The sequence below is a fragment of the Xanthomonas sp. 10-10 genome, from assembly GCF_040182365.1.
Taxonomy (GTDB): domain Bacteria; phylum Pseudomonadota; class Gammaproteobacteria; order Xanthomonadales; family Xanthomonadaceae; genus Xanthomonas; species Xanthomonas arboricola_F.
This window is the reverse complement of record NZ_CP144460.1, coordinates 807,402-865,072: the sequence shown is the minus strand read 5'-3', so window position 1 is coordinate 865,072 and position 57,671 is coordinate 807,402. Positions and strand designations below refer to the sequence as shown.

At 62.1% G+C, this 57,671-nt stretch carries 46 protein-coding genes and 1 pseudogene (2 of these 47 cut by a window edge); 18 read left to right on the top strand and 29 right to left on the bottom strand.

Going from position 1 to position 57,671, the window contains the following annotated elements:
- Nucleotides 1–528 carry the 3' portion of an AIM24 family protein gene (locus tag VZ068_RS03685; RefSeq protein ID WP_046964488.1) on the top strand. It extends 168 nt beyond the left edge of the window, so 528 of the gene's 696 nt are visible here — the last part of the coding sequence; its start codon lies off the left edge, out of view; the stop codon is at nt 526–528.
- 531 nt (nt 529–1,059) lie between these two features.
- On the opposite strand, the gene VZ068_RS03680 is transcribed toward VZ068_RS03685, so the two are convergent.
- Complete coding sequence (locus VZ068_RS03680) at nt 1,060–1,971, bottom strand: CorA family divalent cation transporter (protein WP_349656942.1); 912 nt, start codon at nt 1,969–1,971, stop codon at nt 1,060–1,062.
- 274 nt (nt 1,972–2,245) lie between these two features.
- Complete coding sequence (gene cycA, locus VZ068_RS03675; RefSeq protein ID WP_259155425.1) at nt 2,246–3,619, bottom strand: D-serine/D-alanine/glycine transporter; 1,374 nt, start codon at nt 3,617–3,619, stop codon at nt 2,246–2,248.
- Nucleotides 3,620–4,175: 556 nt separating this feature from the next.
- On the opposite strand from cycA, the gene VZ068_RS03670 reads away from it, so the two are divergent.
- Entirely contained in the window at nt 4,176–5,948 is a 1,773-nt protein-coding gene (locus tag VZ068_RS03670; protein WP_349656941.1) for an expansin EXLX1 family cellulose-binding protein, read from the top strand.
- 415 nt (nt 5,949–6,363) lie between these two features.
- On the opposite strand, the gene VZ068_RS03665 is transcribed toward VZ068_RS03670, so the two are convergent.
- On the bottom strand, nt 6,364–6,576 hold the full coding sequence (locus tag VZ068_RS03665; RefSeq protein WP_349656940.1) for a hypothetical protein: 213 nt from the start codon (nt 6,574–6,576) through the stop codon (nt 6,364–6,366).
- Nucleotides 6,577–6,871: 295 nt separating this feature from the next.
- On the opposite strand from VZ068_RS03665, the gene VZ068_RS03660 reads away from it, so the two are divergent.
- The gene (locus VZ068_RS03660; protein ID WP_349656939.1) at nt 6,872–7,642 is read left to right on the top strand and encodes a transporter substrate-binding domain-containing protein; all 771 of its coding nucleotides are present in this window, start codon (nt 6,872–6,874) and stop codon (nt 7,640–7,642) included.
- Between the two features lie 135 nt (nt 7,643–7,777).
- On the opposite strand, the gene VZ068_RS03655 is transcribed toward VZ068_RS03660, so the two are convergent.
- Complete coding sequence (locus tag VZ068_RS03655) at nt 7,778–8,653, bottom strand: DMT family transporter (protein ID WP_046964496.1); 876 nt, start codon at nt 8,651–8,653, stop codon at nt 7,778–7,780.
- Between the two features lie 432 nt (nt 8,654–9,085).
- Between VZ068_RS03655 and VZ068_RS03650 the strand changes: the two genes are divergently transcribed.
- Nucleotides 9,086–9,937, top strand: a complete 852-nt coding sequence (locus tag VZ068_RS03650) for an MnmC family methyltransferase (RefSeq protein WP_259155429.1) — start codon at nt 9,086–9,088, stop codon at nt 9,935–9,937.
- Nucleotides 9,938–10,003: 66 nt separating this feature from the next.
- The gene (locus VZ068_RS03645; protein WP_349656938.1) at nt 10,004–10,537 is read left to right on the top strand and encodes a hypothetical protein; all 534 of its coding nucleotides are present in this window, start codon (nt 10,004–10,006) and stop codon (nt 10,535–10,537) included.
- A 156-nt stretch (nt 10,538–10,693) separates the two neighbouring features.
- On the opposite strand, the gene VZ068_RS03640 is transcribed toward VZ068_RS03645, so the two are convergent.
- Nucleotides 10,694–10,927, bottom strand: a complete 234-nt coding sequence (locus VZ068_RS03640; RefSeq protein ID WP_349656937.1) for a hypothetical protein — start codon at nt 10,925–10,927, stop codon at nt 10,694–10,696.
- A gap of 394 nt (nt 10,928–11,321) precedes the next feature.
- Between VZ068_RS03640 and VZ068_RS03635 the strand changes: the two genes are divergently transcribed.
- Entirely contained in the window at nt 11,322–11,867 is a 546-nt protein-coding gene (locus tag VZ068_RS03635) for a hypothetical protein (RefSeq protein WP_349656936.1), read from the top strand.
- A gap of 186 nt (nt 11,868–12,053) precedes the next feature.
- Here VZ068_RS03635 and VZ068_RS03630 read toward each other — a convergent pair whose 3' ends face one another.
- Nucleotides 12,054–13,928 (bottom strand): GGDEF domain-containing protein, encoded by a 1,875-nt coding sequence (locus VZ068_RS03630; RefSeq protein WP_349657640.1) that lies wholly within the window; start codon nt 13,926–13,928, stop codon nt 12,054–12,056.
- 656 nt (nt 13,929–14,584) lie between these two features.
- On the opposite strand from VZ068_RS03630, the gene VZ068_RS03625 reads away from it, so the two are divergent.
- Both VZ068_RS03625 and VZ068_RS03620 read left to right on the top strand, forming a co-directional pair.
- Nucleotides 14,585–15,643: a DUF1615 domain-containing protein gene (locus VZ068_RS03625; protein ID WP_349657639.1), complete on the top strand. Its 1,059-nt coding sequence runs from the start codon at nt 14,585–14,587 to the stop codon at nt 15,641–15,643.
- Nucleotides 15,644–15,803: 160 nt separating this feature from the next.
- Nucleotides 15,804–18,128, top strand: a complete 2,325-nt coding sequence (locus VZ068_RS03620) for a DPP IV N-terminal domain-containing protein (RefSeq protein WP_349656935.1) — start codon at nt 15,804–15,806, stop codon at nt 18,126–18,128.
- A gap of 317 nt (nt 18,129–18,445) precedes the next feature.
- On the opposite strand, the gene VZ068_RS03615 is transcribed toward VZ068_RS03620, so the two are convergent.
- Together VZ068_RS03615 and VZ068_RS03610 are read right to left on the bottom strand one after the other, a co-directional pair.
- On the bottom strand, nt 18,446–20,416 hold the full coding sequence (locus VZ068_RS03615; RefSeq protein WP_349656934.1) for a S9 family peptidase: 1,971 nt from the start codon (nt 20,414–20,416) through the stop codon (nt 18,446–18,448).
- 179 nt (nt 20,417–20,595) lie between these two features.
- Nucleotides 20,596–20,931 carry a DUF3817 domain-containing protein gene (locus tag VZ068_RS03610; RefSeq protein WP_349656933.1) on the bottom strand — a complete coding sequence of 112 codons (336 nt, stop codon included), beginning with the start codon at nt 20,929–20,931 and terminating at the stop codon, nt 20,596–20,598.
- Between the two features lie 173 nt (nt 20,932–21,104).
- On the opposite strand from VZ068_RS03610, the gene VZ068_RS03605 reads away from it, so the two are divergent.
- The 6 genes from VZ068_RS03605 (at nt 21,105) to VZ068_RS03580 (ending at nt 26,744) form a co-directional block, all read left to right on the top strand.
- On the top strand, nt 21,105–21,743 hold the full coding sequence (locus VZ068_RS03605; RefSeq protein WP_349657638.1) for a YiiX/YebB-like N1pC/P60 family cysteine hydrolase: 639 nt from the start codon (nt 21,105–21,107) through the stop codon (nt 21,741–21,743).
- Nucleotides 21,744–22,019: 276 nt separating this feature from the next.
- Entirely contained in the window at nt 22,020–22,958 is a 939-nt protein-coding gene (locus VZ068_RS03600; protein ID WP_349657637.1) for an alpha/beta hydrolase-fold protein, read from the top strand.
- Between the two features lie 29 nt (nt 22,959–22,987).
- Nucleotides 22,988–24,301 (top strand): M1 family aminopeptidase, encoded by a 1,314-nt coding sequence (locus VZ068_RS03595; protein WP_349656932.1) that lies wholly within the window; start codon nt 22,988–22,990, stop codon nt 24,299–24,301.
- Nucleotides 24,302–24,634: 333 nt separating this feature from the next.
- The gene (locus VZ068_RS03590; RefSeq protein ID WP_349656931.1) at nt 24,635–25,120 is read left to right on the top strand and encodes a helix-turn-helix domain-containing protein; all 486 of its coding nucleotides are present in this window, start codon (nt 24,635–24,637) and stop codon (nt 25,118–25,120) included.
- Between the two features lie 25 nt (nt 25,121–25,145).
- Nucleotides 25,146–26,072 (top strand): CPBP family glutamic-type intramembrane protease, encoded by a 927-nt coding sequence (locus tag VZ068_RS03585; RefSeq protein ID WP_349656930.1) that lies wholly within the window; start codon nt 25,146–25,148, stop codon nt 26,070–26,072.
- Between the two features lie 210 nt (nt 26,073–26,282).
- On the top strand, nt 26,283–26,744 hold the full coding sequence (locus VZ068_RS03580) for a DUF4126 family protein (protein ID WP_349656929.1): 462 nt from the start codon (nt 26,283–26,285) through the stop codon (nt 26,742–26,744).
- 93 nt (nt 26,745–26,837) lie between these two features.
- On the opposite strand, the gene VZ068_RS03575 is transcribed toward VZ068_RS03580, so the two are convergent.
- From VZ068_RS03575 to VZ068_RS03555, 5 genes are all read right to left on the bottom strand, one after another.
- Nucleotides 26,838–28,025, bottom strand: a complete 1,188-nt coding sequence (locus VZ068_RS03575) for a hypothetical protein (protein ID WP_349656928.1) — start codon at nt 28,023–28,025, stop codon at nt 26,838–26,840.
- Between the two features lie 270 nt (nt 28,026–28,295).
- Nucleotides 28,296–29,270, bottom strand: coding sequence for a glutathione S-transferase family protein (locus VZ068_RS03570; RefSeq protein ID WP_349656927.1), 975 nt, complete (start codon nt 29,268–29,270; stop codon nt 28,296–28,298).
- Between the two features lie 143 nt (nt 29,271–29,413).
- Nucleotides 29,414–30,193 carry an SPFH domain-containing protein gene (locus VZ068_RS03565; protein WP_259155976.1) on the bottom strand — a complete coding sequence of 260 codons (780 nt, stop codon included), beginning with the start codon at nt 30,191–30,193 and terminating at the stop codon, nt 29,414–29,416.
- Nucleotides 30,194–30,384: 191 nt separating this feature from the next.
- On the bottom strand, nt 30,385–31,371 hold the full coding sequence (locus VZ068_RS03560) for an XVIPCD domain-containing protein (RefSeq protein ID WP_349656926.1): 987 nt from the start codon (nt 31,369–31,371) through the stop codon (nt 30,385–30,387).
- 3 nt (nt 31,372–31,374) lie between these two features.
- The gene (locus VZ068_RS03555) at nt 31,375–32,019 is read right to left on the bottom strand and encodes a hypothetical protein (RefSeq protein ID WP_349656925.1); all 645 of its coding nucleotides are present in this window, start codon (nt 32,017–32,019) and stop codon (nt 31,375–31,377) included.
- 392 nt (nt 32,020–32,411) lie between these two features.
- Between VZ068_RS03555 and VZ068_RS03550 the strand changes: the two genes are divergently transcribed.
- A complete protein-coding gene (locus VZ068_RS03550; RefSeq protein WP_349656924.1) occupies nt 32,412–34,001 on the top strand; it encodes an SDR family oxidoreductase in 1,590 nt (529 codons plus the stop codon).
- Nucleotides 34,002–34,340: 339 nt separating this feature from the next.
- Here VZ068_RS03550 and VZ068_RS03545 read toward each other — a convergent pair whose 3' ends face one another.
- Nucleotides 34,341–34,658, bottom strand: coding sequence for a hypothetical protein (locus VZ068_RS03545; protein WP_349657636.1), 318 nt, complete (start codon nt 34,656–34,658; stop codon nt 34,341–34,343).
- 153 nt (nt 34,659–34,811) lie between these two features.
- Nucleotides 34,812–35,732, bottom strand: a complete 921-nt coding sequence (locus tag VZ068_RS03540; RefSeq protein WP_259167516.1) for a hypothetical protein — start codon at nt 35,730–35,732, stop codon at nt 34,812–34,814.
- Between the two features lie 404 nt (nt 35,733–36,136).
- On the opposite strand from VZ068_RS03540, the gene VZ068_RS03535 reads away from it, so the two are divergent.
- Nucleotides 36,137–38,170, top strand: coding sequence for an ankyrin repeat domain-containing protein (locus VZ068_RS03535; RefSeq protein ID WP_349656923.1), 2,034 nt, complete (start codon nt 36,137–36,139; stop codon nt 38,168–38,170).
- A 130-nt stretch (nt 38,171–38,300) separates the two neighbouring features.
- Here VZ068_RS03535 and VZ068_RS03530 read toward each other — a convergent pair whose 3' ends face one another.
- The gene (locus VZ068_RS03530) at nt 38,301–39,167 is read right to left on the bottom strand and encodes a hypothetical protein (RefSeq protein ID WP_349656922.1); all 867 of its coding nucleotides are present in this window, start codon (nt 39,165–39,167) and stop codon (nt 38,301–38,303) included.
- 3 nt (nt 39,168–39,170) lie between these two features.
- Nucleotides 39,171–39,584, bottom strand: coding sequence for a hypothetical protein (locus VZ068_RS03525; RefSeq protein WP_349656921.1), 414 nt, complete (start codon nt 39,582–39,584; stop codon nt 39,171–39,173).
- Between the two features lie 565 nt (nt 39,585–40,149).
- On the opposite strand from VZ068_RS03525, the gene VZ068_RS03520 reads away from it, so the two are divergent.
- Nucleotides 40,150–41,264, top strand: a protein-coding gene (locus VZ068_RS03520; RefSeq protein ID WP_349656643.1) for an IS3 family transposase whose coding sequence is annotated in 2 segments (ribosomal slippage) — nt 40,150–40,402 and nt 40,402–41,264 — 1,116 coding nt in all. Because the reading frame shifts where the segments join, the coding sequence is not laid out codon by codon here.
- Between the two features lie 212 nt (nt 41,265–41,476).
- On the opposite strand, the gene VZ068_RS03515 is transcribed toward VZ068_RS03520, so the two are convergent.
- The 8 genes and pseudogenes from VZ068_RS03515 to VZ068_RS03480 all read right to left on the bottom strand — a co-directional run bounded on the left by VZ068_RS03515 (nt 41,477) and on the right by VZ068_RS03480 (nt 47,510).
- Nucleotides 41,477–42,631, bottom strand: a complete 1,155-nt coding sequence (locus VZ068_RS03515; protein ID WP_349656920.1) for an XVIPCD domain-containing protein — start codon at nt 42,629–42,631, stop codon at nt 41,477–41,479.
- Between the two features lie 35 nt (nt 42,632–42,666).
- Nucleotides 42,667–43,074 carry a hypothetical protein gene (locus VZ068_RS03510; RefSeq protein WP_349656919.1) on the bottom strand — a complete coding sequence of 136 codons (408 nt, stop codon included), beginning with the start codon at nt 43,072–43,074 and terminating at the stop codon, nt 42,667–42,669.
- A gap of 339 nt (nt 43,075–43,413) precedes the next feature.
- Nucleotides 43,414–43,584 (bottom strand): annotated as a pseudogene (locus VZ068_RS03505) (SymE family type I addiction module toxin); the annotation flags it as partial.
- A gap of 1,937 nt (nt 43,585–45,521) precedes the next feature.
- Nucleotides 45,522–45,689, bottom strand: a complete 168-nt coding sequence (locus VZ068_RS03500) for a hypothetical protein (protein ID WP_349656918.1) — start codon at nt 45,687–45,689, stop codon at nt 45,522–45,524.
- On the bottom strand, nt 45,686–46,174 hold the full coding sequence (locus tag VZ068_RS03495) for a hypothetical protein (RefSeq protein WP_349656917.1): 489 nt from the start codon (nt 46,172–46,174) through the stop codon (nt 45,686–45,688). The genes VZ068_RS03500 and VZ068_RS03495 overlap by 4 nt, the downstream gene beginning before the upstream one ends.
- A gap of 48 nt (nt 46,175–46,222) precedes the next feature.
- Entirely contained in the window at nt 46,223–46,363 is a 141-nt protein-coding gene (locus VZ068_RS03490; protein ID WP_349656916.1) for a hypothetical protein, read from the bottom strand.
- A gap of 14 nt (nt 46,364–46,377) precedes the next feature.
- Nucleotides 46,378–47,007, bottom strand: coding sequence for a hypothetical protein (locus VZ068_RS03485; RefSeq protein WP_349656915.1), 630 nt, complete (start codon nt 47,005–47,007; stop codon nt 46,378–46,380).
- Nucleotides 47,008–47,093: 86 nt separating this feature from the next.
- Nucleotides 47,094–47,510, bottom strand: a complete 417-nt coding sequence (locus VZ068_RS03480; protein WP_349656914.1) for a SymE family type I addiction module toxin — start codon at nt 47,508–47,510, stop codon at nt 47,094–47,096.
- An 842-nt stretch (nt 47,511–48,352) separates the two neighbouring features.
- Between VZ068_RS03480 and VZ068_RS03475 the strand changes: the two genes are divergently transcribed.
- Nucleotides 48,353–49,216, top strand: coding sequence for a hypothetical protein (locus VZ068_RS03475; RefSeq protein WP_349656913.1), 864 nt, complete (start codon nt 48,353–48,355; stop codon nt 49,214–49,216).
- Nucleotides 49,217–49,792: 576 nt separating this feature from the next.
- Here VZ068_RS03475 and VZ068_RS03470 read toward each other — a convergent pair.
- The 4 genes from VZ068_RS03470 to aceE form a co-directional block, all read right to left on the bottom strand.
- Complete coding sequence (locus VZ068_RS03470) at nt 49,793–50,275, bottom strand: hypothetical protein (protein WP_102583342.1); 483 nt, start codon at nt 50,273–50,275, stop codon at nt 49,793–49,795.
- Entirely contained in the window at nt 50,265–51,329 is a 1,065-nt protein-coding gene (locus VZ068_RS03465; RefSeq protein ID WP_349656912.1) for an ImmA/IrrE family metallo-endopeptidase, read from the bottom strand. Before VZ068_RS03465 ends, VZ068_RS03470 begins: the two co-directional genes overlap by 11 nt.
- A 389-nt stretch (nt 51,330–51,718) precedes the next feature.
- Nucleotides 51,719–54,910 (bottom strand): RNA-directed DNA polymerase, encoded by a 3,192-nt coding sequence (locus VZ068_RS03460; RefSeq protein WP_349656911.1) that lies wholly within the window; start codon nt 54,908–54,910, stop codon nt 51,719–51,721.
- A 129-nt stretch (nt 54,911–55,039) separates the two neighbouring features.
- Nucleotides 55,040–57,671: the 3' portion of a pyruvate dehydrogenase (acetyl-transferring), homodimeric type gene (gene aceE, locus VZ068_RS03455; RefSeq protein WP_349656910.1), read on the bottom strand. The gene runs 56 nt beyond the window's last position; 2,632 of the gene's 2,688 nt are visible here — the last part of the coding sequence; its start codon lies beyond the right edge, outside the window — the gene reads right to left on this strand; its stop codon occupies nt 55,040–55,042.

Below are 57,671 nucleotides of genomic sequence, written 5' to 3'. Positions count from 1 at the left end.
CGCGAGGGTCTGCTGGAACAGGGCCTGGGCAACCTGCTGAAGAAGGCCGTCAGCGGCGAAGGCATGCAGCTGATGAAGGCCGAAGGCCAGGGCCGTGTATATCTGGCCGACCTCGGCAAGCTGGTCACGCTGCTGCGTTTGAATGGCGAGGCGATCTTCGTCAACGGCAACGATGTGCTGGCGTTCGAGTCCGGTGTCGAACACAAGATCACGATGATGCGCAAAGTGGCCGGCATGCTGTCCGGCGGCCTGTTCAACGTGCGCCTGAGCGGCCACGGCATCGTGGCGATCACCTCGCACTATGAGCCGCTGACCCTGCCGGTCACCGCCGCCAGCGGCCCGGTGTTCACCGACCCCAACGCCACCGTGGCCTGGTCGGGCACGCTGACCCCGGAGCTGGTGACCGACGTGTCGATCGGCACGCTGTTTGGCCGCGGCTCGGGCGAAAGCCTGCAGATGCGCTTCGCCGGCGAAGGCTGGGTGGTGGTGCAGCCGTACGAAGAAGCCAGTTTCCAGGCCAAGGGCTGATTCAGGCCACCCGGCAGCACTAGACAATGCGCATCACACGCTACGCAGCTAGGCGGTTTTCCAGTCACGACGCGGTGCGCAGTGACAGCGGCACATCCCGGCCCACCCTGTAGGAGCGCCCCCGGGCGCGATGTGGCTTTACCGGTAACGCCACATCGCGCCCAGGTGCGCTCCTACGGTTTCCTGCATTTTGCTGCGGGCTGCACGGCTTCCTAGCTGCACTGGCCTGGCAGTGCGTGGTCGCGACATCGTGCGCATCAGATGATTGCGCACGGCATGTCGTAGGAGCGCCCCCGGGCGCGAGGGCCTTACCGGTAACGCCACATCGCGCCCGAGGGCGCTCCTACGTTTTCCTGCGTTCTGCTGCGGGCTGCACAGCTTCCGAGCTGCACTGGCTTGGCAGTGCGTGGTCGCGACATCGTGCGCATCAGATGATTGCGCTGGCGGCACGTTGTAGGAGCGCCCTTGGGCGCGAGGACCTTACCGGTAACGCCATATCGCGCCCGGGTGCGCCCCTACGGTTCTCATGGATCACACCCAGCCGCGCTTGCGGAACCATGCCAGCGGAATCACCACGCTCAGCGCGATGACGCCCAGCGCCCAGAAATAGTTGTCGTGCCCCTTCAGTTCGGGCATGTAGGCGAAGTTCATACCCCAGATGCCGACCAGCACGGTGGGCGGGATGCCGACCACCGAGGCCACCGCCATCACCTTCATCACGTTGTTCTGGTCCATGTTGATCATCCCCAGCACGCTGTCGAGCAGGAACTCGATGCGGTCGTCCATGTGCTGCTGGAATTCGCTCAGGGTGGTCAGGTCCTTGTGCAGCATTCCGATACGCTTGGCCGCATCGGCGGCGAACCAGTCCGGGGCAGCGCCATCCAGATAGGTGATCAGGCGCAGCATGCCCTGCCCTGCATTGTGCAGCCCGCCCAGCTGGCGGCCCATGCCGCCGACCTGATGCAGCATGCGCTCCAGGTCACGGGTTTTGTGCGGCTTGTCGAACACCTGCTGGGTGGTTTCGGTGACCTGGGCTTCGAGCGCCTCCAGCCGGTCTGCCAGGCGCCCGACAAGTTGATCGAACATGCGCAGCAACAAGTCGTCGGAACTGTGGCAGGGCTCGTGCTCCAGCCGCGCGACCAAGGCGTCGAACGAGCCGATGCGCTGCTCGCGCTGGGTCACCAGCATGCTCGGCGATAGCGCAAAGCCCAGCGGCGCGGTCGGACCATCGTCGTCCTGAAAGCGCGGCACGTTGAGGAACAGCACATCGCCCTGGCGGCGCACCCGGCTACTGAATTCGATCTCTCCGATGGCGGCACGATCGGGCAGCGCAAACCCCACCCGCTTGGCGGTGTCGTCCAACTCCTGCGGGGTCGGCTGGCACAGGTCGACCCAGTACCCCTGTGCGTGATGGGTTCCGGCAATCGGGTGGATCGTGATCATGCGGCAGGCCGTGGCGGTGGATGGCCGCGAGCATCCGGCCCCATCTCATCGGCGTCAACGCCAATGCACCAGCACGCTCAGCTGACAGTGGCCTTCATCGCGGCGATGTGCAGCCGCAAACACATCGTCCGCCCTTGCGGAGCCTGCGTTGCAGCACTCGTCGAGCAAGCCCAACTAAAGCGGCGGCGCACATGGCGATGTAAGGACCGGCAGTGCAGTACCGCGCCGGTCATGCCGGCGGGTCACGCCGTGCCGGCACTGCCACGCCGACCGCTCAGGCACGGATCTGCCGCTGCTTCACCGCATAGCCGATCGCCAGGATCAGGAACCACACCGGGCTGGCCAGCAAGGCCTGGCGCGTGTCCGCCTGCAGGGTCAGCAGCACCAGAACGAAGGCGAAGAACGCCAGGCACACGTAGCACATCAGTACGCCGCCAGGCATCTTGAATGCCGAAGCGGCATGCTGCTCCGGACGCTTGCGCCGGTACGCGATGTAGGCGCACAGGATCAGCGACCACACGAACATGAAGAGCACCGCCGACAACGTCGTGACCAGCGTAAACGCAGTGACCAGGTTGGGAATCAGGTACACCAGCATCGCGCCCAGCAGCAGGCACACGCAGGAAAAGAGCAGGCCGCGTGCCGGTACCGCAGCGCGCGAGAGTGTTGCGAACCCCTTCGGCGCATGCCGTTCTTCGGCAAGACCATAGAGCATGCGGCTGGTGGAAAAGATGCCACTGTTTGCCGACGAGGTGGCCGAGGTCAACACCACGAAGTTGATCAGGCTCGCTGCCGCCGGCACGCCGGCCAGCACGAACAACTCCACGAACGGGCTCTTGTCGGCCACCACCTGCCGCCACGGCGTGACCGCCATGATCGCCACCAGCGCCAGCACATAGAAAATCAAAATGCGGACCGGAATCGAGTTGATCGCCTTGGGCAGATTGCGGCGCGGGTCGGCGGTTTCTGCGGCGGTGGTGCCCACCAGCTCGATACCGACGAAGGCGAACACCGCGATCTGGAAACCGGCAAAAAAGCCACCGATGCCCATCGGGAACATGCCGCCGTCGTTCCACAGATTGCTCAGTGAGGCCACATTGCCCGACGGCGAACGGAAACCCCAGGCCACCAGTCCGGCGCCGGTGACGATCAACGCGCAGATGGCGATGATCTTAATCAGCGCAAACCAGAACTCCATCTCGCCGAACAGTTTCACCGTCACCAGATTCAATGCCAGCAGCAACAGCACGCACAGAATCGCCGGAATCCACGGTGCCAGGCCCGGAAACCAGAATTGCGCATACGCGGCAATGGCGATCACATCGGCGATGGCAGTGATGATCCAGCAGAACCAGTACGTCCATCCGCAGAAGAACCCGGCCCACGGCCCGAGCAGGTCGGTGGAGAAATCGATGAACGACTTGTAGTCCAGGTTGGACAGCAGCAGCTCGCCCATCGCGCGCATCACGAAGAACAGCATCGCGCCGATGATCAGGTAGACGAACAGGATCGACGGCCCGGCCAGACTGATCGTCTTGCCTGAGCCCATGAACAAGCCGGTACCGATCGCCCCACCGATCGCGATCAACTGCAGGTGGCGATTGGACAAGCTGCGTTGCAACTGATCGGGTGCGGACGGATCGGACATTGGCACGGCACCGGCAAGTGAACAAGCCGTCAAAAATACGAGATCGCGCCCGCCGGCACCAGCGTTTGATGCAGCTGCCGTTCGCACGACCGAAGTCGCCACAGCAGGGGAGTACCCGCCCCAACATGGTGCGTTGATCGTCGCCGTCACGCAGCCACCGGCCGCTGGCCATCTGCGAGTGCATCGGTAGGTCAGGTCTGCTGCGTGGCACTTGTCGGCGGCACGCTGCGATCCAAGCATGCATGGCGTCCATTGCATTGAAGTGCGCCGCGACTGCAATGCGCTGCCCGTCCATCTGTCCACGGACTGTCGTCCACACAGTGCAGCGTGTGGTTGTCATGCACCGACCAGCAGCCAGCCGCACACTCGCCATCCGGGACGACTATGCCGAGCCATATGACATTCGTGCGGCATCTCGCACAAACAGCGATCCCCATTCCAGTGCGGCAGTCTGCTTACGGTGCTGCGCACACTCCCGCCCGCTTCCTTGACTGCGCGCACGGACCGCATGCGGCAATAGCTGGTCTGCTGCGTAGCCGCCACCCAGGAGACTTCCATGCAATCGCGCACCCATCTATTGCTCGCCCTCGCGTTGCTCGCCCCCGTGACCGCACCGGCGGTGCAAGTCGATCCGCAGGGCCGACTCGTCGATGCGCAAGGCCAGGCGCTGCAAATCCGCGGGGTAACCTGGCCCGGCTTTGATCGCACTGCGCTGGCCGCTGCCGGTTTGCGCGACAGCACGCTGACGCAGGTTCTGGATCAGATGCAGGCTGCCGATATCAATACCGTGCGTGTGCCGGTGTGCGCAGCGGCGCTGCAGGCCAGACCAGTGGCGGCGGCAGAGGTTGCCGGCGACCCGGCATTGCGCGGGCTGGATGCATCGCGGTTGCTCGATGCGGTGGTGCGTGCCGCCACCGGACGCGGGCTGCAGGTGATATTCGCATTTGCCGATGGCCGCTGCGATGACAGTGCACCGCAACTGGGCACGCAGCAGCAGACATGGATGCGCGGTCTGACCGGCCTTGCACATCGCTACCGCGACACCACCGGTGTCATCGGCATCGATCTTGGCAGCAGCGGTTATCGCAATGCCAGTTGGGCAGGAAATGCCGCGGAGGCGGACTGGAATCGCATCGCATCGCGCGCGGCCGCCAGCGTGCTTGCCCAGGCACCACGCTGGGTGGTGGGCGTGGAAGGCGTAGGCGGCAACGTGGTGTGCAGCGACCCTGCACGCAAGGCCGCTGGCAGCAATCTGCAGCCGCTGGTCTGCGTGCCGCTATGTATCGCAGCGCGACATCTGGTGTTGATGCCGAAGCTTGCCGGCCCGGATCGCGACACGGTCGACGCGTTTGCAGCGCCGGACTTTGCGCAGCGGTTGCCTGCCACCTGGCAACGCGACTTCGGACAATTTGCGCGCGACCACGCCGTGGTCCCGGTCAGCATTGGCGGCGGTCTGGGCGATGGCGATCCGCGCGACCCGGCATGGCAAACCGCACTGAGCGCCTATCTTGCCAACACCGGATTGCGCAGCGCGGTTCTCGGCAGCTGGGAGGTGGGCAATGCCAACAACGGCGGCCTGCTGGCGCCAGACGGCAGCCCGCGCGCTGACAAGTTGCAGGTGCTGCACCAGGCCTGGGGCATCGCGCCGCCAGCCTTTGTCGCCGCATCTGCAAAAAGTGCTGGTGTAAAGGACGTCAGCAAGGCCACGACCTGGGACAGCACCTTCACCGGCACCGCGACGTATACCGGCTCCGGATATTCCGGCGGTGCGCTGCTGCTGGATCCGATCCCGAGCACCGCGTTTATCACCGCACTCAACCCGACGCAGCTGAACTTCGGCGGGGTCAAGGCCGCACTGGCTGGCGCCTATCTGGAAGTGACCGGCCCCAAAGGCAAGACCACCGTGTATGTCACCGACCTGTATCCAGAAGGCGCGTCCGGTGGTCTGGACCTGTCGCATAACGCGTTCGCGGCGATCGGCAACATGGTGGACGGGCGCATCCCGATCAGCTGGAAGGTTGTGCGCGCACCGGTCACCGGCAATGTGCAGTACCGCATCAAGGAGGGCAGCTCACGCTGGTGGGCCGCGATCCAGGTGCGCAACCATGCCTACCCGGTGGTCAAGTTCGAAGTGAAACAAGGCACCACCTGGAAGAGCCTGCAGAAGATGGATTACAACCATTTCCTCGGCGAACAACTGGGCAACCAACCGCTGTCCATCCGCATCACCGATATCCGCGGCAAGGCGATCCTGGACACGATTCCGGCACTCTACGAAGACGGCAGCCACCCTGCGTATTTCCAGCCTGGCAGTGTGCAGTTTCCGTGATTCGGGATTCGCAGTGGCGTAATGCGTCGCTGGCACATCGGTCACGCGCAAGCGAGGAACTCAACGCGGTCTACGCTAGGCGAAACGATCAACACCCCTCTCCTGTCGACGCGAGGGGCGTTGTTTGCACCCTTCGACTCGCAAGCCCTGCGCCGCCCGCGCCGCTAGCGCTGGCCTGGACGCCGAGCGGGATTGGAGTAGCCAAGTGGGGTTGGAGTAAGAACAAGGCGCGAAGCCTCGACATGTTCATCGTTGCCCGAAGACATCCGTCTCGCTCTCGACGTCTCCTCCAGGCAACGCTCCTTGAGCCAGCTGCGTCGCAGACAACGTTGTAAGTGCGGCAGTCGTCTCCACACAGGACGCAGCTCGCTCGCCTCATGCGAACAGCACGACTGCGCAACTTGCCATCACGCCCTCACCCGCCGGCAAGACCACCGCCGACACGCCCCGGCAAGGCCTGATCGTCTTCCTCGTCGAGATTGCCCACCTCCTCGCGCAGGCCGCCTTGTTGCGGCGCCTCCTCGACGGGGATCTCGTCGCCGTTCGTATCCGGATCCGGGGTGCCATGGACCGACATGGCTGCAGCAAAGCTGGTCATGGGGCGTGCAATGCGAGAGGTAAGGTGCATGACTGAGTCCGTGCGTTCGGGTAATGCGGCGACGCTAGGCCGGAGGGCGCTACCGGGTTGTGAGCCGGACGGCGGGAGCCGTAACGCCATGTTGACGTCGCTCGGCGACGAGGTGCGGCGGCCACGCGTGGCGCACGGAGCACCGCGCCGCCTATCGTCCATGTCAACACCGCTGTGACCGACAGCACGCAGCGCACCGGCACGGGGGCACCGCCTGCCACCGGCGACATCGCAACGGTCCAGCGCCGCCCGCCCGACCATCGCTATCATGCGTCCTCATCCCCGAGACCATGCCATGCTCTGTCGCATCCTGCTCGCACTTCTGCTGACCTGTGGTACCGCGCACGCTGCCACGCCGGCGTCTCGGCTGGATGCGGTGCTGCACGCTGGCGTCTTGCGTGTATGCACCACCGGCGACTATCGCCCCTATACGTTGTTGCGCGCCGACGGCAGCTTTGAAGGCAGCGATATCGCGCTGGCGCAATCGCTGGCCGATAGTCTCGGCGTGCGGACCAGTTTTGTGCGCACCAGCTGGCCGCAGCTGCTGCCCGACCTGCTGGCCGACCGGTGCGAGATTGCCGTTGGCGGTATTTCGGTGACCTTGCAACGGCAACGCCAGGCCAGCTTCAGCGCGGTGCTGGATGTGGACGGCAAGATCCCGCTAGTGCGCTGCGCCGACCAGGCACGCTATCGCAGCGTTGCCCAGCTCAATCGCCCCGAAGTGCGCGTGATAGAACCGCCGGGCGGCACCAACGAAGCCTTCGCACGGCGCGAATTGCCGCGCGCGCAGCTGCGGCTGTTTGCCGACAACACCACCATCTTTCAGGAGCTGCTGGAGCGACGCGCCGATGTCATGATCACCGACGCGTCCGAGGCTGTGTACCAGCAGGCTCGCCTGCCTGGCCTATGTGCCATCGCACCCGAGCAGCCGCTGCAATACAGCGAAAAAGCCTTCCTGCTGCCACGCGATGACACCGCATGGAAAGCCTATGTAGACCAGTGGCTGCACCTGAGCAAGGCCAGCGGCGAGTACGTTCGTATTGTCGAGGCCTGGCGCAGGCCTTGATTCGGGATTCGGGATTCGGGAGTCGGGAGTCGGGAGTCGCAACAGCGCTGCTGCGCTCATGTCGCGACGCGCTGAAGCGCTTGCTCTTGTTCTTGCGAATCCCAAATCCCAAATCCCGAGGCGCACAGCGCCTGCCTAAACGATCTTGGTTCGCCGCCACCAGCGCGATACCTGTTCTTCGCGGATCAAGGTAAACAGGCCGGCGCCCAGGATCAGCGCGATGCCCACGCCCATCGGCCAGTCCAGATGGTCGTGGAACAGCAGGTAACCGAACGCGATCGCCCATAGCATCTGGCTGTATTGCGTGGGCGCCACCACGCTGACCGGCGCCAGCCGCGTGGCGTACATCATGCAAATGGCCGCCAGCCCCGCAAGCAGGCCGTAACCGGCCAGCAGGCCCCATTGGTAAAGCGACGGCCAGACGAAGCTCGGCAGCATCAGGATGCCGCCCATCACCAACGGCCCGATCACGCCGGCCCCGTACAGCGTCAACCGTTTTTCGCTATGCCCGGCCATGCGCAGGGCGATCACCGAGATCGCACCGACCAGGCCGCACACGATCGCCGCCACATGCCCGTGGGTGAGATGCCGAAACCCGGGGCGCAGCACGATCAGCACACCGATAAAGCCGACGATCACCGCCGTCCAGCGCCGCCAGCGCACTTCCTCTTTCAGAAACACCACCGACAGCACGGTCACGAAGATCGGCATCAGGAAGATCAGCGCAAACGCTTCGGCCATCGGCAAGGTGGTGAAGGCAATCACCGAGGTGAGATTACCGATGGCGCCGGTGAGCGCGCGCAGCAGCCACAATGCCGGCTGCTTGGCCATGACCAGTTCGCGCAGCTGGTCGTCGGGCTTCTTCAGGAACGGCACCGCCAACAGCATCAGCAAGGCGCCGAGAAACAGCACCTCGTACACGGGCAGCGTCCCTTCGAGCAGCTTCACGAAGGCATCGCTGATCGAATAGGCCGCATAACACGCAAAACCGAGCAGCACACCTTTGAGCATCACGCGCCTCGTGCCTTCGATGACGCCCCACGCGGAAGGAGCGCGGGGAACGCAGCCATTATGCAGTGCGCGTGCGTCCTGCTGGCCGGATGATCCCGCTATTTCGTCCCAAGGCGCCCCTGCCAGATCGTGCGAAGACGCCTGCCCTGAGCGCCTGGCCGTGGACCGTCGCCAGGCGTGCAGGGCGCTCGCGCAAGGCCGTACGTGAGCGAACCTGGGCGGGGCTCGCGCAAGGGCCGGCAGTCGTGGAGGCCTGGCGGCATCCCCGTCGTCGCAGGCCAGGCCCATCATCCCTGGGCAGGCACCGCGTGCACGTCGCGCCGTTCCCCGTCAGCGCCAGCAAACGCTGCAATGTATCGCGCATGCATCACCACGTTTTTAACTCGTCGCCTCGTCGGTTACGATGCCGCCAAGCTCTTCCCCTGCGACCACGTGACCCACTACTCCGGACCGTTGCTCACCCTTCCCGATGCCCAGGCGCTGCTGGCCGCACGCAGCGCCGGCCTTGCCACCTGGACCGGGTCGCTGGATCTGGGCCGCGGCAGCGATACCGTGCAGCTCGACGCGCAGACATGGCAGTGGCGGGGCATGGGCTTTCCCTATCCGGGCAAGCTCAAGGACCGCACGGTGTATTTCTGGGGTGGCGACGATTTTGCGCCGATCTCGCGCTTCGGCAGTGCACTGATCAAACTGGTACCGACCGAATGGGGCGCGCCCACTTTCGAGATCGATGGCATCAAGATGCTGCCGTCTGCACAGATATCGCCGTTCGAAGATGCGCGCCGCAAGGTGGCGCTGGTGAACCCACGCGGCAAGATCGTGCTGGACACCTGCGGCGGCCTGGGGTATTTCGCGGCCTGCGCGCTGGAAGACGGCGTGGCGCAGTTGCTCTCCTTCGAAAAGAACGCCGACGTGCTGTGGCTGCGCACCCTCAACCCGTGGTCGCCGAATCCGGAGGCGGCCGATGCCGGCGGGCGCCTGCACCTCACCCATGCCGACATATCGCAGCAGATCGCCACGCTGGCGGACGATTCGGTCGACGCCATCCTGCATGACCCGCCACGTTTCGGTATCGCCGGCGAGTTGTATTCGCAGGTGTTCTACGACCAACTGGCGCGCGTCCTGCGCCGCGGCGGGCGGCTGTTTCATTACACCGGCGCGCCCAACAGACTCACCAGCGGCCGCGATGTGCCCAATGAAGTGGCCAAGCGTCTGACCAAGGCCGGCTTTACCGCCCAGCTCGCACTGGATGGCGTGCTCGCCACGCTGCCTGTGCGGCGCTAGTTTTCTGGCCCGGCCATGCCGCCGGGCCGATCTGCGATACTGCACCGCCCTCGACACGGACGTTGCATGCGCACGCATCTGGCCACCTTTTCTTTAGCTGCGTCGTTGATGGCGCTGTGCGCCCCGGCACGCGCGCAGACCGCGCCGGCACAGCCGATGTCGGAAGTCACCGCGCGGTATCCGGTAACCACCGCAACGCTGGCCGGGCGCCTGATCCGGCTGGGCGAACGCGATGGCAAATGCGCGGTCTTGCGCGACAACGAGGTGCTGCCACTGGGTGTGCATGCCCCCTGCTACTTCAGCATCAACCGCGAGCACGGCGCGCAGGTACATCACTTCAATGGCAGCGACATCGTGTTGGTGCAGCATGCGCATCCCACCGCGCGCGCAGATTGGGACGTCGCCCGCTATGGGCCGATCTGCGCGTTCGAATCGCAGTCGGTGCGCGAGGTCGACGGGGTGCTGGAGCCCGGCACCGTTGCCAGCTCCTGGCAGTGCGATCCCACCGCCGGCGCCGACCAGAAGCAGTTCGTCTATAGCTACGACACCTGGCCCAAACGCAACCTGCAAAAGCCTGCGCGCAAGCAACGCACGCCATGACGACGACGGCATGCACGCATACGGTGCGGCAGCGCGGCTGCCGCGTTCGCGTGCTGCATTGGTGATCAGCGTCCGCTCAACACATGCCTGCCTGCAGCGCATGGACGAACGCACCACATCAAGCGCAGGCGACTATTTTCCGGATGACCACAGCGCTCACCGGCGCCTGCGGCGACACGCGCTCCACTCGGCGTAAGCGAACCAGACGATGAGGGCCAACAGCGTGCAGGTCAGTGCGGCATCCCAGCCGATGGAAATCCAGAACCGCTGCGGGTCGCTGTCGGCATGGAAGATCCTGGCCGGGCGGCCGCGGATGACGCTGACATAGCGCTGTCGGGCGATCGCCTCCAGCAGCAGCCATAGCCGTCCACAACATGCGATTGTCACCATCAGTACCACCGCGCGCACCAACCATGTCTGGAGGGCACGGTGCCCACGCGTGCGCGCCGGCGGAGAGACAGTGCGGGGCTTTTTCACCCGGGTGTCCAGGCAGTTGCGGGGCGCGCAGTGTACGTGAGCGATCGCGCGCGACACAGGCGTTGAGGATTGTCTGCGCGGATTGAAGGCGATCGCAGCGCCACTGAACTGGTGTTGCAACGCGCATGGACAAGGCGTGCGGCTATACTGCCGGCGCAGCGTACGCAACTGCGTGCATGGAAGGCTTCACGCTGCATTCGTCTCAAGGAAGATGGCCTGCACAACGCGATACCGATGTCCGGACGCTTCCTTGAGTTCCTGCGGGTTTGCCACTCGATGGCAACCGCGTTGTATCAAGGATCTCACTTTGAAGACGTTCACCACCCTGTTGCTGGTCTCCCTCAGCCTGTTGCTCTCTGCGTGCGGGGGCGGCGTCACGTCCGGCGCATCCAAGCTGTCTTCCAGCGATTACCTGCTGCACAACGTGTCGGTCTGGAATGGCGTGGTAACCATCATCGACCCGTGGGTGTCGGGCGAGCGCGGGCAGAGCCTGATCGCCGATGCCGTCGCGCACAAACCGCTGGGTGGGTACAAGACGGCGCTGGGCAGCCAACGCAAGGCATTGGCGGCCAATACGCAGGCCAATACCGCGGTGGCCTCGGGCGTGCCGGACAACGCCAAGGACCTGGACACCAAACTGTCGGCCTACCTCAAGAGCGCCGATACGATGATGGCCGCGCTGGAACGCTTCGCCTCCCTGCCCGATGGCTACACCAATGCCGAACTGGAGCCCTTGGCCAAGGATCTGGAATCGGTCTCCAACCAGCTCAATACCGACATGGAAGCCTTGAATACCGCACAGCGCGCATATTCCGCCGAGCACAAGATTCCGCTGCAGCAAGCCCGCCAGTAACACCTGCTGCCATCGCTCGCCCGCTCAGGCCATGCCGACCTGTCCGGGCGACCGACTTAACAACGGGCCGGTCCGGGTCCGTGGGGTGATGCCCAGGTCCGGCACGAACGCCGGCCGCGTGCAGCACTCACCGAGCGCATCGCGCCTGCAGCGCCGCTCACAGACTGCCCGTCGCATGCCACCGGCTCAGCACACCGCCCATTGATCGCGCCCTGCAGTCTTGGCGGCGTACAGCGCCAGATCGGCCTGGCTCAACAGCACGTCCAGTCCTGCCGCCGGGGTCACGCTCACCGCGCCCATGCAAAAGCGCACCGGCCGCTGTGCGGGCAAGCCGGGGATCTCGATCGCCGCCACCGCATTGCGCAACCGGGCAAACACCGCTGGAATTTCGTCCACACCGCAGCCCGGCAGCACCAGCAGGAATTCTTCGCCGCCCAGTCGGCCCAGGCGGTCGTGGGCGCGCAGCGCCAGCTGCGAGGCGCTGGCCAGCGCCTTGAGCACCGCATCGCCACTGGCATGGCCGTGCACATCGTTGATCAGCTTGAAGTGATCCAGGTCGATCAAGGCCAGCATGCAGGGCGTGTGGGTGCGCAAGGCATGGTCGATCTGTTGCTGCGCCTCGGCGCGGATGGCGCGGCGGTTGGGCAGGCCGGTGAGTTCGTCTCGCATGGCCAGCCGCGAGAGTTGCCGGCGATGGCGTGCGACAAATGCCAGCACGATCAGCGCGCCCACCAGCAGCAGGCAGGCGGCACAGAGCGCGATCCACAAGGCGCGCTGGCCGGCTTCGCGTGCCTCCAGCGCCAGCTGCGCGGTTTCGCTGCGACGGCGCAACTCGGCGTTTTCCGCTTCGCGCCGGGCATCTTCATAGCGTGCCTGCAGCCGCAGCATCACCGTATCGCGCTGGCGGTCCAGGTTTTGCGCGCGCAGCGCGTTGGCGCGCTGCAGCTGCTGGTAGGCCTCGGCATGCCGCCCTTCCACCGCCAGCGCCTGGGCGATGGCATCGACCAGCTCCGCACGTCCACTCAAGCTCAGGTTGGGGTCGTCGGCCGCCTCGGCCGCGACGATCGCGCTGCCGAGACTGGGCGATTTCAGAGCGGTCAAGGCCTGCAACAGGATCGCGTGGCAGGCGGCGACCCGGCCGATATTTCCCTGCGCCTGCATCAACGGCAGCGCCTCGCGCGCCATGGCCAGCGCCGCTGCCGCGTCGCCGGTCTTGATCAAGGCTTCGCTGGTGCTGGTCAGCGCTGCGGCCACGCCGGCCTGATCCCCCAGCTCGCGGCTGAGCGCCAGCGCGCGCCGGAAGTGCAGCAAGGCGGCGGACGGTTGCTGCAGTGCCAGCGCGCTGCCGTATTCGTATTCGATCAAGCTGCGCTGAAAGCGTGCCGGCTGGTCGTGCAGGCGCGCCAGGGCACGTTGCAGATAATCCTGGGCGTCGTTGTCGTCGACCACCCGGCCTGCGACGCGGCTGGCCAGCGACCCCAGCTGGGTCAGGCCATCCAGCTCCAGGCCAAGCAAGTGTTCGCGCGCGGCGCATTGGTAACTGGCCTGCGCCGCACTCCAGGCCTCGTCGCTGCTCCCGGAGGCCAGCATGCTCCACATGTCGACCGCTTCGATCTCGCACAACAGATCGCTGCGCCCCAGCGCGCGCGCCTGCTGACGCAAGCCGTTCAGCCGCGCCACCATGCTGCGGTTGGGGTTTTCGCGCACGTCGCTGAGCGCCTGCACGATGTCCAGCCATAGCCGCGCCTGCGCCGCATTGCCATGCAACTGGTCCAGCAGGCCGTGGGCCTGGGTGAGCGCGGCCTGGCGCGCATCGCTGTCTTCCAGCGAGATCAGCACGCGCGCCTGCGCCAGCAGCGCCCAGAACTGCGCATCGCGGTCGCCATCGGCGCGGGCCTGCTGCAATGCATGCTGGGCGATCCGCAACGCCTGCATCGGGTCGTCGAGCGTGGCCGATTCGATGGCCTTCCAGGGCTGCGGCTGCGCCCAGGCCGTAGTGCTCACCAACAGCAACAGGCAGGCAGCGAGCAGGCGGCGCCAGGCGATCGCAGGCATGCTCAGCGCCCCCTCACTGCGAGGGGGGGCCACACCGCATGCACACGCTTGCCACCGCACTGCACCTGACCTGGCCGGGGCTGGCTGTTTGCTGCGGCATCTGAGGGCACTCCCGTGGTCGGACAGCGGTGGAATCGCGCGAGCTGCACGGCAATGCGCGCGCTCGATGGCATACGGCTGCAAGGATGACCTGTGGAAGCGGCCGAGGCCGTGACAAGCTTTCATGGTCGAGCCCGTTATCGGCCGGAATATGCAAGTCTTGAATCGGGTGGATGAAGCGGTTGGCCGCGCCGGGTTGTCTGCATGCGAGGCCAGCAGGCCGTCGCGTCTTATGACGCGGCGGCTTTGCGGATCGGCGGGCGGTGGACGACGCTTGCTCGCGTCGCCGCGCTCTGCGGCGCCGCGCGGCGTGTAGCGGAGGCCGGTCACGTGCTGTCGATCGATGCGGGCTTGCCGCAGCACCCAGCGCACAGACACTTCGAGCGCCAGCACCACGCCACCGCCGTATCGGCACGATCGGGATATGCGCGGCGCAAACCTGCCTTGCCCGACCGCCCATGACAGACGCCACGGCGCAGCCACGTAAACTTCGGCACGGCAGCTGCCGCCCCTGATCGTCTGGAGAAGCCGTGACCTTGCCCCTGCACCGCCTGCTCACCCTGATGGCCGTCGCGCTGCTGACGGCCTGCGCCACCCAGGCACCGCGCGCGCCGCAACGCTCGCCGGAGGCAGTCAAGGCCGATATCGCGCGGCGCCTGCCGGCCAGCCTGCCCGACCGCGCGGGCTGGGCCAACGATGTCTACGTCGCGCTGTCGTCGCAGGCATTGGACACCAGCGCCGATCACATCTGTGCCGTGCTGGCGGTGACCGAGCAGGAGTCGACCTACCAGGCCAACCCGGTCGTGCCCAATCTCGGCAGGATTTCGCGCGCGGAGATCGACCGCCGCGCCAGCGCGCACCACATCCCGGCCTTCATGGTCGATGCCGCCCTGCGCATCTCCTCGCCGGATGGCCGCAGTTACGCCACCCGTATCGCCGCAGCGCGCACCGAGCAGGAGCTGAGCCGCATCTTCGAAGACTTCACCGGCAGCGTGCCGCTGGGCGCGCGCCTGTTCGACGGGCTCAATCCGGTGCACACCGCCGGGCCGATGCAGGTCAGCATCGCGTTTGCCGAACAACATGCCGCGCGCTACCCGTACGCGCCCGACAGCTCGATCCGCCACGAGGTGTTCAGCCGCCGCGGCGGGTTGTGGTTCGGCACCACCCATCTGCTGGGCTACCCCGCCAGCTACGACGCGCTGCTGTACCGCTTTGCCGACTTCAACGCCGGTTGGTACGCCAGTCGCAATGCCGCTTTCCAGGCCGCGCTGAGCAAGGCCAGCGGGATCGCGCTTGCGCTGGACGGCGACCTGCTCACGCCCGGCGCCAGCCTGGAGGCACCCGGCGGCACCGAGCGCGCCGCACGTGCGCTAGGCAGCCAGCTGGCGATGAGCGACCGGCAGCTGCGCCGCGCCCTGGAAGCCGGCAGCACCGCCGATTTCGAAGACACCGAGCTGTATCGCCAGGTATTCGCACTGGCCGAGCGCAGTGCCGGCAAGCCGCTACCGCGTGCCGTGCTGCCCGGCATCACCCTGGACAGCCCCAAGATCACCCGCACGCTGACCACTGCCTGGTTTGCGCAGCGGGTCAACGAGCGCTGGAAGCGCTGCATGGGCAAGTAGCCGCAGGTGCCGCGGGCCGCGCGGCAACGACGGCACCACGCCTGACACCTTCGTTCCGCAGCAAGGCACGACGTTTGGCAGGGTCGCTTGCCCTGCCCGCACACGTAGCATGCGAGGTTGCACCGCCGTTGTCGGCGCGCACCCTTTTGATGAGGTCCACATGCCTACACCGTTGCCGTTGCGCCACCTGCTCACCGCCCTGATGACCGCCCTGCTGCCCGCCGTGGCCAGCGCGCAGGCAGCGGGCGTGACTGAAGCCGATTACGCGCGTGCCGAGCGCCTGATCTACTACGCCGCGCAGCCGCTGGTGGACCACGCCGCCACCCGCATCGACTGGCTGGACGCCACGCATATGGTCTATGTCGATCACGATGCCAAGGGCAACCGGCTGCTGCAGCTGGATACCACCACCGGCAAGACCGCACCGATCTTCAAACAGTCCGCGCTGGTCGCCTCGCTCAATACGCTCCTGAAGACCGGCGACAAGCCGCTCAAGGCCGACACCTTCGCGCCGGTGGTCAAGGTCACCGCCGATGGCCGCTACCGCCTCAACGTGCGCGATACCGCCGTGGTCTGCGACGCGCGTGCGCGCTGCAGCAAGCTGTATGCGCAGGACAAGCCCGAACCGGGCGTGCTGTCGCCGGACAAGCGCAGCGAGGCCTTCATCCGCAACTGGAACCTGTGGGTGCGCGAGCTGGCTACCGGCAAGGAAACCCAGCTCACCCGCGATGGCGTGGAAAACTTCGGCTACGCCACCGACAACGCCGGCTGGCAGCACAGCGACAACGCCATCGTTGCGTGGTCGCCGGACTCGCGCAAGATCGCCACCTTCCAGCAGGACCAGCGCAAGACCGGCGACATGTACCTGGTCAGCACCAAGCTTGGGCATCCGGAACTGCAGTCGTGGAAATACCCGCTGGCCGGCGACAAGGACGTGACCATGATCGAGCGCGTCATCATCGACGTGCCCAGTGCCAGCGTGGTGCGGCTGAAGATGCCCGCCGACCAGCACCGCTCCACGCTGTGCGACGACGTCAGCTGCTCGCCGGGCCTGTGGGACGATGTGAAATGGGCGCCGGACAGCAAGACCCTGGCGTTCGCCTCGACCTCGCGCTTCCACAAGCAGGTCTGGCTGCGTATCGCCGATGCCGGCACCGGCGCGGTGCGCACCGCCTTCGACGAAACCGCCAAGACCTATTACGAAAGCGGCCAGGTCGCCGCCAACTGGGCCTACCTGCCCGGCAGCAACGAGGCCGTGTGGTTCTCCGAGCGTAGCGATTGGGGCCAGCTGTATCTCTACGACCTGGCCACCGGCAAACCCAAGCGCGCCATCACCACCGGCGAAGGCAACGTCACCGAACTGCTGCGCGTGGACCCGGTGACGCGCACGGCATGGTTTGTCGGCGTGGGCAAGGTGGCGGGCGTGGACCCGTACTACCAGCAGCTGTGGAAGGTGAGCCTGGACGGCGGCGAGCCGGTGCTGCTCACGCCCGAGGTCGCCGACCACAGCATCGCGCTGTCACCCGATGGCAAGCGCTTTGTCGACACCTATTCCACCTCGGTCACGCCGCCAGTGAGCGTGCTGCGCGATGCCGCCGACGGGCGCACGCTCAGCACCATCGCCACCGCCGACATCAGCCGCCTCAAGGCCGCCGGCTGGGTGCCGCCGGAGCCGATCACGGTCAAGGCGCGCGATGGCAAGACCACGCTGTACGGGCTGATGTTCAAGCCCAGCAACTTCGACCCGGCACGCAAGTACCCGGTGATCGACTACGTCTACCCCGGCCCGCAGACCGGCTCGGTCCGCGGCCGCAGCTTCCTGGCCGGCCATGGCGACAACCAGTCGCTGGCCGAACTGGGCTTCATCGTCATCGCCATCGACGGCATGGGCACGCCGTGGCGCTCCAAGACCTTCCACGACACCTGGTACGCCAACATGGGCGACAACACCCTGCCCGACCAAGTGGCCGCGGTGAAGGAACTCGGCCAGCGCTACCGGTGGTTCGACACCAGCCGTGTCGGCATCTGGGGGCATTCGGGCGGCGGCAATGCCTCCACCGCCGCGATGCTGCGCTACCCGAACTTCTTCAAGGTGGCCTGGTCGGAAAGCGGCAACCACGACAACCGCGGCTACGAGGACGACTGGGCCGAGAAGTATCACGGCGAGCACATCGTCAACAAGGACGGCACGTCCAACTACGACGACCAGGCCAACGCCACCCACGCCAGCAAGCTCAAAGGCAAGCTGATGCTGGTGCACGGCACGCTGGACGACAACGTGCCGCCGTACCTGACGTTGCTGGTCGCCGATGCGCTGATCAAGGCCAACAAGGACTTCGACATGCTGATGCTGCCCAACGCCAAACATGGCTACGGCGAGCTCACTCCCTACGTCGCCCGCCGCCGCTGGGACTATTTCGTGCAGCACCTGCTCGGTGCCACGCCTCCGGCGCAATATCAAATGAAGCCGATGCCGGAGAAGTAAGCGACGCTGGATGCGGCATCGTCGACCATCGACGGTGCCGCGCGGTCGAGCCATTGAACCGGGAGCGCAGGGACAGCGGCGATGCAGCTGGCCTGCGCCGTCGTGCCGCCCCGGTCATGGGCACCACCAGACCCCCAAGAACCGTAGGAGCGGACCCGGCCGCGACGCCTTACCCGCGCACGCAAACGCCGCAACACCGCATCGCAAAAGATGGAGGCGCGCACACCGCAGTTGACGCATCAAGCTGCATGCATCATCACCGCAGGCACGCTAGATCATGCGCCCCATCAGGCAACACCTGATGGAACGCCAACCCCTTACTTCGCGGTCCCGCCACCCAGCTGCTTGCTCAAGAACGCCAGCAAGCGCGTGTAGTACTCGCGCCGATGCGCCTCGGTGTAGAAGCCGTGGCCCTCGTTGGGGAAGTACAGCGACTCCACCGGTACGCCGGCCCCCTTCAAGGCGCGCTCCATGGCCTTGGTATGTTCGATCGGCGCGCGCTCGTCCTTGCCGCCGGCCGCCAGAAACACCGGCACCTTGATCTGCCGTGCCAGCGTCACCGGCGAGCGCGCGGCCAGGGTGTCGCGTGCGCCCAGCCAATCGACCGTCCAGTTCCTGGCCCAGCGCGCGGAGCGCCCGGTATCGCGTGCCATCATGTCCAGATCGTAGACACCCACATAGCCGGCCGCGCAGCGATACAGCGCCGGCTCCCTGGCCACGCCCATCAGCGCCGCATACCCGCCGTAGCTGGCGCCATAGATGCAGATGCGCGATGCGTCGGCAATGCCTTCGCCGATGGCCCAGCGGGTGGCATCGGTGACATCGTCCTGCATGCGTCCGCCCCACTCCCTGGCACCGGCCTGGGTAAATGCATAGCCGTAGTTGGCCGAGCCGCGGTAGTTGACGCGCAGCACTGCGTAGCCGGCTGCCGCCAGCAGCTGGGTGTCGTCATCGAATTCCCACTTGTCGAAGATCCCGAACGGGCCGCCATGCGGCATCACGATCAACGGTCGTGGCGTGCCGGCTTGCGCATGCAATGGCTGGGTGAGATAGCCATGCAGCAACAGGCCATCGCGCGCCTTGAAGCTCACCTGCCTGGTCGCCGGCACGCCATCGGGCGCAAACCATTCGCGGCGGCTGAACACCCGGTCGGCCTTCTTGCTGACCGTGTCGAACAGGTAATAGTCACCGTTGTTGCGATCGCTCCACACATACACCAGCACCAGGCGGCGGTCGCTGGTGGCCGAGGTGATATAGACCGCGTTGCCGTCGAAGGCCTTTTCCAGGCTGCGGTACAGCCTGGCGGTGGGCGACGTCTCGTCGAAGAAACGATTGCGCACGCGATCGCTCATGTACGACGCACCGATCGGCGTGGTGCCATCCAGATCGCGCAGGATGCGGTATGGGTCCACGGTATCGTCGTGCAACAGCGGTGTCGTCTTGCTGGTTGCCGGGTCCCACGCTACCAGCACATCTGTACCGGCCGCCTGCTCCACCTGCAGATACGCGCGGCTGCCATCGGCGGAAAACCCCAGCGGAAACTGGCGCTGCTTGCTGCTGGCCGCATCGTTGATGAGCCGCCACGGCGCATCGTCGCTGTCGCGGTAATACAGCTTGCTGACATTGCTGATGTCCAGGCCGTTGGCAAAGCGGATACGCCCTTGCTGATCGGTCACAAATCCTGCCCGGCGTACCGGCGAGGTGGCAACGGTCGTGCGCCGGCCGGTCTGGATGTCCAGCTTGTCGATGCGGACGTTGGGATCGCCCACGAACGGAACCGCCGACACCAGGATGTTGCGCGCGTCGCCCGGCAAGGTATCCAGCATGTAGGTGGCCGGGTCCAGGTCCATCTTCAACTGCGCGCCGTTGATGTCCGGGTTGGTGCCGTACGGGCTGGCCAGCAGTCGAGCATTCTTGCCGTCGGCATCGATGGCATGCAGCTGGCCGATCGCCACCGGCTCGTCGCGCGAGCCCAGCCGCTGCGCCATCGACACCACGATGCGCTCATCGCTGGCCCACCAGAAATCGTCCACCACGCTGTTGACGCCGCCGGTGACCTTGGCCGTGGCCACCTTGTCCTGCCGCCGCACGATGCCCAACACGGTGCGATCTTCCAGCGGCATGGTCAGTGCGAAGTACGCACCGGACGGCGAAATCTTGATCCGCTCGAACTGATCGCTCTTGAGATACGGCACCAGATCCACGCTCTCCGGCGCGCCCTGCGCGTATCCCGGGCTCGCCACTCCCCACGCCAGCACACTCAGCACGCCCATCATCCAGTCACGCATATCGCCCCTACGATCTGTCCTTGAGAGGCGCATGGTGGCAAACGAGCGCTGCCGCGTCTACGCGTACGCGATTCCCCGCACGGGATTGCAACGCAGAAACTGCACGCACATTGGCTGGTGCGGCGCGCACCGAACCTACACCGATCCGCGTTGCAAGTGGGCGACCCGCATGCAACACCTCAACCTGCCAACGGCGGCCGCTGGCCAAGCAAGCCGATACGCCGGAACCACATCTCCAACGGCACCGTCACCAACGGCGGCAGCGCGGCCAGCAAGCTCAGCGCCCAGGCCCACCACGGCCAGCGCAGCCGCAGCGCGGCGAGCACGCTGACCAGTACGTAAAACAGAAAGGCACCGCCGTGCAGGCGACCGAACAGCCACACCACCGCCTCGGTGGTCTGTGTGCCGTACTTGAGCAACATGCCGAGCAACAGCCCGGCCCAGGTCACGCCTTCGATCAAGGCGGCAACCGCAAACAGCCGCCCCATCGGCGACAACGTAGCAGCAGAACGCATGCAACACTCCAGTGGACACAAAGGATTGCCGCGACGCGATGGCGGCGGCGACGCCCGCTGGCAGCGGCAGTTTACAGGTCAGCGACGTCGATGCGTGGCGCTGCCGGCACGCAAGCGGCCCGCTGCCCGGCGCAGCGGGCATGCATCCCGGCGATAATGCCGGCACTGTTGTCCTGAAAGCTCAGACCATGCGCATTGCCCCGGTGCTGTTGTTGCTGCTGATCGCCTTATTGCCCGGCACCGCGCTTGCGCTGCGGGTGCACGATGGCGACCTGCTGTTCGTTACCGCGGCACGCACCGGCCTGAGCGGCGCCATCGACGACGCGACCGCCACACGGGGCGAGCTCAGCTTCGACCATGTCGCGCTGGTGGCGCATGCCGGCGATACGCAGGTGGTGCTGCATGCGGACGAACATGGCTCGCGCGAGCAACCCTTGCAGGCGTTCATCGATGAAGCCACCGCCAGGCACCGGCAGGTCGTCGTGTACCGGCTCACCCCCGAGCATCGCGTTGCCATCTCCGATGCCATCGCGCAGGCGCGGCGCATGCTCGGCAAACCGTACAACCAGACCTACGTGCAGGACGACAACAGTTATTACTGCTCGGACTTCATCGAGCGCGCCTTCCGCGCACATCACGTGTTTGCGCTGCAACCGATGAACTTCAGGAACCTGCAGACCGGTCAGGTGTCGCCATACTGGACCGAGTTCTATCGCAGCAAGGGCATGGCCGTGCCGCAGGGCCTGCCCGGCACCAATCCGAACGATATGGCCACGGCCGCGGCGTTGCGCGTGGTTGGTCGTCTGAACTGAGCAAGTGTGCTCCCGGGTTTTCGATGATTCCGCGGGCGCTCAAGTTCTTCGAGCGTCGGGAACCTGGCAGCGGCCCGTGTTATACGTTGCCATGTCAGTCGCGTCTTCCGGCAATGCTGGCATCGTCGATGTCGGCACGCACCCAACGCGACAGAACCGGCACGCGCGGTCCGCCACGTATCGACAGCCAGCTCTCGTCTGCACCGCTGCAACGGCACCACGCTTCACCACATGCAGGAGGCTGTATTGAACAAGCTGTTATCGGCTGGATTGGGACTGTTGCTACTGATTGGCTGCGGCAAGGCACCACCGCCAGCACCGACACCCACTGCCGCAGCGGCACCAGCGTCCACAGCGCGTACGCCCGCTCACGCGCCTGGTGGCCAGCGTGGCGATGGTCAACCGTATGAACTGGCCGATACCCAGGTCTGGGATGTGCCCGATCCGGCAACAGGTCGAACCTACCAGGTCTTCGTCGCGCTGCCACGTGGCTATGCGGACAATCCGCAGCGCCGCTACCCGGTGCTGTATGCCACCGATGGCGACTATGCGTTTCCACTGGTCAAGCAGATCGCGCGTCGTTTGAACGGCGAAGGGCCGGCCATCGCCGATTTCATTCTGGTCGGGCTGTCCTACGCCGTCGGCGACGAGCCCATGCCGAGCCGCAGACGCGATTACACGCCCACACCGGAGGATGGCCCGGGCGCAGCGCCGGTTGCCACCCACGGCAAGGGTGCCGACTACATCCGTTACCTGCGCGATCGCGTACTGCCGTTCGTTGCCAACCGTTACCGAACCGACGAACAGCGGCGCCTGTATCTGGGGCATTCGTACGGCGGCCTGCTGGGCACGCAGATCCTGTTGAGCACACCGGACATGTTCGCCGGCTACATCCTGGGCAGCCCTTCGTACTGGTATGGCGAGCACGCGATGGTGGCGCAGGAGGCAAGCTTTGCTGCCTCGCATACCGACCTGCCGGCACAGGTCTACATGTACGTCGGCGAGTACGAGCAAGTGCGCTATCACCAGAATCACGACATGGTCGTCGACGCACGGAACATGGCGCAGGCACTGCGCGAACGACACTATCCGTCGTTGCATGTCGAGCTGGAAGTTCTCAACGACGAGGACCACCTGACCATCGGGCCACGCGGCGCCACGCACGGCTTGAAGGCCTTGCTCGGGATAAAAACTCCTGAGGTGAGCCAGCAGTGACACATCGGGTACTGGCGGGATACAAGGTCGTGGTTGCACTGCTGGCACTCGCATCGTCTTCGCTGATGGCCGCAGCGCCGACGCTGCCGGGCGCAGGGTTCGAGGTGGAGCGCTATCACGTGCAGTTGCGCCCGGACCTCTCCACCACCGCGCTCTCCGGCGCACAGCGCATTCGCCTGCGCAGCACGTCCGACCACCTCACCCAGCTGACGTTCTCGCCTAATGCACTGCAGATCCTCTCGGCCGAACTGAATGGTCAGCCGATCGCAACGACCAGCACCGCCGAAGGCATCACGTTTGCGTTGCCGACCGCGCTTGCCAAAGGTGACCGTGCCTGGCTCACCTTCAAGATCGTCGGCGTGCCGGCGCAGGGAGTTGTCCGCGCAGCCAGCGGCTTCTACACCAGCTACTTCGCCTGCGACTGGATGGTCTGCCTGCAGGACAGCCCCGGCCAGAAAGCGTCTTTCTCTCTGGATCTTTTTGTTCCTGCCGGCATCGAGACGCTGAGCATCGGCGCAGCCTTGCCCCGGCAGGAGCTTTCGAACGGCCTGGTGCTGCACCGCTGGCGCTCTACCAGGCCGTACTCGGCCTATCTGTTCGGATTTGCGGTCGGGAACTTCTCGCAGCAGTCATCCAATACCACCGCTGGTAGGTTCGTCTATCTCGATGGCACCGGTCAGGCTGCGAACCTGGCCACTGCATTCCAGCAGACACCATCCATTGCCGCATTTTTTGCGAACGCGGCAGGCGTATCACTGCCGGATCGTCGTTACACCCAGCTCCTGGTCCCCGGACAGGAGGCACAGGAAGCGGCCACGTTCTCGCTCATCGGTGCGCAAGAACTGCAAGACGAGCAGGAAGATGCCACCTCGGCATGGATCATCGCGCATGAAATGGCGCATCAGTGGTGGGGAAATCTTGTCACCTGCGCGTCGTGGCAGGACTTCTGGTTGAACGAGGGCATCACCACGTTCATGGTCGCCGCGTGGAAACAACACGCCTTTGGCGATGCGACGTACCAGCAGGAGCTGGATGAAGCACGCCGCCGGCTTGCCATTGCCCGTGACGCCGGCTTCGACAAACCGCTTGCCTGGTCGGGCCAGTATCCTTCGTTACGTCTCCGCCGCGCCGTGCAGTACAGCAAGGGCGCGCTATTCCTTGCGCAGTTGCGGCAAACGCTTGGCGAACAGGCGTTCTGGGCGGGCATGCGCCGCTATACGCGGGATAATGCGGGCAAAACGGTCGTCAGTCACGATCTTCAGTCGGCAATGGAGCGCTCCAGCGGGCGCGATCTTTCAGTGCTGTTCGCGCAGTGGGTGTATGGCGACAACGTGGGCGGCTGACGCCAGCCAACCAGCGCCAACAAGCCCTACCTGCTTTGCGGCAACGTCGTACGCAAATCCACCCTGGCCCTGCTGTACAAGGTCGAGTGACCCCCAAGCCAGATGAGTGCGGCGGCGCCAGTGTGATACGTGCGCCGCCCTTCATGCCAGGCCATCTGCACAGCCGGCGGTCCACGACCGATCAGCGGGCTATCGGCACGCCCCATGTTCGTTCGCCCGATCCCGCGATCCCACGTGGCGACGCCGATGAAGCCGCACCCGTCGTCAGCACCGGCTGATGCCCCATACTTCCGGCACATGGCGTAATTGCAACAGCGCTTATACATTTGATCCATGAGTTCCCCACCCCCTACCCTCGGCACCCTGGTCCGGCACCTGATCGAGCTGCTCGACGGCGACCTGGAGGCGGTCTACGCCGCATCCGGCCTTGCCTGGCGACCCCGCTATACGCCCGTGCTGCGTGTGCTCATGCGGCTTGGCCCGACATCCATCAAGGGGCTGGCACAGGAGATCGGCATCACCCACTCCGCCGCCAGCCAGACCGTGGCGCAGATGGCCAAGCAGCGTCTGGTCGCACTCAAACCCGGTGCAGATGCACGCGAGCGCATCGTGGTGCTCACCGCCAGAACGAAGCAGATGATTCCAGCCTTGCAGCATCAGTGGGCAGCGACCAATGCAGCAGCCGCGCAACTGGATATGGAGCTGTCGGTGCCGCTGTCGGCAGTGCTTGCAGAAGCCATCGCCGCGTTGAACCAACGCTCGTTTGCAACCCGCATTTCCGCGGCAGCGACCGCACTTTCCAGCACGCCCACCCCATAGCCGACGCATCTACAAGGAGTCGCATATGCATGCAACGACGCAATCCACGGGCACGGTCGCGGTATCCGCAGGAACACTGGCCCCGCATCCCATCGCGCTGGGCGATGACGGTGTCTTGCGCCCTGGACGGCTGCGCTGGCTACGCGCATGCGGCTGGACGATCGTCCTGTTCTTCCTGGTCGCCATCCCCACCGGCGTGGTGACGCGGTTTCTGGGAGGGTTCTGGCCAAAGACCAATAAGCCGGTGCAGTTCGCCGTCAGCCTGTTTGGGGCGCTGGTGGCACTTTGCATCTACACACTGGCAGTGCGCTTGGCCGAAAAACGCACGCCGTCGGAAATTGCGCTACCTGCGATGCTGCCGCAGTTGACCATCGGCCTGTTGGCAGGTGCCGCGATGTTTTCGGTGGTGATGGGCATCATGGCACTATTCGGCCTGTACGACATCCAGTGGATCGGTCCGGCATCGGCGTTGACACCGCTGCGTAAGGCGCTGCAAGCCGGTGTGGTGGAAGAGCTCATGATGCGTGCAGTGCTGCTGCGTCTGGTGTGGCGTGCATTCGGCCCGTGGATCGCGTTTGCGGCGTCATCGGCGGTGTTCGGCTTCAGCCATCTGGGCAACCCGAATGCCACGGTATTTGCGGCAATCTGCATCGCACTGGAAGCCGGGGTCATGCTGGGCGCCTTCTACGCGCTCACCGGCCGTCTGTGGATGTCGATCGGTGCGCATATCGCCTGGAACTTTACCCAGGGCTATCTGTTCGGCGCCGCCGTCTCGGGCATGGCAATGGGCCCGGCGATCGCGCGCAGCACGCTCAACGCCACGATGCCGGAGTGGCTCACCGGGGGCGCATTCGGCCCGGAAGCATCGCTACCCGGCATGCTGGTCTGCCTGGCAGTCGGCCTCACGCTGGTGTGGCTGGCGTGGCAACGGGGTCAGTTCGCCAGGCATTGATGGGCGCGCGCATCGCAGCGTGCTGCCGATGCGCGCATCACCTCTTGCCGCTGCCCTCCATGCGCGGCACCACTGGCAGGTCGCGACCACTGCGTGGCCTGCACAACGTCTTGCCAAGTTCCACACATGTCGGCACCTAGTGTGTACGGCACGACAGCGTGCCGCGCAGCGCATCCCGCCTGCGATGGTTGCGCACATGCAGAGGTGCACATGGCGTTGATCCATTCCATTTTGATGAGCGCCGTGGCCGGCATGCGCTCGATGACCCCACTGGCCGCCGTGGCCAATGCTGCACGCACCGGCAAGCTTCCCGCCGACAATGGCGCGCCCGCATTGCTCGCCAATCCCCTCGCGTCGGCCGGCATGCTGGCGCTTGCCGGTGGCGAGCTGGCCGGCGACAAGATGAAGACCGCCCCCGACCGCATCGTGCTGCCCGGCATGATCGCCCGCATCGCCACCGGGGTCATCGTCGGCACGGCGCTGGCACCGCGCGAACAGCGCGGCATCGCGGCATTGCTCGGCGCCACCACCGCGGTTGCCGCCGCCTATCTCACCTTCAATGCGCGCATGCGTGCGATCGAGCGCTATGGCCAGACCAGCACCGGTGTCGTCGAAGACGCCATCGCGGTGGGTGCAGCGACCTTGATCATCCGGGATGCAGCCAGGCAGTAGTTGCAGCGTAAGCTGCACGCAGATATCGCACGAAGGCCTGTTGGCACCAACAGGCCATGACAGCTGCAGCAGCGCAGATGCCGCATCGCCCAGCTAAGGCTGGCCGCCTGATTCGTCCACTGCATGCCAGCCCTGCTGGATGCTCCATCTCCACTGGCCTGGCTGCTCATCGCACCCTTTGGGCTTGACCACGCAGGCGAGCGATTGACCGTCTTCGCCCCAGAGCAGCACGGGATTGCGTCCGCAGATCAGCAGTCCGCTGGGCTGGTCATCGACCATCAGCTCCAACCAGGGCGACAACAGCGGCTCCAACGGATCGTCGAGTGCCATCAGGCTACACGGCAGATACGCGACCAGCGTCAATGCCGGCGCTCCCGCCGGAGCGACTGGAAGCTCAACCTCCCGTCGCCGTCTGGCATGGTCCGCGTAGCTCTCTGGAATCCTGAGATCTGCCATGTCGACCATCGGCTCACTGACTGAATGCGCAAGCAGGTCCTCGGTCGCGGCCGACAGCATGCAGCCGTCTTTGTCGATCCGGCTACCCCAGCCTTCGACATGCGTCTGCGTTACCCGATGGAGATCGACAAAGGTTTCGACCTTGTTGCAGCGATAGACCCGTTGCGCATGGCGGTCGTAAATCAACAGCCCCCACGCGCCGGTCGTTGGCATGGGCGACACGAAGTAGCGCCCATCCGGTGAGTACGCCGTCGATGCGCCTGCACCAAACACCACGCTGCCATCCGGGAACAGATAGTCGTACTGCAGCGGCGCGCTATTGCGCGGCTCATGACAGCCGACGATACGCAGGCGTCCACCTTCCGGTGTCGATGGCGCTGCATCCGACCGTCCCCTGCCACGCGGCCTTTCGATACCATCGATCCGTGTCAGCGTCGGGCCGGGGTCGTCATGCGCACTGGCCAGGCGAGCGATCCTCTCCCACGCTCGACCGACCAGCGCAAGCGCAACAAAACACACGCCTGCCAGCAAGACACCCGTGACAATCGCATCGCTCCGCTCCGCTGCGCCAGTGCGACGCTGGCACCGACACAGGCTCCCAGCCACCAGACCCACGTGAGGTGCACCGCACCACTCAGCCTGTTCTCCCCCCCATTGCGCGAGCATCGTGCCGAGCAGGTAGACCCAGACACACCCGAATGGCAGAAACAATGCGATCCCAAGCGGCACCATCAGCGCAAGCGCACCGATGATGCGTCGGACGAGTACGTTTGAGCTCGGCTGGGACCCATCCGAGCGCGGCTGCCGGCCCGGAGTCATATACAACGGGGTGCCAGCGCGTCGTCGACCCGTTCGCACCCACAGCACATCCGATTGCCCTTCCGGTACAGCCACAGGGTGCGACCGCTGCCTGTGTGACTGCCGGCAGACGCGTGCGTATCGACGGCATTCCCGAAGACCACATCGCACAACCTGCGGATGAGCGCGATCTGCCCTGCACCCACCACCGTATCGTCGGGCACGTCTGCCTTCGGAAGATCAAGGCAGCGCAGCATACCCGCAACACGGACGATCAGGCGGCCTCTCACCGGCGTCTCAACCACCACGCCCATGCGGTGCATGCAGGTCCAGCACCGGCCCCATCGGCACGATACCGGTCGGGTTGATGGTGGCGTGACTCTGGTAGTAGTGGCCCTTGATGTGCTGAAAATTCACGGTGTCTGCAATACCCGGCATCTGATAGAGCTCGCGCAAGAAACCGGACAACTGCGGATAGTCGGCAATCCGTCGCAGGTTGCATTTGAAGTGCCCGACATACACCGCGTCGAACCGTACCAGCGTGGTAAACAGCCGCCAGTCCGCCTCGGTGAGGACGTCGCCGCAGAGATAGCGATGCTCGCCCAGGCGCGCCTCCAGCCAATCCAGCGTCTCGAACAGCGGCACCACCGCTTCTTCGTAAGCCGCCTGCGTGGTGGCAAAGCCCGCCTTGTAGACGCCGTTATTGACGGTGTCGTAGATCCGCGTATTGAGCGCATCGATCTGCTCACGCAGCGGAGCTGGATAAAAGTCCCCTTCGGCCGCACCAACCGCGTCGAAGGCGCTGTTGAACATGCGGATGATGTCCGCCGACTCGTTGCTGACCACCGTGTTGCGCTCGCGGTCCCACAGCACCGGCACCGTCACGCGCCCGGTGTAACGCGGATCGGCGTTGAGATACACCTCATACAACCGCTTGGCATGGTGAACCGGATCGGCGATCACGCCCGGACCAGGATCGAACGTCCAGCCCTGGTCGCGCATCAACCAGTTCACGACCGATACGTCGATCAGCGACTCCAGCCCCTTGAGGCGGCGAAAGATCAAGGTGCGATGCGCCCACGGGCACGCCAATGACACATACAGGTGATAACGCCCCGCCGCCGCCTGAAATCCGCCCTTCCCATGCGGTCCGGCAGAGCCATCGGCTGTCACCCAGTGACGAAATTGCGATTGCGACCGTTCAAAGCGCCCATCGCTCTTGTCGGTGTCATACCAACGATCTTGCCACTTTCCATCGACCAGCAGGCCCATGGTGTCTCCTTGTACTCACGACAAGCAGTCACCGTAGCCCAGCCATGTTGGAAGGCACGTGAGCAGCCCGCCATCACGGCGAGCACGCCTGTCGCGCAGTTGCCTCATCAGGTTGCAACCCAGTCCCTGGTGAGGCCACCCAGCTAGCGCGCGATCACGGATGTGCCGGAAGGCACCATGTAGCAGGCCTGCGCTTTCTTGCACGCCTCTGCATTGAGTTCGGCGATCTGGCTGGCCAGATATTGTTCCGGGGTCAGCCCCATGCGATTGCGGTATGCATTGTCGGCATCGGCCTTGGCGACCTGCTCCTGTTCACGCTGTCGCTCGGCCGTGGTGGCCTCGACGAGCGTCTTGACCCGCTGCTGCTGGGCAGCGGTCAGGTTCATCTGCTGCAGGACATCCGGGTTGGGACGCGCGCGGCCCAAGGTGATGTTCTGGATCTCGATCGGCAGCTGCTGCTCCTTGACCAGGGCGCGAACGTTCTGCGTCACCGAATCGTCGATTTTTCTGGCGGTATCGGGATCGCTCATCATCTTGGTCATGTCATAGCGCTTGACCTGGTCGCGCACGATGGATGCGTATTGGCTGGCGACATTGTTCTTGAACCAATCCTGCCCGAAGCCGGACAGCAACACTGCCGGTGCGGTGATCCGGTACTGAATCTGCGTGGAGAAATCCAGCAGGATATTGTCGCTGGACGAAAAGTCGTCGAAGGCCACCTGCACGGTCTGCGGCGTCACATCCACATAGGTGGCGGATGTAGTCAGCCACGCATACGTCCGACCCGGGTCACGCACGTCGTCCAGGCGGATTCCGCCTTTACCGAACAGCATCGGTTTATCCACCAACACCGCTTTCTGGCCCGGGTCGGGCGACACCACCGTACACGCACACAGCAAGCCTGCCAGCCCACTGGCAAGCATGGAATTCTTCATCGATGTCCCCTGAATGTCCGGGCGCCTATGCGCCCGGTGGGTGAAAGACTACCCAATCGTCCAGGCGATCGCATCCCTGCGCTCGGCATGGGATCTGCTCAAACAGCAGATCCCCGTAACCGGCTCACCCTCACGTCGTTCCATCAATCGCGGCGGCCGCCTTGCCGGAAGAACCCGTCTCACGTCATCCGGTGCTGCGGTGCAATCGCTTGCTCCCGTAGTTGCTCCAGCTGCTGTGACTGCTGCTGCGTTTCGCCCAAGGACTGCAGCTGCGCCAAGGAGTGGGCGACGGGCTGCGCGATCGCATCACCGGTTCTCATGTGCGCCATCTTGTGCACTGGATCGTTCAGAGCTCCCTCCACAACAAACACGTTCTCGCCTTGCCGCGCCTTAGCTGTGTTTTCGCTCAATACAACATGATCGATCCGCGACAGCCCGTGCTCCCTGGCCAAGGACGCGGAGCTGGCCGCCAGGCGTGCGCTATTTTCGTCGTACTCCCTGCCAAGCCCTTGCTCAAGGCGGCGCACTGCCTCCTCGGCCTGGCGATGCAGCGGGTCTATCGGCGTGCCATCAGCAACCAGGCGACCGGTATCGGCCTGTGTCTGGTTATCGGACAAGATGAGTTGCCACAGGTCCCGCTCAGGCTTGGGGTGTCGCACCTCCCTATTCAACTCACTCTCCGGAAACGGCGCCTTGAGATTCTGAATTTCAGGCTCGTTATGCAGCACCTTCGGCTCGCCTTCATAGCCTTTGATGCCTCCGAGAACGGTCTGGCGATAAAGGCCAGCATGATTCAATGCGGCCCAGCTGAAGTCGACACACGAGTTGGAAAACGTGTCGTATCTCATGTCGAAGCCGTGCTTTGCAGGGTCGGCTGCAAACTCTCGAATCCTGTCGTACTGATCCTTGCTGATTTCCATCGTTCTTGCGTACTGAGGGTCCCTGTAATTTTCTACATCTTTTCCGGACACTTCCCCCGGGATGTCGTCCGAATCACTCCGCTGCGCTCTGGGCCTTGCGCTTGGTGCAAAGCCGAAGCTTTCATGGACATCGCCGTGGGAGGTTCCCAGATACATGTGTCCGGTGAAGGATGTTCCCCCTTCCTTCAGCGGCGTACCGGGGGATGCAAGATAAATTGTGAGAAGGTAAGGGTCTTCCTTGGCCATGACTTATTTCCCTTTATTGAAGTAAGCAACAATCAGCTCAACATTTTTTGCATTCAAATCCGGCCGGTCACCGCGGAGCTCAACAACAAGGCGATATCTCCCGGGCACAGCCCTTTGCACCTGGGCCAGACTGAGCACGCCATACACCGAGCGCTGGTCGAGAAGTCCGGCATCCTTGAGCATTGCACTGTCTACGCTGGTCGATGTGGTAGCAGACACTTCACCACTTTCGGCAACGGGAAGTCGATGGCTCAAGTCCTTGCTGATACGCGTCAGTGCAATCTGCACAGGGGCTGCGCCATCCACGCGCGTCAGATGCAATCTCGCATGGAACTCTCCATGGTTGATCGAATCCTTGATCTCGTACATGGAAGTCGCATCCGCCGCCCACACGCGCAGGCCCAGCATCAAATCAGCAGATGCACCAGGGCGAGGCGGCGGAAGATCAAACTCCAGATCCGCGATCGTGCCGGCCTTGTCCAGGGCAACGGGGCGCGTTAGTGGGACCACAGTTCGCTTCGCGGCCGCTTCGCGGCTGATCGGGGGCGCCGGATTCGACTGCTCTGGAGCAGCGCCGCACGCAGCCAATCCCGTCATCGCCGCGACAAGGGCAAACCGGCAAAAATACTGAAGCGCAAATGCTGGCATGGCGGGTCCTTCCTGTCTGGACGTGGTGTGGGTCTCCCACAGAACCGTGTTGCCGGCCCCATGTCCGGCCGATTCTAAAGGGTGCCAGCGCGCCGATGAGGGAAACCAGGCACCCGCATGCGGCATCAATACACCTGGTTGGCAGCAACAGCCGACCCCTGCACCTTCGGGGCTATCGTAGCCACCAGTTGCTTGGGCGTCGCGGCGGCAACTCGGCCCCTACACCCCCATCGATTGGCGCCACGGCCCCACAATCGGCGAAAATGCCTGCGCTGCGGCCGATCGCTTGCCCCCAGCTGGCAGCCTGCCGCCGTTCTCGCCGGCCCCCTTCCCGCTTTCTGGCAGCCGGCCGCCCCCGCCACGCCCCTGTACCGCTTCTTTCCGGATCTACCTTGAACACCACTGCCCCGCCCTTGCCCGCCAACGACGACCTGCCGCTCACCGACCGCCTGCGCGCGGCGCTGGACCTGCTGGAGGCCATCGAGGCCGACCGCAGCGTGCTCGACACCCTGCCCGAGGCCGACCGCGTGCGCCTGCACCAAGTGGTGGCCAAGGTCTATCACCCCGAGCCCAAGGCGCGGCGGCAGTTGCTCAAGCAGCGCGAGCGCGAGCGGCATCAGGAGAAAGTGCGCAAGGCCGAGGCGCTGCTCGAGCAGCGCGGCATCCGCGCGTTGCGGCGCAAGCCGGTGTTCAGCACGCCAAACTTTTTCCCGCCGCATGCTGCCGGTCTGCACGACGCGCATAACGGCCAGAACGCATCCGCAACGCCGGAGCCGCTGCATTCGCCCGAACTGCGGCACTGCTACGTGTGCAAGCAGAAGTTCACCCAGCTGCATCACTTCTACGATCAGATGTGCCCCGCTTGCGCCGAGCTGAATTTCTTCAAGCGCACCGAAACCGCCGACCTGCGCGGTCGCGTGGCGTTGCTGACCGGTGGACGGGTCAAGATCGGCTATCAAGCGGGCCTGAAGCTGTTGCGCGCCGGTGCCGAGCTGATCGTCACCACGCGCTTTCCACGCGATTCGGCCGCGCGCTACGCGCAAGAGCCGGATTTTGCGCAGTGGGGCCATCGCCTGCAGGTCTTCGGCCTGGATCTGCGCCACACCCCCAGCGTGGAGGCGTTCTGCAGCCAGTTGCTGGCCACGCGCGAGCGGCTGGATTTCATCATCAACAACGCCTGCCAGACCGTGCGCCGCCCGCCGCAGTTCTACGCGCACATGATGGCCAACGAAACCGCCGCGCTGGATGCACTGCCGGACACCGTCCAAAAGCTCATTGGCCATTACGAAGGACTGCGCACGCCCGAGCCATTGCGCGACGCCTCGGCCACCGCACTGCCTGCCGTGCACGGGCGCGGCCTTGCCGATGCCGATGGCCTCACCCGCGCCGCCGAGCTGTCGCAGGTCGCGCTGCTGGACGACGAGCTGGTGGGCCAGGAGCACCTGTTCCCCGAAGGCCGTCTCGATCAGGATCTGCAGCAGGTCGACTTGCGCGGTCGTAATTCCTGGCGCCTGCTGATGGCCGAAGTGCCATCGGTCGAGTTGCTGGAAACGCAGCTGGTCAACGCCATCGCGCCGTTCATCATCAACGCACGCCTCAAGCCGCTGATGCTGCGCACACCCGAGCGCGACAAGCACATCGTCAATGTCTCGGCGATGGAAGGCCAGTTCTACCGCAACTTCAAGACCACCCGTCACCCGCATACCAACATGGCCAAGGCCGCGTTGAACATGATGACGCGCACCTCGGCGGCCGATTATCAAAACGACGGCATCCACATGAACAGCGTCGACACCGGTTGGGTCACCGACGAAGATCCGGCCGACATCGCCGCGCTCAAGGTGCAGCAGGAGCGTTTTCACCCGCCACTGGACATCGTCGACGGCGCCGCCCGCATCGTCGACCCGATCATCCACGGCTTCAATACCGGCGAGCACGTGTGGGGGCAGTTCCTGAAGGATTACGCGCCGACGGATTGGTGAGCGGTTCGACTGCCGGCACGCGTCGCGTCGATGCGATGCGTGCCGGCACACCACATCAACAGACGCCGACTGGAAATGAGAAGTCGTATTGCTTTGGGAGATGGGCATCCGCCGCAATATGCAGTTGAGACACGCGGCCGTCGTCAGTGCGCCCTGCCCGCTCGCCGACAGGGAATCCGCCACGGCAGCATGGTGAGGGAACACCGACGATGCCGGCTTCAAGACGAACGCCTTATGCCGAAGACTGGCGCAATCGCAGGCCTGCAGGACTAACGCAGCGCCGAGGGACGCGCAGCAACTGCGCTACCGCTCACATCGCATGCGCCGAACCGGCAGCGCTCAGCGACGCAACCGCAGCGCATCCTTGTTGGCCTGCGCCCTCGCAAGCACATTGGCCGCCACGATCACCTCAGGCAGCTCCTGTCGGAATGCGTCAACCTGCTCGGCTGGCACCTCGCCTGCAAAGCTGCCCCCGTCGAAGACCGGCCTGGCCTTCATGAAGAACCCGTCGCGCCCTTGTACGACGAAGTTGAAGCAAGCCTGCCACCGCGGATCGGGATTGCCCGTCAACTCGACAGTCACCTTGATGCTGGAGCGCCCCGTGCTACCGGGCGCGACGGAGACGGCTCGCGCCGTGATCTGGTTCCCACTGTTCATGGCCGCGATGATCGGCCCCGGCATGTCGGTGCACCGTGATCCACTAAACCGCTCAAGTACCGAAAGAGCACCTTTGCTCGCCTGCCGACCGCTCACGAACCCGGCATTGACGCCGGACGTCAGCCTGGATCGCCACTCTCGCGCAGCGCTGGCTCAATAGCGCAGCGCCTCCGCCGGTGGTGCCACCGGCGCAAACCGCGCCTTGCTGAAGTCATGCAGCAGCCGAGCCGCCTGCTCGCCCTCCTCGGGACAGCGCCGGAAATCGCTTTTGCACAATCGATACAGGCAGCCGCCCCGCGCGTACACCAGGTCGCCGCCGTCCCAGTCGGCCCAGTCGGTCCCGGGCAGGTCCACCAGCACGACGCCCTCGCGATCCAGTACGCGGTGATCCAGCGCATACCAGGCGTCGTTGCGGGTTCCCACCGCATGCAACGCCGATTGCAGTCGGCGCCCGCCACTGCCGTCCTTCTCCCACACGCGTGGCCGCGCAAAGCGATAAAGCACTCCGCTTCGCAAACCGCCGCGTTGGCCCTCACCGGTGTCGATCGTTCGCCAGCCATCGCGCTGCCGCAACATGCTGTCGATCGGCTCGTCTTCGCCACCGCCCGACCATTGCCCGACTGGCCGCACCGTCATCCCGTGCTTCAGACCGAAGCCGGTCGGCAACGGAAACGGCTCGCGGCCTGCCTGCGGGCGATGATTCAACAGCAGCGTCTGCTCGTCCTCGAACACGCCGCCACCACCCCACGCGTCCCCTTTGGGCCACAGCGCCAGCGCGGTGAAGAACGGCGGGCGCGACAGCGCAGTCCAGGTTCCGAAATCGCCCTTGTGCTTGGCCGCGAAATACACCAACAGCCGCCCCGACGGCGACAGATCGCAACGCCGTTCGTAGATGCGGCCCTTGAACCATTGCCCGTGGGCGAACGTATCGGTACGCAAATCCCAGGCGATCAACTGCACCTGCTTGCTGGGCCCGCGCCGGAAGATCACACCGCTTCCCCCGTCGCGCGCCAGCAGGGCATACAGCCGCGTAGCCGGGGTGAACCTGTCTTCCATCTGCGATGTCGATGGCATCTGCATCCTCCGTGGATTGACGTTGCTCCCGCACCGATGCAGTTCAGCCACATCTGGCTGCAGGCAGCACGTATCGCAGCCGCCGCACGGTGTCGTGCCGATTATCGAGCCCAGGCAACAGAGCGCAAGGTCTGCGCTGCAGGCATTCCTGGGTCGCGTCCTGGTGTACCGCTCGCGCTTTGCTTGCTGCCGGGCGCCGATCCCCTCGCGGGTTATCCTTTGCCCCGCACGCAGCTGTCTCTTCCGCCTTCTGCGAGGAACCGCACCTGAGCAAGGTCACCCGTCGTCAGTTTCTCGAAGCCGGCCTCCTCGCCGTGGCCACAGCGGGCGTACCCGGAGCCTGCGCCAAGCAGGACACCGCCCTGCACACACGCTGGACCCAGTGGCAGGCGAAATGGCGCTGGATGGAAGCCATCGCCCGCAAGCGCCACTGGCGGGTGACGCCGTTGCGGATCGCCCCGCCTGCGACCGAGCGGCAGCTGGTCGCGCTAGAACGCCGCCACCGCATGCCGATCCCCGCACAACTGCGCCATGTCCTGCGCGAGCTGTCGGCGCAAGTGAGCTTCGGCTGGTCTGTGCCCTCGCACCTGCGCGCGATGGAACAACAAGACCTGCCGTCGATGAGCTGCAACCGCGACGCGGTGTGGAGCCTGACGCATATCGATACGATGGCCCTGCCGGTGTTTCTGGACTGGAAGCAGGAGCTGGCCACGCGCGACCTGTCCGAGGCACCCAACAGCCCCGCAATGTGGGAACACCAGTTCGCTTTCTACAGCCTCATCAACGGCGACTGGCTGACCATCGACACCACGCATGCGGATCCGGCCAGGCAACCGGTGCGCTATTTCTCGCACGAGCTGGAGATGCTGCACGGCCTGGCGCTGGCGCCGGACTTCTTCAGCTTCATCACCCAGATGTCGGCGCTAGGCATGGCCGGCACCGAATGGGCCTCGTGGATGCGCTTCGGCAACGGCCAGAAAAACGACACCTTCTACCTGGACGCCCGCAGCGAAGGCGCCAAAGCGTGGCTGGCCTGGCTGCAGCGCGACCCGGCACAGCCCGGCAACGACACACCGCCGTTGCCGGTGGTGGAGCGCAGCGCGGCCGATCGCGCATTGCTGGATGCGGCACGTACCGATTCGCTCGTCGGTATCGAGGCGGCCTTGCTGGCAGGCGCCGTCCCCGACTGCACGCCGGACAGCGACTGGCTGAGCGAGCACATCGCCACCGATCAGGAATTTGCCACCGCCATCAATTACGCCACCCGGCACGACAACCCGGTCATGATCGAGCGCCTGCTCAAGGCCGGCGCAACGCTCAATACACGGCTGCTGCCGCTCAATACCGCGGTCAAGCACAGCACGCTGGCCACCGTGCGCTGGCTCATCGCGCACGGCGCACGCGTCAACGGCTGGACCAATCAGCGCTACTGGCCGTTGCACGACCTGGTGGTCACCCGCGGACCCATCGCCGCGATGACCCGCGCGCAATACCGCCAGCACCTGATCGACAGCACCAGCATCGGCAGCCTCGACTCACTGGATGCCATGATCGCCCAAGCCAAGGACGCACAGACCCGCGAGCGCTATCGCGCCGCCAAGCGCGGCCTGCAGCAGGCCAGCCAGGAGGCGGTGAAAGATGTCGACGGCAAGCTGCACAACCACCTCAGCCTGCAGAACTATCTGGACATGCTGGAAACGCTGCTGGATGCCGGCGCCGACCCGGACGCACGCTGGGACAACGGCACCACCATGCTCGGCTGGGGCGGCGTGGCCACCGCACGCGTGCTGCTGGCGCACGGCGCCGATCCCAACGCGCGCGATATCCACGGCACCACGCCGCTGCACACCGCCAGCACCGGCGAAAAGGTGCGCGTGCTGGTCGCCGGCGGCGCCGACATCAACGCACAGGCCATCGCGCAAAACCCTGACGACTCCCTGCACTACACCCCGCTGCAATCGGCGCTGCTGTCCCACACGCTAGCCGGCAACAGCCCCATCACCGCGCTGCTGGAACTGGGCGCCGATGCCACCCGCAACGCGGCCGATGGGCGCTCATCGCTGGCCTATTGCTTCCAGCCGGACTTGCTGCGCCTGATCATGAGCAAGGGGCTGGACCCGCTGGCCCTGCAACCGGGCGAGCAGACCTTGTTGCATAACCTCACCGCCCATCACTGGCTACCGCGCCACACCTTCCCGAAGGAAGTGGCCTTTCTCGATTTTCTGCTCAGCCTGGGGATCGACATCAACGCGCGCGACGCCAGGGGCCGCACCCTGCTGCACTACGCCGCCGAACAGGAAAGCAACGATGAGAGCACGCCCAACTACGCGCTTGTCCTGGCGAGGGGCGCCGACCAGACCATCAAGGACAACGAGGGAAAGCGCGCCGTTGACCTGTTTGCCGATTCGTTGCAGGCGGCGCGTGCGGCATTACGGTGAGCGTCACGCGTTGACCATTACCGGGACCAGACATCACGCGTCAACAGGCGCGCGCCGGCCTTCCCTTGATGACTGAGCCGTCGAAGGCATCACGTCGGCAGCACCTACCACCAGCCTCCCACTGAGCCGCCTAGCGTCCAGGCGCAGGTGTTTGTTGTGCAGCCTGTGATTGCGCTTGGTCGTAGGCCTGGACGGCATTGTGCTGATCGGCGGTGTAAACACTCTGCCGCATATCAGGTGCCGGAGTGGTCGCGTCTACCTGCGCACGAAATCCTGGCGTCTTGCCAGACACGAAGATGTGGTCGTCACGCAGGACGGCGCCTGCGAGCTGGTCGACCCGTTCCACACCCGCCTGCTTTGCGGCAATCATGACCTCGGCCACCTTGGTGTCGGACACCGATGCAGGCAGCTGCCCACGCAGCGTATTGAAATACGCACGATCCGGATGCGTGTCTGGGAACCTGTCATGCTGCTGGTCCTGCAGGCGCGATACATCCTTGTTGATCCGGTCAACATCGCCGCTGGTCACGAGATCACGCTGAGGATCTCCCTGGGGCCGCGCCAGGCGTGGATCGTCGGGAAACAGCTGCCTGAGCCGCGGATCGTTCAAACCGGTCGCCAGATCGCCCTGGCGCAGCGCAGCGTAGGCCTGTCGCGCCAGCTCATCTCGCCCGGAGGTCTGATCGCCAAGCCGGCGACCGGCTTCGTTGTTCCATAGATCCATGCGATGTTCGTAGGGATCATTTGGATGGGCTGGCCCAATCTCGGCATCATCCCCGAACCTGCGTGCGATCCATTGCTGACCTAACGCAAGCTGGGTGACACGGCCGCTGGTATACGCATGCCGAAAGGCATCGAGCTCTTCGTTGTGCCCCTGCGATTGGAAGGTGCCATCGGGACGCTTTGCCAAGGTGATGCCGCTCAGATGTTCGTAGTGCCGATAGGCTTCCTGCTCAATCTGACGCTTGGCACCCTTCGGATCGGTGATATCGACCATGGCTTAGCCTCCCTGCGCCGCCTTCTGAAACTCGATAGGCCCTTGATAGCCCGGATACTTCTTCTTGATCAGGATGCGGTCGGATGGCGTGACACAGCTGTCCTCCAGGGAATTGCTCACATGTGCCTCATCCACGAAGAACTCTTCATAGGGCAACGGCAGCACGGATGTCTCTCCGTCGCGATCGAACTTCAGCAACAGGCTGTCATCGCGCTCGAAGCACAGCGTCTTCCAAGGGAAATCGGTCAGCTTGCCGGCTTCGACCACAGCCGAGTCCTTGCCGGCCAGCAGCGTCACAACATGCTCGGAGAACTGTTCTTTTGAGATTGGCGGCTCGGTCATGGCGCATCCTGCAAAGGTGGCAATGACCACTGCGGCCGATGCCGAAACGTAAGAACGGAAGATAGCGAATGACATACGGCGCGGCTCCTTCCTGCGGTAGAGCGATGTTTTACCAGAAGCGCAATGCACGCGCATCTTGGCAGGATTAGCGACGTGCCCTCCTGATAAATTCCGGACCCAGGCAACTGAGCAAGTCGTTGACATCCTGATCGGGCAACTACATCAAATTTGAGTAGTCACCGATCTGATTGCAGATCTCTGAGGATGGATCATCCACCTTGACGACTCTTCGCAATCCCTTATCGAACTCCCCCTTAGGGGCAACGACATGATAGACAAGATAGAACTCCTCTCGACTTTCCCAGAGGCTAAATGTCGACAGCTCAGTAAATCGAAAGACATTTCCATTCGAATAAGTTGCGTCGAATCTGCATTCAGCATACACACCGATTCCACAACTCGCATCCAGATAGCGCAGCCCCTTTCGTCCACCGAGATCAAAATGATAGGACCGGCCGTTCTCGTCCTCGACGATCTGCGGCGTTATTCGCAGCACCTGAGGTGCGCTCGTAAGCTCCCCCGATCGGCAGACACCGCATAAGTAGATCTTTCTGGCATCGTTCCCAAGTCAGGAGGTTCCATGCGCACATCGAAGTTCACCGAGACACAGATCATCGCCACGCTCAAGCAGGCTGACGCAGGCGTTCCAGTCAAAGACATCTGTCGCCAAGTCGGCATCAGCACGGCGACCTATTACCAGTGGAAGAGCAAGTACGGCGGCTTGGAGGCGTCCGAGCTGCTGCGGGTCAAGGAGCTCGAGTCCGAGAACGCCAAGCTCAAACGGATGTACGCCGAGTTGGCGCTCGACAACGCGGCAATGAAGGACCTGATCGCAAAAAAACTCTAGGGCCGGCGCGTAAGCGCGAGGCGGTGCGGTTCCTTATCGAGGTCCACGCGCGGCCGTTGCGCCGGTCCTGTGCATGCGTCGGGCTGTCGCGTGCCGCCTGGTACGCACCGCCTCTGGACTGGACGGTGCGCGATGCCGAGCTGATTGCCGAGATCGCGCGTTACGTTGAAGCGCACCCCAGTCGTGGCTTCTGGAAGTGCAGCGACTACCTTCGCAAGCAGCAACCAGGCTGGAATCCCAAACGCACCTATCGCGTTTACAAGGCCATGAAGCTCAACCTACGCCGCGCTGCAAAGCGTCGCCTTCCCAAGCGTGAGCGGGTGCCGCTCTACGTGCCGAGGCTGCCAGACACGGTCTGGTCGGTCGACTTCATGAGCGATGCGCTGGCATGCGGACGACGCTTTCGCACCTTCAACGTGGTGGATGACTTCAATCGCGAGGCGCTGCACATCGAGGTTGACACCTCGATCAACTCGCAACGGCTTGTGCGTGTGTTCGAGCAGATCAAACGCGATCATGGCTTGCCGCAGGTGGTGCGCTCGGACAACGGCCCCGAGTTCCTGGGCGAAGCGTTCACCAGCTGGCTCAAGACGAATGGCGTCGCACTGCAGTACATCCAGCCGGGAAAGCCAAATCAGAATGCCTTCATTGAGCGCTTCAATCGCACGTTCCGCGAGGAAGTGCTCGACCTGAATTTCTTCGCCTGCCTCGACGATGTGCGCGAAGCCGCCCACTGGTGGATGATCGACTACAACGAAGCAAGATCCCATGATTCGCTCGGCGGAATGACCCCGGTCGAGTACCGCAACAAGCACGCCGAAAGCTCTACTTTTGAAGTGCCTGCTTGACGGGGGAGCTTACGCGCTTGTGCTCTCCCAGTCCAGAACCTGTGCACAGAGTGAGGGGCCGGAGGGCTTATCCATCCCAAATTGAGCGAATCTCCGGGTGCAACCCGTTGTAACGAGCAAACAGAACACGACGTACATCAGCGAATTTTTCACAGGCAACTCTTAGCCTTCGTCGCACTCAATGACAGCCGGTACCGACAACATGGAATATCTCAGCGCGTCATCGACGGCCCGGCCTGGGTAACGGCTTGCTGCGACTGCTCCAGCCCCTGCTGCTGTTCGTGCGCCTGGGCCTGAGTCTGGTTGATTGCCTGCAGGCGATCGAACGACTGGGCCTCTGGTGTCTGCAAGGCGTCCACTGTCTGAATATGGGCACGCTGGTGGGCCGGGTCATTGAGCGTACCCTGGACAATGAAGACCTTTTCGCCGCCAGCCAATTGAGGTGTCGGATTGTTGAGCACTACATGGTCCACCCGCGACAGCCCTTCCTCTTTTACCAGCGCAAGCAGGCTGGTGGTCATGCGTTGGCTCGATGCATCCCACTCCCTGCCGTGCTGGGCGTCGAGCTGCGTCACGCCACCCTTGATCTGCTGATACAGCGCGTGGTCTGCATGGCCTGGCTGTGAGGGCAGCAACGCGGTCCTCGGTGAGGCCGGATGTGATTCAGGGGCAAGTCCACCCTGCTTCACATCAGAAGTAGTGATGTCGCCAATAGCCCCGGGCTCTGGCCGCCCCTGTTTAAGCTTCCAGGGGACGATGTGTTTGTCGTAGTAATCGCCATAATATTGCTCGTACGTCTTACTTGGAGCAACCGAAGGTTGTTCCGTCTTGAAGACCTGGGCAATCTGGTTCAATGCAGCATCGCGTGTGATGCGGCCTGCCATTTGCTGATCTGCAATTGCCTCGTACTGCTGCGGTCTCGTGCCACTTCCAGAGATGCCGATATCTGGCCCCTGATGATTCAGAATCTCACGTCGAACGAGTGCGTTGCTGAGCGTTGCAGCGGCTTCGCCGCGCAGCATATTGTTCACGTAAGCTTGCTTGGAAGAATAATCTTTAGGCTCAGCGAACCCATGGTGTCCAATCTCATGCGATAGTGATCTTGCGATCCGTTCGCCTTTGCCAGCTGCGTTCTGGTCAATCACGACTTTCTTACCTGGATCCAGGTAAGTACCTCCACCCGCGCTACCCCAATCAACGCCTATGCCATCTCGCTTGAACTGAGAAAGGCCCGCTTGAAGTGTGGGCGAAGAGTTAATTAAAGGCGCTAATGCTGGATCCTTCAGCGGAGAAGCGGGTAGCGCACCATTGGTTGGTGAACCTACCTGTTTTGGCTGTGGAAGTTTTTTCTCTTCATTAATTTCCATTATGCATTTCCCTTGCTTGACTCACCAAACTTATCTCAAAGTTTGCTGATCGAAATATAGCTCAGGTGTGACTGGTCTTCTGTCAAACCAAAGATGACCTTGGTTCCGTTAACTGTCATCTCCCAATAGGCTCTGGAATCTCGCGCATCTGGTCGAGGCGGATAAGGAACAGCATCAGCCCAGGGAGCTTCCACAAAACTCGGGCCAGGTGGCGAGAAATCGATAACCAACTTCCCGCGTGATGGATCATCTGCCGCATTAATGAACTCAACGCGCCGTACCTTTTCACCCGCCAGCATGCCCTGCTCGCTTACCCGGAGCTCTCTTTCTCCGTCTAGGTGCCGTGGTCCAAATTGAGCTTGGAGCTGAGTACTAACGGCGACGACATCCTGGAAGTCTGTTGCGATCAAACGATCCACATCTTGCTTGAGGCGTTCCGTCACGTCTTTGCTCCTGGTTTCAGTGGAGGGCTTTGCGGCCGCTACGGCTAACTGATCGCGTGGAGTACTCGGGGCACATCCCGCATGAAAGCTGCATATTGCCAGCAACGCACTCGGTAGCAACGTTGCCCGAGGAAGGATATTACGTCCTTGGTTAACTTGCCGGCCATGGGATTTCCCAAGGTGAAAGGCCATCTCTCTGATCCTGCGCTAAGAGTGTCGCTGAAATCTAACACGTCAATGACCTCGCATCAGGCGGCGGCAGCGCTTACCTCACGCGGTTCTGCGTTTGCAAGATCGGCAAGCGGCGTACAGGCTTCACCTGAATGCGGCGAATGGCGCTCAGCGACGCGCCCTAAGGTGCTTTGCAGGCACCTCCACCGGCGGCAACACCTCCATCAGCAGCTGTCCTTTACTGGCGGTGATGCGCAGCTTGGTGCCGATGGCGAAGCCCAGTTGTTCCAGCCATAGGCCGCTGAGGCGGACGTGGGGCACGTGCTGGTCGCCGGCGTGGCCGTCTGAACGCCACCGTCAGTGAACTTATCGAACGCATTTCCATTCGCCTGCGTGTTTGGATCAACCCAGCTATGCACTCCTAGCACGAGCCGGTCAGCCATCTCCCACTTCCCTAGATGTCGAACGACTGGATACCGTCACTGTGCGTGATGCGCACGCGATTTCCCGCAAATGGAATGACTACCTTCCCTACAGAAGGTGGAAGCCCCGGCAACAAGTCGACCATCGCCTTGCATTGCTCGTGGATGGAACACCGAATAATCCTCACCGACAAGGAGCCGTTCACCACCTCATAGTTAGCACCCGCAACGTAATACAGACTCTCCAATGGCACCTTGAAATCTATCCGAACATTCTCAGCATCCTGCCTATGAACGCTGAGGGGAGACAACGACAACTGGGAGTATTGAACCGGCAAGTTGTTTTCTGCACATGCAGTGGCCAACACAGCAAGCACGGCCATCATCAAAAAATTTGAATTTTTTATAGCTTACGCTCCATGGCCTGGACCGACTTCAGGTATGCACTGTTTGTGAAACGACGTTAAGGATTCATCAGTAGCACTGGCTGCAACTGGCGCCATTGCTTGGTAACACAAAAGGTGCGGATGGAGGCTATATAATAGACTTGAAATAGGATGACTCGATTTCATAAGTTATAGATCGCCCTGATTGCGTCCTCCGCTGCTGTCGCTACATTGAACCCAATCCAGTGCGTGTTCGCTTCAGCTACGACCCGGCGGCGTATTCGTTGGTCCAGTTGCCCAGCCAATCTGGGCCAGCGCGGGCACTGCGCACTGACACCACATCCCTGCTGGCTTGCGCTTGGCAACGACCCAATTGAGCGATCCACTGCCTACCGCGCCCTGCTCGATGAAGCTTTGTCCGACGAACTGCTCGCCAGCATCGGCCTTCATCTACAGAAGCAGCGAGCATTGGGCCACGATGCCTTCGCCAAGAGCCGACGCTTTGCAGGCGCCAGTCCTGCTCACCGATCACGCAAACTCAGTCCCGTCGACTGATGAGTTAACCTAACGCCGCTACTCCTTATCCACTCGAGCCGCCACCGCTTCTCCGCGCGGCCCAATGCGAGCGTTCACCCCATGGAAATCCTCTACTCAGGCACTGACAAGAAACTTTGCGATTCGCTCACTTTGATGCTCACTGAATCTCGAATCGAGCACGAGACTGGCAAGCGCCTGTACATCGTGCAGATAAATGACGCTGATGAAGTACATCAAGTTTTGGTTCATTGCAATGATTGGGACAGCGCAGCCCGACAGCTCGACATGCTTACCAGGGAGATGCAATGCAAAGAGGCACCTGTATCAATGAATACTAGATCGCGCCCCCAGTACGCCGCAATGATCATGATTTCTCTTGTAATCTCTGCCGGTCTTGCCGCAACAAAGCTGCTCCCCAGCACCCCAAACCCTTGCCTATTCTTACCGCAGCCCCCCACTCCAATCCGATAAGCGACTGGCAGGTCGTGTCGTCGACACCGGCAACGCAGCGATCAAAGTATCAGGGGCCACTTATGGCCGCGAAACACAACGTCCAACAGACGCTGCGGCGGCTGGTGCTCGAGCTCGGGCATTTACAGATTTGAAGGAACATAAGAATTTAACCGACCTGAGTTTCCCCGGCACGACGACAGCGCGGGCGGCGCGTCTGACCCACCTGACTCCACACCCCTGCTAACTTGCGCTTGGCAATGACCCGCTCAAGCGATTAACGCCCACGCGCTCTGCTCGATGAAGCCCTGCCCGACAAACTTCTCGCCAGCATCTGCCTTCATCTACAGCAGCAGCTAGCACTAGGCCACGCCGCCTTCCTCGCGATGGTTGAAGCCAAGAACCGTCGCTTTGCAGGCGTCAGGCCGGCACATCGGCGGCATAAGCCTAGCGCAGCTACTGATAAGTGAACCCGACCCCGTTAGCCGGTACCGATCGAGTAGCCGCTTTTGTCCGCCGGTTCGAGTGTCGGCGTTAACGCCTTGTTGCCTGCGACAACCAGTCGATATGCATCGTATCGACTCTCGGAGGTGACACCCACCGCGAAGTAGAGGATCGCGCGCAGCACCTGGTCCGTAAGCGCACTCATTGATCGTCCTCGGGATCCTTACAATCCTTGTCAAAGGGCACTTCCTTCCCAGCGATGTCCTGATGAAGCGCGACGCTACGGCGGTAGACAGAACCGTACTTCTGATATTGGACAAGTTGCCCATTTTCCAGCCGGAACTGATCCTCTGGCCCTGAAAAGGCGGGGCATGCGGCGTAGCTGTTTCCCCCATCATCGCTGCAGTAACGGACATACAACGTGTCTCCACGCACTTGTCCCTGCAATTGTCCATCATTGCCGTGGGCGTTCGTCGCCGCGCTCCAATCCCCCGTGACGCGATCGCCATGCTGCTGCAGATGCAGGCTCAGATAGTGGCCCAAGTCGCATTTCTTGGCATACGCCCACTGCCCAGAAAACGAAGGCGCCCTGCTCGCGGAAGTAGAGCTTGCACACGAGGCGATCAATCCCATCGCCACAACTAGAACTGCCACCGGAAAACGAGGCCTTGATCGCACCTGCTCAGCCATTTGGTCGCTCCTTGGACATGGTCTGCGGCTCGCATGCGCGAAAGATAGCTACTGCACCGCCTCGTTGATCTGGCGGGTCAACCCGGGCGAATCGTTCAGGACCCGGTTGAAGTTGTCCAGATGCTCACGTGTGACACCTGGTTGCTGACCGAATGACGCCACCACGGCACTTGCTTCTTGGCTCAACATGTCCGCTCCTTGGACTAGCGAATTTGAACCCACTCGACGCACTGATGCGTGGTGCGCGCTAAAGGTTCGTCAGCCTCTCCACGCGGGAAGAGCTCTACGCGCATGCCTGGGCGTTGAAAGATATCGCTCATCCATCGCCCATCTTCGACAAGTTTGCGCTGCCGCGAGAAACCCAGTTTTTCGATGTGCGCCGCAAATGCCTCGAAGTCGATCTGGCAGATATCCGACACAGACGGAGACGCTTCTGGAGGATTAGGCAGGAACAGGAACTCGAACCATGCACCCTTTACTTCGGTTTTGTTGACACCAAACCCGTAGTTCCAGTTTCGGGTCAGCACTCCGCTGGCACCGAACCGCCCGGAACCATCATCGCGATACTGCACCGACTGGCCCATTACTCGAGACACATGGTCGGCAGTGAACGATTCAATACTGGTGCTTGTGCGAATCAGCTCCAGTACCCGCTCCAATGCTTCCTGCGCGGTACGTGGTCCACCTTTGGAAGGATCTGCAGGTACGTGATCGGCTGAGGAACGCATGGCAGATGTCTCCGTGACGGTTGCCGGTGCCGGGGTGGCCTCCGTGTGGGCGCATGCGCCCAGAGCGAGGGTGGCGAGCAAGGCGTAGAGGGGGCGCGCGATCATGAAGCGTCCGTTGTGCGCTGGTGTGGCTGCGACGCTAGTGGCATCCGGCACCGAGGTCAATCGCAAGGGGTCTGGCAGCCGCACCATCATCGCCGCACACTGCGCGCCCTGGCCGGCACCTCCGCTGGCGGCAACACCTCCATCAGCAGCTGTCCTTCACTGGCGGTGATGCGCAGCTTGGTGCCGATGGCAAAGCCCAGTTGTTCCAGCCATAGACCGCTGAGGCGGACGTGGGGCACGTGCTGGTCGCCGGCGTGGTCGTGGGCGCCGGGGTAATGGGTGTAGCTGACGGTGCATTGGCGCGGGCGGCGGGCGCGACGGGGTGCGTGTAGCGTGCCGGGGCCTTGCGGGGAGGCGTCCGGGTCGGGCGGCAGCATCGGTGGCAGCTTAGTGCGGTCGGGTTCCACAACGACCCACTGCACCCGCTTGGGCGGCGCGGGGCGCGCACGCGTGCGGGTGGGCAGTGCGCTGGCAGATGTCGTGGGTGGGCGGCGGCGTGTCATGGCGCCTCCGGGTGGTCGTTGGTGGATGCGGCAACGCACTGCTGCAACGCCACGGCTCTGCGTGCGAACCAGCGGCGCAAGGTGTGCGGCAGCACAGCGGACTTGCAACTCAGCGGATGCGCGCAATGGGCGCTCGCCTGCTCAACAGCTGCGCGCGCGTCGAGTCGGCGCAGCACCTCGCCCACATTCCACCGCAGGCGGTGAGCGAAGGTTGGCAACAGATCAACCGACACAAATGCCGGCATGGATGGTGCGGTAGACATGGCAACGCCCTCCTGGAACAACCCAAGAACCGCCGCCAACGGCGACGGGATGTCGGGAGGTTCGAAACCGCACACAGCCGGCGGGCGTATTCCCCTTGCGGGTGTTGTATTAGCCGCCCTCCCGACGCAGGCATTGCGTCGGCTTGTACCTGCAAGATGCTGGCACAAAAAACCCACCGGTTTGACGGAGGTGGGTACCGCTGTGTGAGGAGTTTCGACGCTCCTTGCAGCTAGATTGCGAGGAGTGAATCCACCTGTCAATAAGTTTTTAGGCGACACGGCGCGCGTCACAGTTTGCTCGAGCATGCACAGCGACCAATAAGAATCTGCTAGCCAACTTAGGCGCATCCATCTACTGCAGTTAGCCTACAAGCGCTACCTGTGATGTGTTGGCACAACTCAGGGACGCGCTCTATCTTTTCTACGAGCACAGCGATCATTGGAAACAGAAGTGAGTCTTATGAGATCGCGTTGAAACACGATTCGTGTCACGAATTTCGTTACCCCCTCTCAAGCAGAACCTCTTGCTTGCCGCTAGCAATGGAGACGTCGACTAGCTCGATCCTAAGGAAGTGGAGCATGCAGCACGCAAGACAAGCTGGCGAAAGTACGGTATGGGAGGCAAATGAATTCTCTCGTCTCCCAGAAGCACTTTTAGAAATTAAGCGGCGTAGCCTAGAATGCACGGAGTGTGGAGAGTTTGCTTGGTTTCGTAAAGAAAGCCGGCACGGGCATCCGCCCCACTTCTGCTCGCATCATGCGGATAACTGCGGCCTGAAAGTTCAATACGAGGTCGTCGGCGAAAGAGCGCCGGGCATCAACGAGCAGGACCAAGTAAACGCTGGGAATACGATTGTTGTGCGCTTAGACCTCGAAGATGCACGTCAGGTCGACGTCTTAGCTGCTCCAGCTTCAAATGGGGCGGGTAGTGAAAGGGAGGGCGGCACACGTTTTGTAGGGATCGCTGGAAACCGCCTATCTAATCAGCACTTCACGCTTCGCAGAATTCTTTACCGATTAGTGCAGAGTCCAACCTTCAGAACGTCTGGCGAGCTGATCTCTTTGTACAGAAATGAGAACGAAGTTCTTATCCAGGGAACCGTTAGCGAGGTCACCCATGAGTTCAGCACGATTTCTCGCGAGATCCATCACGACAAGCTTGCACTCTATTGGGGTGCGGTTGCATCTGCTGGACGCACTTCTGACGGAAAGTTATGGCTAAATTCTTCTCTCACACGAGGCGGCGCGAGCATTGCCATTTTTGATGACATTGCGCAGCAGCTTCTAGACGCATTCGAGGTGGAAGACCTAGAAGACCTAGCTGGCGCGCATGTACTTGTCGCAGGTCGTTGCTTATTCGCTGAATCCGGAAAACCCGTCATCCGATGCGGGAGCGTAAAGTTTATAGTCATGCGCCGCTACAAAGAGACCACCAACGCTTGAGTAGGAAGAGAAGCTCCTCTACTAAGCCTTTCTTACTTAAGATACTTATCGGCAAACCTTCCTAGGAGCACCACCGCATCAAAAATAAAAATTTAATTTCCTCCCCCCCCGTAAAACGTTTCTAGGGTAGCAATTACCTAGCGCAGGCGGTCGGCGCTGGCGCAAAGTCCTTGTTGAACTGCGCTTGGCACCTACCTGATTGAGCAGCGCCTACCCCGTGCTGCTCAACTAAGCTGTGTCCGACGACCTGCTCGTTGGCATTAGTCTGCAACCGCAGCAGCAGCGCGCCGCGCGCCCTGCGCCAGGATGCGTTCCAAGCTATTGTCTAAATCAAGCCGACCACTTTGTCAGCGTCAGACCTGGCAATCCCCTTCCTAATCTAGCACCGTCGGCTGATCAATTAACCGGACCCCTTACTTTCTTACCGTGATAAGGCGCTCGGGCTCGCTGTTGTCGATAGCGACAAGCTGTCATGCTTCGCACCTATAGCCGCTGTCTAGATTTAGCCTGTGTGGCCGCTCTCGGCGGTTCGGAAGCATTCTGCACAAGTCAACATATATCGATGGAGTCGAACAGTCAGGCTGCCTTCTCGCCGGGATCATCGGCTGCCAAACGCCACTCGACGTCTGGAGCAAAATCGAGAGGCATCTCGATAGGCTCGTCGTCTTTATGAACTCGATTCCAATGGTCAACATCTAGCGTTAGCTGGACCGCATCGCCAATCATTTGCTCACGTCTCTGGACGAAGGCCTTTCTCGCGATAGGGCGGGGAGCTTGGTCAATATCTGCCCACAGCACTAACTGGCTGCCGTTGCTGTAATCGGTGTACGCCAGATTTGATCGATACGGGCGACCGGTAACCTCATCATGACGAGTCTCCTCGCGGGCTGCAATTGAGAACTGCTCAGCAAGACGGTCCAAAGCACTTTTCGGTGTCGGTAACGGCCACCCCATCTTGGCAGCAAACTTTGCAACTTCATGCATGTTCACAGACACGTCACCCGTGGACTCGCGGTACAGGCGGATGATTCTCTGCATTTCTTGGCGCTTACGGGCCATGCTTTATCTCCCACTCGGAAATCGGGGCAACGTTGCCCCAGCCATCAACGATCGCACTAGGTATAACAATCGACCTAACTTTCACCAGGTGATCCCTGAAAAGGTTGTACTTACCAATCCTGCGCTGTAGCTGGCCCGCAACTAGACCCGGATGGACTTTAAGAGTTCGGGCAAATCCGACAATGTCGTCGCTGCGGAAGAAAGGTGCCTTTCTGGCCACAAAGGAGTCCATCTTAGCCTTAGGCACTAAGAATTCCGCCGCCGCGAGGTTGGCAGCTCGCTCTTCCTCAGATACATCGCTTCCTACCCCTCCCGCCGCCCCTTCAAGGTCGGCGTCGACAACGGCTCCACCTTTGCCGTCGCCTCTTAAGACATGTTCGAGTTCATGTCGAAGAACGAACCAAAAGTTGTCGATGCGATCGAACCTGACGCTCATGCCGATCACCGGCGCAGTATCCGAGAGCCACAGGCAGACGCCATCAATTTTCGCACTCGGCAAAGTTTCAACGATAACGAAGCGAATACCGTGCTCGGCAAGGACCCGTGGGACCTTGCGCGCCTCGCTCGCCGACGCGAGGAGACTACTTAACTGTTCACTTGCAGCACGTCCCTTAGCCTCCGAATAAGCAGGGACGACCATCTCACTAGCCAGTCTTTTAACGCGATAAAGCCATGCCATCTGGGTTGGTGTTGCTACAGCTCCAACCTCAGACCGCTTAGCAGCATGCGGAAGAAGTTCAATCTGCTCTGGTGTCTCGACGCCAAAAAACTGCGTCAAAGCCGCGTTGACGGCCGAGCGATCCCGCACCGAAGGGGCATCAAGCCAACCCCGCTTGATCATTGCCGATAGTGGGAGTTCGCCATAAATTAGCTGACGCTGCGCCGCCTCTGGGTCTGGACGCTGCTTTAAGCGCGCAACAGCCAAATCGTATGAAGCTTGCAGGCGGAGGAACTCTTCAGCTGGCACTTCGAAGATTTGCTCTAGCTTAAGAGCGAGAACTGCCCCGATCGGCTTCTTGTCGCCTATAAGTCGACTCGCAGTACCCTCATCCAAGCCGATAACGCCAGCGAAAGCGCGATTGCTCCACCCTCGGGTTGCGAGAAGACTGGTGAGGAGTTGCCCAGGGGTCGGCTGTTCATTGCGCATGGGCAGACATTACGGCAGTTTGGCAAATTTAGCAAACTACCGATCCCCATCACATGACAGCAGACGACCCGCATCTCATAGGTGTACTGCGCTGATCGGAAAAGCTTGATTTTAGTGATCGCCTCGTTCCAGGCGGGCGCTTGGTACCTACTGCATTGATGTGTAGCCTGCCTCAGCCCCACCAAGGCAGCGAAGTCCAATCTCATGGTCGCTCCTTCTTTCAATAAAAAGAGCTAGCTTTACTTCTAGTGTAGATCTCGCATGGCGACGCGTATCGCGCCGCGTCTGCGTAATAATCAGCTCGCAGGAAGTTTTCTTCTTGTTTTGATCAACTTAAACCCCTCGGGTACCGGCTTATATTTATCTTGCGGACTCGGCCATCGCTTGGCTCTACTTTGAAAGTGCCTAAGTGACGCAACATCTAAAGTTGCTGCAACAAGGAAATCATTGTCGCCCCCGCGGACTCTCGCCAGATCTCGATCGAAAGACTTTTTAGCAGGCACTCGAATTCTACTGTCACCATATTTTCTATTATTGACGAGCACCGTGTAAGCATGAATATCTAGCGCGGCGGACTCGACTAGCGACGCGAACGTATCAAGGTCCGGATTCCAACATAAAACAAACAGCGCATCGACCGACCCTTGAAAAGAGACACGGCTGCGACTGTTTTGCAGCTCTGAGCAAACCATTATGCCGAGGTGGACGCCATTATGGATATAAACAGTCCTTTTCTTTGATTGAATCTTCTTGTAGGTATCGCCGAATATCTTCCATTGCTTTCCATGCACAGCTTGCAAGTCTTTATCCTCGTTGACGGCGGGCTCAAGCTTTGGCTGCCAAATCTTGGAGAAAGATGGGAAACCCAACCTATTATCAGTCAGCACCAGACAAGCCTCGCTGTGAACCACACTCCGAGATATGTGGCGATATTCCGTTCCCGCCACCAAGCTGATCCCCGCGGATCCAAGTCGCGACGCCACACTATCGACCCACTCAATTGGAAGCGAAAGTTCAGGAAATATTAAGTAATCCGGACGCACTGCAAGCTTTATTGCTTTATTAACAATCTCGGAGATCGCACCATACCTTGATGAAGATAAATTCCCTTTTCCGCATGCCATGGCAGCCCAATCACTATCGGCCGTTTCAATACTCGGTAATGCGACAACGACCTTCTCTTTGCTGAAAGTTCCTATCCTAAAGAATCTAGATCCTCGTTTTTTCCGGCTATCGACATCTGGGCTCTCATTCTCATTAGCGATTAGAGTTGGTCGGACCCATACACCCCTGAGAGCACTTGTATATTTTGCCCAAATCTTGGCCGGAGTTCCATTCTCCATATTCGCTAAATTTGGATCAACACATGCTGGAGCCAACTCTGAGATTTCAGTAGGGGTAAAAGGCCGAGTAGGAAATATGTAAGAGAATAAACTTTCAACCTCACCCTCAGCATAACTAGCTGGACGCAACCTAGATTTGCGGGTTAGCGTTAAAAACTCTTGCACGACATCGACTTTAAAAATGCTCGACTGCGCAATTTGCATAATAACTGCGGCCTCAGATCCTTCTTTTACAGACCTAATAAGCCTGCTTGTTGATCTATTGAGCAGCATTCTCTTGAACGGAACTTTGGCAAGATCAGCTAGAGCCACAGAAATGGCCAGATCTCGAAAGCCACTACCAATTGCCAACCCATCCTCGCCACTGGGATTACCATATGTTGCAAGCTCCAACGCAATAAGCTCAAGCAGCGAGCTTTCTTTTGGCATCTTATTGATCAGCAGATCTTCAGGAGAAATAAATCTCACCAAAGAATCTGCGAACTGTAACGTAAGTGAGTTTCTTACAGCTGCCCAGACAGCGGTAGAACTGGCGATCTCAACTCCATTAAGGATCGCTCGCGCACCTTCCGGCACGGCCACTGCAAGATCGTCAATTGCACCATACGATTTTTCGGCTATGACCCTAGCTGCGGACCATTCATCCATGGAAATAGCAAATCCGAGCAACCTTGGGATGTAGCTGATATGAGCAAATAAGGTATCCGGTCTTAATATGTGATTGTGTGCAAATTCGTAGAACTGCTTTCGCTGATCAGTCCATTGACCCAGGGGGAGATCTCGTGCCAACGTTTCCACATGCCTAAGCTGAAGCGCCCAACTAAGCCTTCTTATTGTCAGACCATCTGCGCGTCTTAAAGTGTCCGCACTGTCGCCCACAACGCCGGCTGCCGACAGAACACGTGCCGCTGGCGAACTTTCAATTTCATCAGGTGAAGGCATCAAACGATGCTCACTCGACAAAGAATTTATTTCGCTTTCGATGCTGTCCAGCAAGTCCAGTCCAGCGCCCCCCTGTAGAATGAAAAGCTTTTGCTTATTTGCTTGCAGCGAAATCCTCGACGATCCAAGGATATCTTGGCCCAAATCAATCTCCCAGAAGCCCCCGTCTCCTATGGCTTTGAGGACGTCTTGACCAACAGCCTTGGCAAGGTACTCCATCAGCTCTAGGTCGCTATTTATAAGGCCCGTATCTCGGATAACCAAGAACATGTCATCAACGTAACGACCATAGTGGATCGGTGCTAGTTTTTCTTTAATCAGACGATCCCACTTTGCCAGAAATACGTTAGAGATAACGCGACTTGCAGTGAGCCCAATCACTAAGCCGCCACGAATTTCAGCCGCAGAAGGAGATATCTCCAATCCAAACTTGCGAGCACCTTCCGACCAAGCCGACAAGTAGCGTCCAAACCCAGCATTAAACTCCGCTTCGAATTCATTAAGGGAAACTCCAAGTTCTTCTATAAGCGCGGGTAGCGCAATAGCCCCCGGATCCACTGTGTGATAATAGCTTTTCAGATCTAGCGATACGGCAACCACCTTTTTATCGCGTTCAAGCTCATACCTAATTGCATTTAGCCCATCTGAACGCCAACGCTGGTATGCCTGGAAATATGGCGGAAAAGATCCAATCGCACGAATGTGAAAATCGTCCGCATCTTCAACGTCTGGCCGAATCCTACGCAGTCGAGCCCCATAACAAGACGACTCAAGTGCCGCATCGAGCTTATGCCCTATGAAGTTAATCCAGAGCGCAGATAACACATGCGCATCAACTGGCAAATCACCTATTATCCTGAAATCTGGAACTACATCATGAGTTCTTTTTATATTCTCAAAATTTCTCCGCACATCTGAGAAATGCACATGGCCGCTAGCACTAGGGGTTTTCTTCTTTATGACTTGGAGCTTTTTAGGAACTAGTCGATATCGCCCCAAAATTCCAGGGATGCTAGATATATCGCCATTAGCCTGGAGCTTATTTAGTAGCGACTGAAGATTATCAAGGAGACTCTCTTCATACTTCGCAAACTTGGAGGCGGCTGGAAATGTGTGCTCAAAGAAGCAGTCCGCCTTCGCTTTTCTATAGGCTATCAGTAAATCATGAATTGATACTGCAGCCCAACCCTCGAAACTCTTCATAGCTCACTTCCTTGTAAAGGCAAATTTGATGAGAGCACTCGCTTAATGTATCCAAGATCTCATGAAGTAGGGTAAAAATAAAGAAGGCGGCCATAGGCCGCCTTCTTTATTTTAGCTTTTAGCCACGTCTCAAACCCCAACAGGATTCGCCTTCTCAGGATCAATCTTGTACTGCTTGATCGCCCTGGCCACATCCTTGCCCGTCATCTTGCCATCCTTCGCCAGCGCGGCAATCGCCGCATGCGCGATGTAGTAACGATCCACCTCGAAGAACCGGCGCAGGTTGGCACGCGTATCCGAGCGACCGAACCCATCCGTGCCGAGCACGGTGTAGGTCATCGGGACGAAGGCGCGAATCTGGTCGGCGAAGGCGCGCACGTAGTCGGTGGCGGCGATGGCCGGGCCCTGGCGGCCTTCCAGCAGCTGTGTGACGTAGGGCTTGCGCTGTTCGGCCTCCGGGTGCAGGCGGTTCCAGCGCTCGACGGCGTAGCCGTCGCGGCGCACTTCGTTGAGGCTGGGGCAGGACCAGATGTCGGCGGTGACGCCGAAGTCCTTGTCCAGCAGCTCGGCCGCGGCAATGGCTTCGCGCAGGATGGTGCCGCTGCCCAGCAGCTGCACGCGCAGCTCGCCCTTCTTGGGCTTGCCGGCGTCCTTGAGCAGGTACATGCCCTTGATGATGCCCTCGGCTGCGCCATCCGGCATGCCGGGGTGAGCGTAGTTCTCGTTCATCAGGGTGATGTAGTAGTACTCGTCGATCTGGTCTTCCATCATCGCCTTCATGCCGTGCTGCATGATGACGGTGACTTCGAAACCGAAGGTCGGGTCGTAGCTACGCACGTTCGGGATGGAGCCGGCGATGACCTGGCTGAAGCCGTCTTCGTGCTGCAGGCCTTCGCCGTTGAGCGTGGTGCGGCCGGCGGTGCCACCGAGCAGGAAGCCGCGGGTACGCATGTCCGCTGCCTGCCAGGCGATGTCGCCCACGCGCTGGAAGCCGAACATGGAGTAGTAGATGTAGAACGGCAGCATCGGCACATCCGACACCGAGTAGCTGGTGCCGGCGGCCATCCACGAAGCGATGGCGCCCGGCTCGCTGATGCCCTGCTGCAGCACCTGGCCGGTCTGGTCTTCGCGGTAGTACATCAGCTGATCGGCATCGACCGGCTTGTACTTCTGGCCGAACGGGGCATAGATGCCGATCTGGCGGAACATGCCCTCCATACCGAAGGTGCGCGCCTCATCGGCCACGATCGGCACGATGCGCGGGCCCAGTTCCTTGTCGCGCAGGGCGATGTTGAGGCTCTGCACGAAGGACATGGTGGTGGAATAGCTGCGCTCGCCGCTGTCCTTGAGCAGGCGCTCGAACTTGTCGAGCGTGGGCGCGACGAACGACTTGCTGGCCTTGGGACGGCGCTGCGGCAGGAAGCCACCCAGCACGTTGCGGCGTTCCTTGAGGTACTGCACTTCCGGGGAGTCTTCGCCAGGGTGGTAGAACGGCACCTGGCCGTCTTCCAGCTGGGCGTCGGTCACCGGGATGTTGAAGCGGTCGCGGAAGTGCTTGACCGCCGCGTCATCCAGCTTCTTGGTCTGGTGGGTGGGGTTGAGCGCCTCACCGGCCGAACCCATGCCGTAGCCCTTGACCGTCTTGGCCAGGATCACGGTGGGCATGCCCTTGGTGTTCACGGCCTGGTGGTAGGCGGCGTACACCTTGTGCGGGTCGTGGCCGCCACGGTTCAGGCGCCAGATGTCGTCGTCGGACAGGCCGGCGACCATGGCCGCGGTCTCCGGGTACTTGCCGAAGAAATTCTCGCGGGTGTAGGCGCCGCCGAAGGCCTTGCAGTTCTGGTATTCGCCGTCGACGGTTTCCATCATCAGCTTGGTCAGCACACCATTGGTGTCCTTGGCCAGCAGGGCGTCCCAGTAGCCGCCCCAGAGCAGCTTGATGACGTTCCAGCCGCCGCCACGGAACACGCCTTCCAGTTCCTGGATGATCTTGCCGTTGCCGCGCACCGGGCCGTCCAGGCGCTGCAGGTTGCAGTTGACCACGAAGATCAGGTTGTCCAGGCCTTCGCGGCCGGCCAGGGCGATGGCGCCGAGGGTTTCCGGCTCATCAGACTCGCCGTCGCCGATGAAGCACCACACCTTGCGGTCGGACTTCTCGATCAGGCCACGGTTTTCCAGGTAGCGCATGAACTGCGCCTGGTAGATGGCGGCCAGCGGGCCCAGGCCCATCGACACGGTGGGGGTCTGCCAGAACTCGGGCATCAGCCACGGGTGCGGGTAGGAGGAGATGCCCTGGCCGTCCACTTCCATGCGGAAGTTGTCCAGCTGGTCCTGGCTGATGCGGCCTTCCAGGAAGGCGCGGGCGTAGATGCCCGGGGCGCTGTGGCCCTGGACGAACAGCAGGTCGCCCGGGTGATTGTCCGAGGGCGCGCGCCAGAAGTGGTTGAAGCCCACGTCGTACAGCGTGGCGCTGGAAGCGAACGAGGCGATGTGGCCGCCCAGGTCGCCCGGCTTGCGGTTGGCCCGCACGACGGTGGCCATGGCGTTCCAGCGGATGATCGAGCGGATCTTCCACTCCAGCGCGGAGTCGCCGGGGTTCTTGGCCTCGTTGGCCGGTGCGATGGTGTTGACGTACTCGGTGGTGGGCGAGAACGGCAGGTAAGCGCCGGCGCGGCGGGTCTGTTCGACCATGCCTTCCAGCAGCTGATGGGCGCGCTCAGGGCCTTCGACGTCGATGACGGCCTTGATCGATTCGAGCCAC

Bases quoted from the DNA above. Each gene is read 5' to 3' on its own strand.
- VZ068_RS03680 (WP_349656942.1), bottom strand. From the start codon at position 1,971: ATGATCACGATCCACCCGATTGCCGGAACCCATCACGCACAGGGGTAC.
- cycA (WP_259155425.1), bottom strand. From the start codon at position 3,619: ATGTCCGATCCGTCCGCACCCGATCAGTTGCAACGCAGCTTGTCCAAT.
- VZ068_RS03670 (WP_349656941.1), top strand. From the start codon at position 4,176: ATGCAATCGCGCACCCATCTATTGCTCGCCCTCGCGTTGCTCGCCCCC.
- VZ068_RS03665 (WP_349656940.1), bottom strand. From the start codon at position 6,576: ATGCACCTTACCTCTCGCATTGCACGCCCCATGACCAGCTTTGCTGCA.
- VZ068_RS03660 (WP_349656939.1), top strand. From the start codon at position 6,872: ATGCTCTGTCGCATCCTGCTCGCACTTCTGCTGACCTGTGGTACCGCG.
- VZ068_RS03655 (WP_046964496.1), bottom strand. From the start codon at position 8,653: ATGCTCAAAGGTGTGCTGCTCGGTTTTGCGTGTTATGCGGCCTATTCG.
- VZ068_RS03645 (WP_349656938.1), top strand. From the start codon at position 10,004: ATGCGCACGCATCTGGCCACCTTTTCTTTAGCTGCGTCGTTGATGGCG.
- VZ068_RS03640 (WP_349656937.1), bottom strand. From the start codon at position 10,927: ATGGTGACAATCGCATGTTGTGGACGGCTATGGCTGCTGCTGGAGGCG.
- VZ068_RS03625 (WP_349657639.1), top strand. From the start codon at position 14,585: ATGGCCGTCGCGCTGCTGACGGCCTGCGCCACCCAGGCACCGCGCGCG.
- VZ068_RS03620 (WP_349656935.1), top strand. From the start codon at position 15,804: ATGCCTACACCGTTGCCGTTGCGCCACCTGCTCACCGCCCTGATGACC.
- VZ068_RS03615 (WP_349656934.1), bottom strand. From the start codon at position 20,416: ATGCGTGACTGGATGATGGGCGTGCTGAGTGTGCTGGCGTGGGGAGTG.
- VZ068_RS03610 (WP_349656933.1), bottom strand. From the start codon at position 20,931: ATGCGTTCTGCTGCTACGTTGTCGCCGATGGGGCGGCTGTTTGCGGTT.
- VZ068_RS03590 (WP_349656931.1), top strand. From the start codon at position 24,635: ATGAGTTCCCCACCCCCTACCCTCGGCACCCTGGTCCGGCACCTGATC.
- VZ068_RS03585 (WP_349656930.1), top strand. From the start codon at position 25,146: ATGCATGCAACGACGCAATCCACGGGCACGGTCGCGGTATCCGCAGGA.
- VZ068_RS03580 (WP_349656929.1), top strand. From the start codon at position 26,283: ATGGCGTTGATCCATTCCATTTTGATGAGCGCCGTGGCCGGCATGCGC.
- VZ068_RS03570 (WP_349656927.1), bottom strand. From the start codon at position 29,270: ATGGGCCTGCTGGTCGATGGAAAGTGGCAAGATCGTTGGTATGACACC.
- VZ068_RS03565 (WP_259155976.1), bottom strand. From the start codon at position 30,193: ATGCTTGCCAGTGGGCTGGCAGGCTTGCTGTGTGCGTGTACGGTGGTG.
- VZ068_RS03560 (WP_349656926.1), bottom strand. From the start codon at position 31,371: ATGGCCAAGGAAGACCCTTACCTTCTCACAATTTATCTTGCATCCCCC.
- VZ068_RS03555 (WP_349656925.1), bottom strand. From the start codon at position 32,019: ATGCCAGCATTTGCGCTTCAGTATTTTTGCCGGTTTGCCCTTGTCGCG.
- VZ068_RS03545 (WP_349657636.1), bottom strand. From the start codon at position 34,658: ATGAACAGTGGGAACCAGATCACGGCGCGAGCCGTCTCCGTCGCGCCC.
- VZ068_RS03540 (WP_259167516.1), bottom strand. From the start codon at position 35,732: ATGCCATCGACATCGCAGATGGAAGACAGGTTCACCCCGGCTACGCGG.
- VZ068_RS03535 (WP_349656923.1), top strand. From the start codon at position 36,137: ATGGAAGCCATCGCCCGCAAGCGCCACTGGCGGGTGACGCCGTTGCGG.
- VZ068_RS03530 (WP_349656922.1), bottom strand. From the start codon at position 39,167: ATGGTCGATATCACCGATCCGAAGGGTGCCAAGCGTCAGATTGAGCAG.
- VZ068_RS03525 (WP_349656921.1), bottom strand. From the start codon at position 39,584: ATGTCATTCGCTATCTTCCGTTCTTACGTTTCGGCATCGGCCGCAGTG.
- VZ068_RS03515 (WP_349656920.1), bottom strand. From the start codon at position 42,631: ATGGAAATTAATGAAGAGAAAAAACTTCCACAGCCAAAACAGGTAGGT.
- VZ068_RS03500 (WP_349656918.1), bottom strand. From the start codon at position 45,689: ATGAGTGCGCTTACGGACCAGGTGCTGCGCGCGATCCTCTACTTCGCG.
- VZ068_RS03495 (WP_349656917.1), bottom strand. From the start codon at position 46,174: ATGGCTGAGCAGGTGCGATCAAGGCCTCGTTTTCCGGTGGCAGTTCTA.
- VZ068_RS03490 (WP_349656916.1), bottom strand. From the start codon at position 46,363: ATGTTGAGCCAAGAAGCAAGTGCCGTGGTGGCGTCATTCGGTCAGCAA.
- VZ068_RS03485 (WP_349656915.1), bottom strand. From the start codon at position 47,007: ATGATCGCGCGCCCCCTCTACGCCTTGCTCGCCACCCTCGCTCTGGGC.
- VZ068_RS03480 (WP_349656914.1), bottom strand. From the start codon at position 47,510: ATGACACGCCGCCGCCCACCCACGACATCTGCCAGCGCACTGCCCACC.
- VZ068_RS03475 (WP_349656913.1), top strand. From the start codon at position 48,353: ATGCAGCACGCAAGACAAGCTGGCGAAAGTACGGTATGGGAGGCAAAT.
- VZ068_RS03470 (WP_102583342.1), bottom strand. From the start codon at position 50,275: ATGGCCCGTAAGCGCCAAGAAATGCAGAGAATCATCCGCCTGTACCGC.
- VZ068_RS03460 (WP_349656911.1), bottom strand. From the start codon at position 54,910: ATGAAGAGTTTCGAGGGTTGGGCTGCAGTATCAATTCATGATTTACTG.